Annotated in this window: 43 protein-coding genes (2 of these 43 only partly in view); 21 read left to right on the top strand and 22 right to left on the bottom strand. The window is 48.6% G+C overall.

Annotation, left to right across the window (positions count from 1 at the left end; translation table 11 throughout):
* On the top strand, positions 1–3 hold the final stretch of the coding sequence (locus tag COW20_02395) for a hypothetical protein (GenBank protein PIW50372.1). 285 nt of this gene lie to the left of the window's left edge; only the last 3 of its 288 coding nucleotides appear in the window; the start codon falls outside the window, past its left edge; it ends in the stop codon at positions 1–3.
* Positions 1–769, top strand: the 3' portion of a protein-coding gene (gene recO, locus COW20_02390; protein ID PIW50371.1) for a DNA repair protein RecO. It extends 32 nt beyond the left edge of the window; only the last 769 of its 801 coding nucleotides appear in the window; its start codon lies off the left edge, out of view; its stop codon occupies positions 767–769. The genes COW20_02395 and recO overlap by 35 nt, the downstream gene beginning before the upstream one ends.
* A complete protein-coding gene (locus COW20_02385; protein ID PIW50370.1) occupies positions 766–1,944 on the top strand; it encodes a hypothetical protein in 1,179 nt (392 codons plus the stop codon). The genes recO and COW20_02385 overlap by 4 nt, the downstream gene beginning before the upstream one ends.
* Entirely contained in the window at positions 1,941–3,758 is a 1,818-nt protein-coding gene (locus COW20_02380; GenBank protein PIW50369.1) for a hypothetical protein, read from the top strand. Before COW20_02385 ends, COW20_02380 begins: the two co-directional genes overlap by 4 nt.
* 31 nt (positions 3,759–3,789) lie before the next feature.
* A complete protein-coding gene (gene lspA, locus COW20_02375; protein ID PIW50368.1) occupies positions 3,790–4,341 on the top strand; it encodes a signal peptidase II in 552 nt (183 codons plus the stop codon).
* Between the two features lie 100 nt (positions 4,342–4,441).
* Here the strand turns inward: lspA and COW20_02370 are convergent, their stop codons facing one another.
* From COW20_02370 to COW20_02355, 4 genes are read right to left on the bottom strand one after another with little or no spacing between them, the layout of a single operon-like run.
* Positions 4,442–5,605 carry a hypothetical protein gene (locus COW20_02370; protein ID PIW50367.1) on the bottom strand — a complete coding sequence of 388 codons (1,164 nt, stop codon included), beginning with the start codon at positions 5,603–5,605 and terminating at the stop codon, positions 4,442–4,444.
* Positions 5,602–6,840, bottom strand: a complete 1,239-nt coding sequence (locus tag COW20_02365; protein ID PIW50366.1) for a hypothetical protein — start codon at positions 6,838–6,840, stop codon at positions 5,602–5,604. The genes COW20_02370 and COW20_02365 overlap by 4 nt, the downstream gene beginning before the upstream one ends.
* 9 nt (positions 6,841–6,849) lie before the next feature.
* The gene (locus COW20_02360; GenBank protein ID PIW50365.1) at positions 6,850–9,552 is read right to left on the bottom strand and encodes a hypothetical protein; all 2,703 of its coding nucleotides are present in this window, start codon (positions 9,550–9,552) and stop codon (positions 6,850–6,852) included.
* The gene (locus COW20_02355; GenBank protein PIW50364.1) at positions 9,479–12,178 is read right to left on the bottom strand and encodes a hypothetical protein; all 2,700 of its coding nucleotides are present in this window, start codon (positions 12,176–12,178) and stop codon (positions 9,479–9,481) included. Before COW20_02355 ends, COW20_02360 begins: the two co-directional genes overlap by 74 nt.
* 236 nt (positions 12,179–12,414) lie before the next feature.
* Here COW20_02355 and COW20_02350 point away from each other — a divergent pair, with 236 nt between their 5' ends.
* The 4 genes from COW20_02350 to COW20_02335 all read left to right on the top strand — a co-directional run bounded on the left by COW20_02350 (position 12,415) and on the right by COW20_02335 (position 18,561).
* Positions 12,415–15,666 (top strand): peptidase, encoded by a 3,252-nt coding sequence (locus tag COW20_02350; protein PIW50363.1) that lies wholly within the window; start codon positions 12,415–12,417, stop codon positions 15,664–15,666.
* 10 nt (positions 15,667–15,676) lie between these two features.
* The gene (locus COW20_02345; protein ID PIW50362.1) at positions 15,677–16,777 is read left to right on the top strand and encodes a hypothetical protein; all 1,101 of its coding nucleotides are present in this window, start codon (positions 15,677–15,679) and stop codon (positions 16,775–16,777) included.
* A gap of 120 nt (positions 16,778–16,897) precedes the next feature.
* The gene (locus COW20_02340) at positions 16,898–17,617 is read left to right on the top strand and encodes a hypothetical protein (protein PIW50361.1); all 720 of its coding nucleotides are present in this window, start codon (positions 16,898–16,900) and stop codon (positions 17,615–17,617) included.
* Positions 17,618–17,685: 68 nt separating this feature from the next.
* Entirely contained in the window at positions 17,686–18,561 is an 876-nt protein-coding gene (locus COW20_02335) for a hypothetical protein (GenBank protein ID PIW50360.1), read from the top strand.
* A gap of 15 nt (positions 18,562–18,576) precedes the next feature.
* On the opposite strand, the gene COW20_02330 is transcribed toward COW20_02335, so the two are convergent.
* From COW20_02330 to amrS, 3 genes are read right to left on the bottom strand one after another with little or no spacing between them, the layout of a single operon-like run.
* Positions 18,577–18,978: a hypothetical protein gene (locus COW20_02330; GenBank protein ID PIW50359.1), complete on the bottom strand. Its 402-nt coding sequence runs from the start codon at positions 18,976–18,978 to the stop codon at positions 18,577–18,579.
* The gene (locus COW20_02325) at positions 18,971–20,209 is read right to left on the bottom strand and encodes a hypothetical protein (protein ID PIW50358.1); all 1,239 of its coding nucleotides are present in this window, start codon (positions 20,207–20,209) and stop codon (positions 18,971–18,973) included. The genes COW20_02330 and COW20_02325 overlap by 8 nt, the downstream gene beginning before the upstream one ends.
* A gap of 37 nt (positions 20,210–20,246) precedes the next feature.
* The gene (gene amrS / locus COW20_02320) at positions 20,247–21,323 is read right to left on the bottom strand and encodes an AmmeMemoRadiSam system radical SAM enzyme (GenBank protein PIW50357.1); all 1,077 of its coding nucleotides are present in this window, start codon (positions 21,321–21,323) and stop codon (positions 20,247–20,249) included.
* 142 nt (positions 21,324–21,465) lie between these two features.
* Between amrS and COW20_02315 the strand changes: the two genes are divergently transcribed.
* The 3 genes from COW20_02315 to COW20_02305 all read left to right on the top strand — a co-directional run bounded on the left by COW20_02315 (position 21,466) and on the right by COW20_02305 (position 27,810).
* Complete coding sequence (locus tag COW20_02315) at positions 21,466–23,361, top strand: hypothetical protein (GenBank protein PIW50356.1); 1,896 nt, start codon at positions 21,466–21,468, stop codon at positions 23,359–23,361.
* Complete coding sequence (locus COW20_02310; GenBank protein ID PIW50355.1) at positions 23,354–25,771, top strand: hypothetical protein; 2,418 nt, start codon at positions 23,354–23,356, stop codon at positions 25,769–25,771. Before COW20_02315 ends, COW20_02310 begins: the two co-directional genes overlap by 8 nt.
* Positions 25,772–25,980: 209 nt before the next feature.
* A complete protein-coding gene (locus COW20_02305) occupies positions 25,981–27,810 on the top strand; it encodes a hypothetical protein (GenBank protein PIW50354.1) in 1,830 nt (609 codons plus the stop codon).
* Positions 27,811–27,872: 62 nt separating this feature from the next.
* On the opposite strand, the gene COW20_02300 is transcribed toward COW20_02305, so the two are convergent.
* Together COW20_02300 and COW20_02295 are read right to left on the bottom strand one after the other, a co-directional pair.
* Entirely contained in the window at positions 27,873–28,949 is a 1,077-nt protein-coding gene (locus COW20_02300) for a hypothetical protein (protein PIW50353.1), read from the bottom strand.
* Positions 28,950–29,567, bottom strand: coding sequence for a uridine kinase (locus COW20_02295; GenBank protein PIW50502.1), 618 nt, complete (start codon positions 29,565–29,567; stop codon positions 28,950–28,952). It lies immediately after the preceding gene.
* A gap of 114 nt (positions 29,568–29,681) precedes the next feature.
* Here COW20_02295 and COW20_02290 point away from each other — a divergent pair, with 114 nt between their 5' ends.
* Positions 29,682–30,653 (top strand): hypothetical protein, encoded by a 972-nt coding sequence (locus COW20_02290; protein PIW50352.1) that lies wholly within the window; start codon positions 29,682–29,684, stop codon positions 30,651–30,653.
* On the opposite strand, the gene COW20_02285 is transcribed toward COW20_02290, so the two are convergent.
* The 3 genes from COW20_02285 to COW20_02275 form a co-directional block, all read right to left on the bottom strand.
* Positions 30,650–32,326, bottom strand: coding sequence for a hypothetical protein (locus COW20_02285; protein PIW50351.1), 1,677 nt, complete (start codon positions 32,324–32,326; stop codon positions 30,650–30,652). The genes COW20_02290 and COW20_02285 overlap by 4 nt on opposite strands.
* A gap of 164 nt (positions 32,327–32,490) precedes the next feature.
* A complete protein-coding gene (locus COW20_02280) occupies positions 32,491–33,765 on the bottom strand; it encodes a 4-hydroxybutyrate CoA-transferase (protein ID PIW50350.1) in 1,275 nt (424 codons plus the stop codon).
* Positions 33,766–33,922: 157 nt separating this feature from the next.
* Positions 33,923–35,995, bottom strand: coding sequence for a hypothetical protein (locus tag COW20_02275; GenBank protein PIW50349.1), 2,073 nt, complete (start codon positions 35,993–35,995; stop codon positions 33,923–33,925).
* 460 nt (positions 35,996–36,455) lie between these two features.
* Here COW20_02275 and COW20_02270 point away from each other — a divergent pair, with 460 nt between their 5' ends.
* The 3 genes from COW20_02270 to COW20_02260 are packed head-to-tail and all read left to right on the top strand — an operon-like array spanning position 36,456 to position 38,191.
* Positions 36,456–36,821: a hypothetical protein gene (locus COW20_02270; protein ID PIW50348.1), complete on the top strand. Its 366-nt coding sequence runs from the start codon at positions 36,456–36,458 to the stop codon at positions 36,819–36,821.
* A 14-nt stretch (positions 36,822–36,835) separates the two neighbouring features.
* Positions 36,836–37,393, top strand: a complete 558-nt coding sequence (gene hpt, locus COW20_02265) for a hypoxanthine phosphoribosyltransferase (GenBank protein PIW50501.1) — start codon at positions 36,836–36,838, stop codon at positions 37,391–37,393.
* Between the two features lie 18 nt (positions 37,394–37,411).
* Positions 37,412–38,191, top strand: coding sequence for a hypothetical protein (locus tag COW20_02260; GenBank protein PIW50347.1), 780 nt, complete (start codon positions 37,412–37,414; stop codon positions 38,189–38,191).
* Between the two features lie 13 nt (positions 38,192–38,204).
* Here the strand turns inward: COW20_02260 and COW20_02255 are convergent, their stop codons facing one another.
* The 6 genes from COW20_02255 to COW20_02230 all read right to left on the bottom strand — a co-directional run bounded on the left by COW20_02255 (position 38,205) and on the right by COW20_02230 (position 45,621).
* The gene (locus COW20_02255) at positions 38,205–38,624 is read right to left on the bottom strand and encodes a hypothetical protein (GenBank protein ID PIW50346.1); all 420 of its coding nucleotides are present in this window, start codon (positions 38,622–38,624) and stop codon (positions 38,205–38,207) included.
* A 136-nt stretch (positions 38,625–38,760) separates the two neighbouring features.
* On the bottom strand, positions 38,761–39,837 hold the full coding sequence (locus COW20_02250) for a hypothetical protein (GenBank protein ID PIW50345.1): 1,077 nt from the start codon (positions 39,835–39,837) through the stop codon (positions 38,761–38,763).
* A gap of 69 nt (positions 39,838–39,906) precedes the next feature.
* Positions 39,907–40,917 carry a glycerol-3-phosphate dehydrogenase gene (gene gpsA, locus COW20_02245; protein PIW50344.1) on the bottom strand — a complete coding sequence of 337 codons (1,011 nt, stop codon included), beginning with the start codon at positions 40,915–40,917 and terminating at the stop codon, positions 39,907–39,909.
* Positions 40,918–40,952: 35 nt separating this feature from the next.
* Positions 40,953–42,035 (bottom strand): hypothetical protein, encoded by a 1,083-nt coding sequence (locus COW20_02240; GenBank protein ID PIW50343.1) that lies wholly within the window; start codon positions 42,033–42,035, stop codon positions 40,953–40,955.
* A 3-nt stretch (positions 42,036–42,038) separates the two neighbouring features.
* Entirely contained in the window at positions 42,039–42,554 is a 516-nt protein-coding gene (locus tag COW20_02235; protein PIW50342.1) for a hypothetical protein, read from the bottom strand.
* Between the two features lie 133 nt (positions 42,555–42,687).
* Positions 42,688–45,621 (bottom strand): hypothetical protein, encoded by a 2,934-nt coding sequence (locus COW20_02230; protein PIW50341.1) that lies wholly within the window; start codon positions 45,619–45,621, stop codon positions 42,688–42,690.
* A 160-nt stretch (positions 45,622–45,781) separates the two neighbouring features.
* Between COW20_02230 and COW20_02225 the strand changes: the two genes are divergently transcribed.
* From COW20_02225 to COW20_02215, 3 genes are read left to right on the top strand one after another with little or no spacing between them, the layout of a single operon-like run.
* Positions 45,782–47,812 carry a hypothetical protein gene (locus tag COW20_02225; GenBank protein ID PIW50340.1) on the top strand — a complete coding sequence of 677 codons (2,031 nt, stop codon included), beginning with the start codon at positions 45,782–45,784 and terminating at the stop codon, positions 47,810–47,812.
* 57 nt (positions 47,813–47,869) lie between these two features.
* Positions 47,870–50,182: a hypothetical protein gene (locus COW20_02220; GenBank protein PIW50339.1), complete on the top strand. Its 2,313-nt coding sequence runs from the start codon at positions 47,870–47,872 to the stop codon at positions 50,180–50,182.
* On the top strand, positions 50,175–51,599 hold the full coding sequence (locus COW20_02215) for a hypothetical protein (GenBank protein ID PIW50338.1): 1,425 nt from the start codon (positions 50,175–50,177) through the stop codon (positions 51,597–51,599). The genes COW20_02220 and COW20_02215 overlap by 8 nt, the downstream gene beginning before the upstream one ends.
* A 34-nt stretch (positions 51,600–51,633) precedes the next feature.
* Here COW20_02215 and COW20_02210 read toward each other — a convergent pair whose 3' ends face one another.
* The 4 genes from COW20_02210 to COW20_02195 form a co-directional block, all read right to left on the bottom strand.
* Positions 51,634–52,926, bottom strand: a complete 1,293-nt coding sequence (locus COW20_02210; protein PIW50337.1) for a hypothetical protein — start codon at positions 52,924–52,926, stop codon at positions 51,634–51,636.
* 115 nt (positions 52,927–53,041) lie between these two features.
* Complete coding sequence (locus tag COW20_02205; GenBank protein PIW50336.1) at positions 53,042–54,268, bottom strand: peptidase S41; 1,227 nt, start codon at positions 54,266–54,268, stop codon at positions 53,042–53,044.
* Positions 54,213–54,659, bottom strand: coding sequence for a D-tyrosyl-tRNA(Tyr) deacylase (locus COW20_02200; GenBank protein ID PIW50335.1), 447 nt, complete (start codon positions 54,657–54,659; stop codon positions 54,213–54,215). Before COW20_02200 ends, COW20_02205 begins: the two co-directional genes overlap by 56 nt.
* A complete protein-coding gene (locus COW20_02195; protein ID PIW50334.1) occupies positions 54,659–55,837 on the bottom strand; it encodes a S41 family peptidase in 1,179 nt (392 codons plus the stop codon). Before COW20_02195 ends, COW20_02200 begins: the two co-directional genes overlap by 1 nt.
* 147 nt (positions 55,838–55,984) lie before the next feature.
* On the opposite strand from COW20_02195, the gene COW20_02190 reads away from it, so the two are divergent.
* Entirely contained in the window at positions 55,985–56,200 is a 216-nt protein-coding gene (locus COW20_02190; GenBank protein ID PIW50333.1) for a hypothetical protein, read from the top strand.
* 356 nt (positions 56,201–56,556) lie between these two features.
* On the top strand, positions 56,557–57,525 hold the full coding sequence (locus tag COW20_02185) for a hypothetical protein (GenBank protein PIW50332.1): 969 nt from the start codon (positions 56,557–56,559) through the stop codon (positions 57,523–57,525).
* Positions 57,526–57,671 lie beyond the last annotated feature (146 nt).

Genomic DNA, 57,671 nt, shown 5'->3' with positions numbered 1-57,671 from the left:
TGAAGTAGAGGCTTTTGCCCTCAAACATTACGATTTTAATGAGCATGATCGTGTGATTGTGCTCTTCAGTCGTAAATACGGTCTTTTAAGAGCTGTTGCCAAAGGGGTACGCCGCCCCAAGAGTAAATTGGCGGGGCATTTGGATCTGTTGCGCTGTAACCATGTCCTTTTAGAGCGTGGCCGCAATCTGCATAAAATCATCCAATGCGATTCTCTGCATAGTTTTCCGGGTTTAACCCGTGATTATGACGCCTTAACCCACGCCCTGGCTTTGGGTGAAATCATGGCTACTTTCTGTCAGGAAGAAGATCCCAACGAATATCTGTTTGTGATGCTTTTGCATGCCCTTGAAGCGCTCTCTTCGGGCACAGATCCGCTCACCCTCTTGATCTGGTTTGAATTGCATCTGCTCTATGAATTGGGCTATGAACAGGATTGGGAATTTTGCAGAGGCTGTGAAATTGACTTTCGCCCCCGAGATTACCACTTTTTTGATACCCTGGAAGGGGGTTTGCGTTGTGAGGATTGTAAACGCAAACAAAGCAGTCAGTTTCTGAGCTATGAGCAAGTAGCCACAATACGTGATTTACAAGCCTCGGCTGAACCTCCGACGGGGGTTCCTGAAATAAAACACATTGCTTTAAAACAAATCCAAACCATGCTTCAGAATTATCTTGAATTACTGGCTGAAAAACCGATGAAAGCACTCTCTTTTCTCCAGGAAACCTCCCTGGAGGCAATTGTTTCGAAAGAAATGAGGAAACCATGAAAAACAATAAACTCTATAAACAGACCTTGGGATTTGCATTGGCCGGATTGGCGGGCGGCGCATTGGTTCTGGGCTATCTGCAACTCAATCACACCCAGGATCAGGCGGCTACCGGAGCCGTACCGACCATGGCGGGTTTGAATACGCCCCCCGCCTTTGCCGCTTCTGGCATGAGTCAGGAACAGCAGATTATCAACCTGTACAAACGGGTCAGCAGTTCGGTCGTCAACGTCACCACCCGTTCCTTTCAATACAATTATTTTATGGAACTGGTTCCCAGTGAAGGCGCCGGTTCGGGTTTTGTGATTGATAAATCAGGCCATGTGGTCACCAATTTTCATGTGGTCAATGGCGCGCAGCGCTTTTTCGTGGCCTTTGGCAATATGGAACACTCCTATCCCGCCGATTTGGTCGGGTTTGATCAGCGCAGTGATTTGGCTATTCTCAAGGTCAAAGCCCCGCAAAATATGTTGAACCCTGTTAATTTAGGGGACTCAGCCAATTTACAGGTCGGCCAGACCACGGTTGCGATTGGCAATCCCTTTGGTTTGGGCCAGACCATGACCTCGGGGGTGGTCAGTTCGCTGGGGCGAAAGATTCAGGTTGAAGAAGGACGCGTGATGTCGGATCTGATTCAGACCGATGCAGCGATCAACAGCGGCAATTCCGGCGGCCCCCTGTTTGATTCCTCGGGTCGGGTTATAGGGGTGAACACCTTGATTTACAGTCCTTCCGGAGGGTCTGTCGGGGTGGGCTTTGCGATTCCGATCAATACGGTCAAGCGCTTTATCCCTGATTTGCTGAAATATGGCAAAGCCCAATATCCGTGGATGGGGGTCAGTGTCTTGGCGCTTAGCCCACGTCTGGCGCAGGTCTTGAAACTGCCGGTTTCTTCGGGTTTGATGGTCATGCAGACCTATCCCGGCGGAGCCGCCGCTCAGTCTGGTTTGAGAGGGGGCAATCAAAAGGTCTATTTGGGCAATTACGAAGTCTATTTGGGCGGAGATATTATTCTGGCCGTGGATGGACAACCCGTCAAAGCTGAAAATGACCTGATGAATTATTTAGAAACCCGCAAACGGGTGGGTGACTCTCTGAAACTGACGGTTCTGAAGGGGGGACGGGGCAAACCGGTTACCCTGAATGTACGCTTGATGGCGCGTCGCGATTCATGAACCCGATTCGTCTGCTCGATACCCAGGTCGCCAACCAGATTGCCGCTGGCGAAGTGGTGGAGCGACCGGCTTCGGTGATCAAAGAACTGGTGGAAAACTCGCTCGACAGTGGCGCCAGTTTTATTCAGGTTGAAGTCGATCAGGGCGGGCGATTTCTGCGGGTGGTAGACAATGGCGCGGGCATTCCTGCCGATAGTGTGGCCCTTGCCTTTCAGCGCTTCGCGACCAGCAAACTGCTCAGTTTTGAAGATCTCTGGAGCCTTGAAACCATGGGCTTTCGTGGCGAGGCTTTGCCCAGTATTGCCTCGGTTTCGCGGGTTGAAGTTTTAAGCCGCACCGCTGATCAGGAAATCGCCCGTCGCTTGGTGATTCAGGGCGGTGAAGTGCTTGAGGACAGTCCTGCAGGGGGGCCCGTAGGCACCAGTTTGACCATTCGTGATTTGTTTTTTAATACCCCCGCCCGTCTCAAATTTTTGAGCAGCGAAACCACAGAGCTGGGGTATATTCAACAGTTGATGCAGGCCTTTGCTTTGGGCTTGCCAGAAATCGGCTTTAAGTTTGTCAAAAAGGGCAAAACCGTTTTGCACACAACCGGCAAAAATGACCTCAGCGGGGTCGTGCGTCAGGTCTTTGGCAAAGACTTGGCTGATTCACTTTATAGCGTCAGCCATGAAACCCAGGGGGGGCAATTGAGGGGCGTTCTCAGTTACCCTGATTGTGTGCGCCGCGATCGCAATTACCAGTTCTTTTTTGTGAACCGGCGCTGGGTCAAGGTGCCTGGTATCAGCAAACTGCTCGATGACCTCTATGCCGATTTGGTGCCGCGCAAGAATTTTCCGGTTGCGATTCTGCAATTGGAAATTCCCGCTGGCAATGTCGATGTCAATGTACACCCCACCAAAAAGGAAGTGAAATTTAAGCACTTCAGCCAGATTTACACGCTTTTGCGCGAAGGCATTCAGGGTTCCCTTTCCCGCTATCATTTTGAACGCCAGACTTCAATTGGCGCACCTGAGATTCAATCGGCTCCTGTTGCTTTACCCCCCGCCCTGATAGACAGCGAGGACGAAACCCCACCCTTTGCGAATCCTGCCCCTGCAGAGCGCATGAAAGAATCGGCTGCAAGTTATGCCGTCTGGCAGGCCCCCGTGATTCCTGAGCGTGCGCCTCAGGTTTTTAGCTTGCCAGAACTGGAAATCACGCCCACTCCCCGGCCCGTGGAATCTGGTGGGCCGCCCCTGGAACCAGTCAAAGCGATTGGGCAGGCCTGTGATTATACGTATATTGTGGCGCATTACGGCAATGGTCTGGCTTTGATCGACCAACACGTGGCTGAAGAGCGCGCACTTTACGAGCAGTTGATTGAGTCTGAAAAAATTCTCAGCCAACCGCTTTTGATCTCGGTGGTGATGGAAATCGATGAAATTGATCGCGGGCTTTTAGAAGAGCATCGCGAAGTTTTTGAGCGGGCGGGCTTTGAATGGGAGGCCTATGGCCCTGCCTCGATTGCGATTCGGGCCCTGCCCCATTGTCTGCGGATTACCCAGGCCGAGGCGACCTTTCGCGATCTTTTGCAGGAACTGCGTGAAACCGGCGTGGCCAAAGCGCATTTGGAATCCTTTAACAGGCTGTGCAAAACCATCGCCTGCCACAGTGCGATTCGAGCAGGTGACCCGCTGAGTTTGGAGCAAATGCAGACCATCGTTAAAAATTGGTCTGAAACCCGAAACCCCTATACCTGTCCCCATGGCCGCCCGATTTTGTTGAAATTTACCAAGCAGGAAATCAACAAGCGTTTTTTGCGTACCTGGTAGTGAGAAGATGTTTGCCTAAAGAGGTTTTTGAATGCGTCAACGTATGATTTTAATGCTGCTGATCACCTTGCCCTGTGTAGGCTTGGATCAGTGGAGCAAAATGCAGGCCACTGCCCATTTGGCCGGTAAGCCAGCCCAGGTTTATTTCGAGGGTATCTTGCGCTTGCAATATGCCCTGAACCCAGGTGCATGGGGCAGCTTGGGAGCCTCCTTGCCCGACCCCGTGCGCAAAGCTGTTTTCACCCTGGGGGTGGGCGCAGTTCTGGCTGTGCTGGCGGTTTATATTCTGCGCAACCAGCACAGTAAATTGATGACTTCGGCTCTTTCTTTGGTTTTAGCCGGTGGCTTGGGCAATTTAATTGATCGCGCACTCTATGGCCATGTGGTTGATTTTCTCTATTTGGGTTATGCAGGCATTTCCTGGATGCATACCAATATCTTCAATGTGGCCGATGTGGCGATTATGGCCGGTGCCGGGTTGCTTTTGCTGCATGCCCTGACCGAAGGGCGCAAACCTGAGCCGGGTTCAGATGGGGCCGAGGTTTCAGAACTCGAAAGTTCTCAGGAACCCGCCCAGAAATAGTTGCGCCTATTCTGTAAATTTTAGGGCCCAAAGCATCAACCACAGAGAGGGTGTTTGGATTGGGCGTTCTATCTCTGGGGGCAAGTCAATCACCAGCTGATCAGGCCTGTGCGCCAACTGTCTCCAGCTCTTTTAAAATGCCTTCGGCCATACGTTGCCAACTAAACTTCGCTGCATGGGCCTTTCCTTTTTCCCGCAATGTTTGGCAAAGCGCTGGGTTTTTTAAAAGTTTTTCGATCTGGCGTGCCCAGCCCTCACGATCTTCAGGGTCGTGAAGAATCGCTGCATCGCCTGCTGCCTCAGGCAGAGAGGCCCGATTGGAACTCAAAACGGGCAGACCTGCGGCCATCGCTTCAAGCACGGGCAAACCAAAGCCCTCATAGAGTGAGGGAAAGGCAAACAGCGCGGCTCCTTGATAAAAAGCTGGCAGGTCAGCCGCTGCTACTGCGCCCGTTAAGTGTACAAAGGCTGTTAGACCCTGTCGCTGAATTAAATCTTCCAAGGCTGGGGTTTGAAGCGGATGAGCCGGCCCGACCAGAACCAGCGGGTGGGCCTCCCGCAGGGGTTTGGGCAGGCGGGCATAGCTTTGAATCAGTCCCTGAAAGTTTTTATAGGGTTCAGGTCGGCCAACGCCCAGAATAAAAGGTTTGTTCAGGGGCAGCCGAAAACGGTGCAAAACTTCCTGGGGGTTGGGGTGGGCTTGAAAAACCTGCACACCAGGGTAGACCACCTGGATTTTGGTGGGGGAGATGCCCAGCATCTGCTGCAAATCCTGGGCGCTGCTCTGTGAAACGGTGATGATTTTTTGACAGCTTTGCAAAAGCAGTTGCAGAGGAGTGGCATGGGTCATGAGCAGGCGAAACGGCAAACTGGCTTCGCGAAAATATTCAGGGTAACGCAGGGGAATCAAATCATGCACCATGCCCATACAGGGAATGCCCGCAGGGGGGTGAAAGGGATAATAGGGGGTAAAGTAAAGGTCGGGCTGAAACTGACGCACCCGTTGTGGCAAAACCACACGGTTGAGGGGGGAGCGGGCATCTATACCCACCCGATCTACCCGATAGGTGGCTTTGATCGGGCGGGTGTCATAGTTGCGAATCCAGGCCAATCCGAACTCTGCCCGTTCAGCATTTGCAAAGAGCAAGCCAAAAATATGGGGGCTCTCCATGCGCAATAATTCTGCCATCAGGCAAAGACTGACCCGACCAATGCCATCCAAAGTCTGGCTTCGTGCCCAGCGCAGATCGATCAGAAACTTCACAAATCAATCACGAGTCCATCAAAAGCGGTATCAAATTCAGCTTCACTGGCACGGGCCAGCATTTCTTCGCCCATATGCGTCAAAACCAGGCGTTTGGTTTTGATTTGATCCTTGTTGCCAAAAATCTCGCGATAGGATAAATGCTTGACCACATCGGGAGCGGGATCAAAATAACTGCACTCGCAGATAAACAAATCGGTATCACGGGCAAGATTCACGACATGCTCACCCCAGGCGGTATCTCCGGTATAGGCGATAATTTTTTCTTCAGCCAGATGCACCTGATAGCCTTGGCAAAGTTTTGAGCGCATATGATCCATTGCGAAGGGGTAAACCATAATGGAGGTGCCGGGAACTGGGCGAGGCTCGTCCTCAATCGGAAGATAGCGAATCTCAAATTGGGCAATCTCAAACAGGCCTGGATAGCACATGTCTTTGAACTGCTTGAGATGCTCAAGCAGGTGCTGGGGAGCCATAATCCAAAAGGGGCGGGTGCGGCCTTGGGTAATCTGTTCCAAGAGCACGAAAGGCAAACCGCCAAAATGATCGCCATGGGCGTGGGTCATCAGGGCTCCATCCAGTTCATCGAGCGAGAGATCCATCTGCTTGAGTGCGGTCAGAGAAGAAGGACCGCAATCGATCAAAAAGGTGGCTTCCTTGCTGCGGATATGCAGGCAGGTCTGGTTGCGGGCTCCTGAACCCAAGGCATCGCCTGAGCCCACAAAGGTCAGGCGGGGGCCGGGGTCGGGTACTTGATCACTGATCCAATCCAAGCCAGTGGAGGCGCGGGCCTGTTGGGTGGTGTAAAACGTGGCCAGGGCCATTTCAATGTCTGATGCGCGAAAGGAAATCGGGTAAAGCTTAAGCCCTGTTTTTTCACTTAAACTTTTTTTCCAGTTTTTATCATGGGGCTGTGAGGTGGCGACCACCAGACAATCGGCGACCTGTAAAACTGGGAAAACACCATAGCTATGCGCCAGACGCGGTTGAATCGTCTGAAGGGTTTCGGGTGTAATTTCCATTTCGGCCAAACGGGTGGAACTGCCCAGAATTTTTTGCAGATTGAGAATACCATCCCGCACTGCTTCTGTGATAATGCCTCTGCGAATCAGAATTTCGCCCAGGTAATCCGGGTGCATTTCCTGTTCTTTCAGTGCTTCGTCAATCTCTTTGGTTTCAGCCAGATTGAGAACCTGAAGCCATTCCCCAATCCGTCGTTTACGCTCTTGCATCATTCACCTCTGCTATTGCTCAAGGGTATAATTGCCCGCAATGCCCACACTCCAGCTTTCGGGGTGGAGATACTTGCGCAGGGCTTTGTTGACTTGGGCCTGGGTCACTTTGCGAATCAGCCCTGCCCGCTTTTGGAAATAATCCAGACCAAACTGGTATTGCTCCAATTGCAGCAGGCGGTAGGCTATTTCAGGATGGGTCGCCAAATTCACAAGATAGGAACCAATCAGATTGGATTTTCCGTCTTCCAGCTCCTGAGCGCTGATTCCCTCTTTGAGATATTCCTCAATCACTTTGCGTGTTTCTGCCAGGGTTTTCTGCACATTGTCGGGGTGCGTGCTGACAGAGAGCAGCCAAGGGCCTGAACTGCGCCCAATATCTGCGAAATAAGAATAAATGCCATAGGTTAAACCCAGTTCATCGCGGATACGAATGCCCAGGCGTGAAGCCAAAGAGCTTTGGCCCAGAGCCTGGTTGGCCAGAGTGGCTGCGAAAAAATCTGGAGAAAGGCGATTCAGGCTGGTCTGGTGTCCGAGAAAGATACTGACATTGGCTTTGTCGGGCATGGGATGGGCCAACCAAACTCCCTGTTTTTGCCGGGGAATTTCGGCTATCGCAGGTGGCAATGGATTTTTGGCGTTCCAACTGCCAAAGCGCTGACCCAACCAGTTTTGCAGGCTGCGGGCATCGAGATCACCCACCCCAGCCACGATCATGCCTTTGCGGCCATAGTGCTTTTTATAAAAGGCCTGCACGTCTTTTAAACTGAGCTTTTCGGTGGCCTGCATCAATTCCTCAACCGTGGGTTGGTAGAGGGGATGGTCTTTCGGATAGAGATGGCGATAGAGCAAGTCATAGGCCATGGCATCTGTGCTATCGAGGCGTTGCAATAGACGATCCATGCGTTGTTTTTTGAGCTTTTCGAACTCTTCAGCCGGGAAGGTCGGATGCAGCAGTGAATCTTCCAAGAGTGCGAGCGTGGGTTCGACATGTTCGCTCAGGCAGCGGATCGAAAAGGAGACATGATCGGTTCCCAGTCGAAAGTCCAGCGAAGAGCCCATTTGTGCCAGGGCGTCTGCCAATTCAAGCTTGTCGTAGCGTTCTGAGCCTTTTTTGAGCATGCCTGCAGTCAGTTCGGCCAAGCCCGGTTTCTGCAAGGGGTTAAAAATAGTGCCCGCCAAAAATTTGCCTTGAATGGAAACCGTATTGTCGAGATGATTTTCCTGGGTCAGAATCACGGAGCCCTTTGCGAATTCCTGGCGATCCAGCTCAGATTTTCCACGTTTAAGCGCAGGGGCCTTGGCTTTCTTGGCTGTGGGTTTGCGGCTTTCCTGGCGGCTGCGCAGATTGACATCGACGGCTTCTGCTTCTTCTGGAATAAACCAACCCACGGTCAAATTGTCTGATTTGAAATAGGTCTGGGCCACCCGCTGAACATCAGCGGGTTTGACTTTTTCAAGATTTTCGAGGTAGTGCATCATGAATTTCCAGTCGGCGGTCGCTTCAAATTCTCCCAGCATACTGGCCAATTGCATGGTGCCGTGGCGGTTATACGAAAAGGCGGCTTTGGTTTGGTTGCGTACACGATCCAGTTCTTTGCGACTGGGGGCCTTTTTCTGAAGTTCTTCGAGCACCTCCAGCATGGCCGCTTCTACTTCAGCGTGTTGAATGCCCGAGGCCAGTTTGGCATGCACGATAAACAGTCCGGGGTCGCGCAACTGCAGGTTATAGGCACCTGCATAGACGGTCTTTTGGGTCTCGACCAGTTTTTGATAAAGTCGGCTGTTCACGCCTTCAGAGAGAATATCCTGCAACACATCCAGGGCATGGCTGTCGATATGTTCTTGGGGGGGCACATGCCAGGCCATTTGTACAATTCCCAATTGACCGGGGCGACGAATTTTAAAGCGACGCTCGCCCTGTTGCGGAAATTCCTGGGTATACATCTGGGGGATCGGTTTTTTGGAGGGCGGAATCGCGCCAAAATGTTTGTCGATCAGCTCCAGGGCCTTGCTGTTTTGAAAATCACCCACCACAATCAGGGTGGCGTTGTTGGGATGATAAAATTCCTTGTAAAACTGCTTCAGGCGTGCGGTGGGAACGCCTTCCACATCGCTGTGCCAGCCTATCGTGGGGTGGTGATAGGGATGCGCTAAAAAGGCCTGGGCAAACAGGTTCTTCCACATCACGCTGTCGGGCTCGTTTTCATCCCGCTCCAGTTCATTGCGCACCACGGTCATTTCAGACTGGCGGTCGGCATCGCGGATAAAGGCATGCTGCATACGCTCGGCTTCAATTTCAAGTGCCAATTCCAGTTTTTCAGCAGGAACCGTTTCATAGTAGGTGGTACGATCGACCCAGGTCGTGGCGTTGAAATTGGCCCCTTCTTTGCTCAGAATCTGGGCGATTTGCGTGCCTTTGCTCTTGTTGAAACGGGGCGTTCCGCGAAAAAGCATATGTTCTAAAAAGTGGGTGGAGCCTGTGAATCCAACCGCTTCATTGCGGGAACCCACCTTATACACGACCAGTACTGTGGCGACGGGGGCCGAGTTGTTTTCAACCAGCAGAACCTTCAGGCCATTGGCTAAATGGTATTCCTGAACGCCCCCTTCTTCCTGAATACAAGCATACTTCATGTTTTTATTTTCCTTCATAATTGCCCACAATAATGGTATTGAGGCGGTCTGGGGTGAAGTATTTGCGAATGGCAGCATTCACTTCTTCCAGGCTCACGGCCTGAATCTGTTCGCGACGTTTTTGAATATAATCGTCACCCAGTTTGAAAAATTCAATATCTGTCAGCCGATCGGCCAGACTGGGGTTGGTAGATAGCCCCACCAGATAGGAGCCAATCAGGGCAGATTTTGCCAATTCCAGCTCACGTGCGCTGATGCCTTCTTTGCGGTATTTTTCGACTACCTCCAGTGTGGAGGCGATTGTTTTTTCGACATTGACAGGGTTGGTGGTCACTCCAATCAACCAGGGGCCTGCACTGCGGCCGGCATCTGAAAAATACGAGAAAATGCCGTAGGTCAGGCCCAGTTCATCGCGAACACGCAGCCCCAGCCGTGAAGACAGGGAGCTTTGACCCAGGGCAAAATTGGCAATGATCGCAGGGAAATAATCAGGGGTTCCCAATTTAAGATCGGTTTGAATACCCAGGGCAATTGAAACATTGGCCTTGTCCTTGAGTGTTTTGACCACGCGTTGCCCCTTGGCCTGGGCTGCGATATCAGGAACAGGAATGGCGGCGCTGTTGTCAGCTTTCCAGTGGGCAATCGCTTTCTGCGCTTTTTCTTTGACGGCTTTGGCTTCAATATCGCCGACGATGGTTAAAACCATTTCCTGGCTGCCGTAGTGCTTTTTGTAAAAAGCTTTGACATCTTCAAGCGTGAGCTTTTCGATTTCTTTGATTTTAGTTTCAATGCTGACGGCATGGGGATGGCCTTTGGGGTAGAGTGAAGTATAGAGCAGATTGTGGGCCAGACTGTCTGTATTGTCCAGCTGTTGTTTGAGCCGATCCACCGTCTGCTTTTTGAGTTTTGCAAATTCATCGGCGGGGAAAGTGGGTTCCTGAAGCATTTCAAAGAGCAAATGGAGGGTGGCATCGGTATTCTCAGCCAGACAGCGCCCGGTAAACTCGACACGTTCCAGACTGGAAGAAAAACTCAGGTTCGCGCCCATCGATTCAAGTTTTTGCGCAAGTTCTAATTTTTTATGCTTTTTTGTCCCTTGATCCAGCATATCTGCAGTCAGCATGGCCAAACCTGATTTGCCTGCGGGGTCATTGACACTGCCTGCCAGAATGGAGCCATGAATCGCCACTGTCGAGTCCAGATGATTTTCCTGAATCACCAGACTGCCTTTGCCCAGGGGCAGGCGCTCCACCGGAGGACGTTCCCCTGTGGCTTGATTTTGTTGCTTTTTATCTTCAGCAACCTGCTGGTAGACGGTATCGTGCTGGTTGACTTTGACCTCATTGGCGGCCTGGGGCACAAACCAACCCACTGTGCGGTTTTGGGGCTGAAAATAGGTTTTGGCTACCCGTTGAACTTCGGCGGGTGTGACCTTTGCAATCTGGTCGAGGTAGCTGACCATATAGCGCCAATCAGCCATGGCTTCGTATTCGCCCAGGTCGCTGGCCAATTCAAGTGTGCCATGACGGCTGAAGGTCGATTGCGCTTTGATCTGGGCTTTGACCTTCTCCAGTTCAGCCTGGCTGGGGGGGGTTTTTTGGAGACTTTCGATCACGGCCCACAGGGCTTTTTCACCTTTTTCATGGGGAGTGCCAGAGGCCAGTTTAGCTGAGACCACAAACAATCCAGGATCGCGCAATTGGACATTGGAACTGCTGGCTGAAACAGCCAATTGTTTTTCAACCAGGGCTTGATGCAAACGGCTGGTGACCCCTTTGCTCAGCAACGCGTCGAGCACGTCCAGGGCATAGCTGTCGGCATGGGCCAGAGGGGGCACGTGAAAGCCCATATTGACAATGCCCAAGGTGCCGGGGCGTTGAATGGTAAAACGCCGCTCACCCTGCTGGGGCGGTTCTTGGGTATAGACTTCAGGAATCGGCTCTTTGGAGGCTTCCAGGGGGCCAAAGTGTTGATTGACCATGCCCAGCGCTTTTTTGGATTCAAAGTCTCCTACCAAAATCAGGGTGGCGTTATTGGGGTAATAGAAATCCTGATAAAACTTTTTCAAGCGGGCGGTGGGCACACCTTCTACATCGCTGCGCCAGCCAATTGTGGGGTGGTGGTAAGGGTGGGCCAGAAAAGACTGGCTGAAAAGCTGTTGCCACATGACACGATCCGGGTTGTTCTCGCCTCTTTCCAGTTCATTGCGCACCACGCTCATTTCAGACTGGCGGTCAGCATCTGCGATAAAGGAATTGCGCATCCGATCGGCTTCCAGGCGCAGGGCCAGATCGAGTTGATCCGCAGGCAGGGTTTCAAAATAATTGGTGCGATCCAGCCAGGTGGTGGCATTAAAACGTGCGCCTTGTGATTGCAGGGTTTGCGCAATCTGCGTGCCTTTCTGTTTATTAAACGTGGGCGTGCCTTTAAACAGCATATGTTCTAAAAAGTGGGTAGAACCGGTATAGCCTACGGCTTCGTTGCGCGAGCCCACGCGGTAAACGATCAGGGTGCTGACCACGGGAGCAGCATGGTTTTCAACCAGCAAAACTTTTAAGCCATTGGCAAGGGTATATTCCTGAATTCCCTTGTGGGCACGTACAAATTGGGGGGCAGCAGGGGGGGCTGAAAAAGCCGGTGAGATGAGAGGTTGATAGCCCATTAAGCAAGTCAGGATGCCAAGGGTCAGTGCGGTTTTTTTCATGATTCTACCTCATTCAGAGTGGTTCGGAACTTGCGGCGTAGATATTGCATTGTATCATCTGAAACCTGTGGCTGGCCCGATCACTGCTGATCTCAGCCTAAAAAGTCAGGCTGCTTTCAGGGCTTGCGCTTGAAGTGGGGCAGCCACCATCTGCGCATGGTATTCTGATATATTCCATCAAGGGGCATCTAAAGTCCACTTTGAAATGGCATCGATCCTGATATGAGGTAAGCAAAATGACAAATGGATACTATCGCTGGCCCACGGTTCAAGGCAATCAGATTGTTTTTGGCTGTGAAGACGACCTTTGGTCGGTTCCTCTGGAAGGAGGGGCCGCTTCCCGCCTGACTGCTGATCTGGGTCATATTTCCTGTCCCCAGCTTTCTCCTGATGGAAAATGGATTGCCTATATTGGTTCCGATGAAGGGCATCCGGAAGTGTACGTGATTCCTGCAGAAGGCGGCGCTCCCCGACGTTTGACCTATTTCGGTGCGGCGGTCACCCGTGTTTCAGGCTGGAAGCCTGACAGCTCTGCCGTGATCTGCAATTCATCGCATCGCCAGATTCTGCGGCGCATGGTTGAGCTTTTTGCCGTTCCCTTGGATGGCAGTGAACCCGAATGCCTGGATTATGGCATGGCCCACCATATTGTCTGGGGGCCTCAGGGCGGGATGCTGATTGGCCGCCATACCTGGGATCCTGCCCGTTGGAAGCGTTACCGTGGGGGGACTGCCGGTGTTTTCTGGCTGGATCGCCAGGGAACGGGGGGCTTTGAACCCTTTCTGCGTGAAATCAAGGGCAATCTGGCGACCCCCCTGTGGTTGGCTGAGCGCCTGTGGTTCCTCTCTGATCATGAGGGGGTGGGCAATCTCTACTCTGTGCAATTAGATGGACAGGATTTGAAACGCCATACCCACCATGAAGACTTTTATGTGCGTTTTCCTCACAGCGATGGGCAGAATCTGGTCTATCAATGTGGTGGAGAGATTTACCGCCTGAATCTGGCACAGGATACTTCAGAAAAGGTTGAGATCCAATGGCGCAGTCCCCGTGTGCAGACCAACCGTAAATTCGCGGCTCCCAGCAAATACCTCAATGCCCAGCATTTGCATCCCGAAGGCCATTCTATTGCTGTGATTACCCGTGGCAAGGCCTATTCCATGCCTTTGTGGGCGGGGGCTGTGGTGCAGCATGGCGAACGCGAAGGCACCCGTTACCGGGTGGCACAGTACCTCTCTGACCAAAAACGCATGATCCTGGTGGGGGATTCCTCCGGTGAAGAGCAGGTCGAAGTCCATTGGTTGGATGGTTCTCAGCCTCCTGCAGTGGTCACGGATCGTTCTCTGGGACGGCCTGAATATGTTCAGGTTTCGCCCGTTACAGCCCAGGTGGCTGTGGTCAATCACCGCCGTCAGTTGATGGTGGTGGATTTGGATACTTTAACGACCCGTTTGATTGACGAAACCATTCAGCACAATGGCATTGGCATGCCGGCCTGGTCACCCGACGGGCGTTGGTTGGCCTATTCCTATTCCAAAGCCCCTCAGATTTCAGTGATCAAGCTCTGTCAGCTTGAAACAGGAGATAGCTGGGAAGTGACCCGTCCCGTACTTGAGGATTTTTCACCCTGCTTTGATCCTGAAGGCAAATATCTTTACTTTATTTCTACCCGTGAGTTTAATCCAGCCTATGATGAAATGCATTTTGCCTTGGGCTTTCCCTATGGCACGCGTCCCTACCTGCTGACCCTGCGCAAGGATTTGCGCTCTCCCTTTGAGCCCGATGCGGCGATGCTGGTTGAGAAAAAAGACAGCAAGCCTGAAGGCGAAGAAAAAGGCGAAGACAACGCAGAACAGCCCAAGGTCAAGCCGGTTGAGATTGATCTTGAAGGTATTGCCGATCGAATCGTGGCCTTCCCTGTTAAAGATGGCCGCTACCGCAAGGTCTTGGGCCTGCCCGGAAAAGTGCTCTATATTACCTACCCCGTGCATGGCAGCCTGGATCAGAACTGGTCAGAAAGTGTGAAAATTCGTGGCACCCTGCGGGTTTTCAATCTCAAAACCCGTGAAGAAGAAGTCTTTATGGACGGGGTCAACAGTTTTCAGCTTTCCGGGGATCACAAATCGCTCTTGGTGCGGGTGGATAATAAGCTTCGGGTTTTGCCCGCCGCTGAAAAACCCGCTGAAAAGGTCTTGAGTGACAGCAAACCCGGCAAAAAATCAGGCTGGCTGGATTTAGACCGTATCAAGCTGGGCGTTGTCCCTGTTTTAGAGTGGAAACAAATGTATCTCGATGCCTGGCGCAGAATGCGCGATCATTTCTGGACTGAAAATATGTCGGGGATTGATTGGGAAGAAGTTCGGGATCGTTATTTGCCTTTGCTGGACAAAGTGGCTTCCCGTTCAGAGTTTTCCGATTTGCTTTGGGAAGTTCAAGGTGAAACAGGCACTTCGCACGCCTATGAAATGGGCGGCGATTACCGAACCGAACCTCAGTACAGCCAAGGCTTTTTGGGCGCCGATTTTGCCTGGGATTCAGCCGCGAATGGCTACAGAATTACCCATTTGGTGCATGGCGATCATTGGGATGCCAAACGTGGTGGCCCCTTGGCGAAACCAGGGGTCAATGCCAAGGTCGGAGAGATTGTCACCGCAATCAATGGGCAGGCTTTAAGCCAGACCTTTACCCCAGAGCAGGCCTTGGTCAATCAGGCCAAAACCGATGTGCTGGTGACTTTTGGGGGTGAGAATCCCCGTACGGTACAGGTGCATGCCTTGGATTCTGATACCTTGGCCCGTTACCGGGATTGGGTCGAACAGAACCGTACTCTGGTGCATGAACAGTCCCAAGGCCAGGTGGGCTATGTACATATTCCCGATATGGGGCCCTTTGGTTTTGCTGAATTTCACCGCTATTACCTGAGTGAGTGCAATTATTCGGCCCTCTTGGTCGATGTGCGTTTCAATGGGGGCGGCCATGTTTCGCAACTGCTCCTGGATAAACTATCTCGCCGCCGTTTGGGCTATGATTTGCCCCGTTGGGGTGAGCCTGAACCCTTTCCCTCCTATACGGTCGCAGGCCCCATGCTGGCCCTGACAGATGAAAATGCGGGCTCTGATGGGGATATCTTCAGCCATTCCTTTAAAATGCTCAAGCTGGGCCCCCTGGTCGGTAAACGCACTTGGGGTGGGGTGATTGGCATTAACAGCCAGGGCCGTTTGGTGGATGGCAGTTTGACCACCCAGCCTGAATATTCTTTCTGGTTCAATGATGTGGGCTGGCAGGTAGAAAACTACGGCACCGATCCCGATATTGAAGTAGAATATGCTCCCCATGATTATAAAGCCGGGCAAGATCCTCAACTGGAGCAGGCCCTGCGGCAGCTTCTGCTGATGCTTGCAGAAAATCCTCCTCCTGTGCCGGATTTGACCCGCAGACCTGAATTGCGTCGTCCTCCCCTGCCTGCTCATGAAGCGCAGGGAGAATGAAGCTTAAATCATGAATGAATTACAGACTGTTTTTATATCCATGCTTGAGAACGAGGACGAACAGGTCAGGGAAGTCGCTGCCCGTTCTTTGCTGGAAATGATCGACGCAGAGGTCATTGATACCCTGCTTGAAACTGCAGAATCGGCTGATCATCCTGGTTTTCTTGAGGTGCTTTGGCTTCTGGGAAAATCTGAGGAAGTACGCGCGACAGAACTTTTGCTCAAGCGCTTGAATGACCCGGAGCCCCGTCTGCGCGAGGTTGCGGCTGCGGCCTTGGCTGAAATTGGCGATGTGCAGGCACTTCAACCTCTGATTGAGGCCCTCAAGGATGAAGCGCCTGAAGTGCGGGATGCTGCAGCCATGGCTTTGGGTGAGCTGCGCGATTCTCGTGCTGTACAACCCCTGATAGATTTACTTCAGGATGCTGAAACCCAGCAGGTTGCGGCCTGGGCACTGGCAACGATTGGCGATCAGCGGGTTGCCCCTGTGCTGATGCGGATCATTGATTCTGAAGAACCCGATGCCATGCGTGCTATGGCCGTACGCTCCTTGGGCAGAATGTCAGATGGTGAAAATGTTGAAATCTATATCCGCTGTTTGAGTGACCCTTCACATTTGGTTGTGATTGAAGCCTGTAAGGTTTTGGGCGAATTGCAGGAAGATACAGCTGCCGACGATTTGTGGCGGGTATTTGAGTCGACAGAAAATTCTCGCGTGAGTCTGAATGCTGCGGTTTCGCTTGCAAAATCAGGAGATCCCCGTGGCAATGCGTATTTGATTTCTGTTTTGCGCGAAGATGAAGACTGGGGGCGGCGTCTCAATGCGCTCCTGGGTTTGCGTGAACAGCAACAGCAGGAAAACGCACGTGAAGCCTTGCGTGAAGCGCTCAAAGACCCCCATTGGCTGCTTCAGAAACAGGCAGCCCTTTCCTTGGTTGCCCATTGGGATGAAGATGTCTTTGCCACCCTTTCAGGTTTCCTCAGCAATGAGGATGACGATATTATGCAGGCCGTGGTCGAAGCCAGTCTGCTTGAAATGGCAGAGGGTGAAGAGGATGATGAACCCGGGAATTTCGATGAATTGGATGACCTCCCCGATCCCATGGGTTAACCCCTGGATGGTGGGAGGCGGTTTTATGATAAGATAGCCCTGGAGGGCCCCATGCATTGTTTTATCCACTCTCAGCACGAAGCCGTCGGCAGCTGCGTAGAATGCGGCCACGGAGTGTGTATGCTTTGTTTGAACAAAGTCGATGGCCGTATTTTTTGCGATCAATGCGCTCAGAAAGCGCCTGCACTTCGTCGGCGTTCTTCGATTTCAGTGAATGCGAGTATCAATCAAGATTTGAATTCTTTGGTGCTCTATAAAAACAGAGTTTTGGCAGCACTTTTGGCCATGACTTTGGGGGGCTTCGGGGGGCACAAATTTTATTTGGGTCAAATGGGTTGGGGATTTCTCTACATGATTTTTTTCTGGACAGGAATACCAGCCTTTGTGGGTTTTGTAGAAGGGGTTCTTTATCTTATTCAGTCTGATGAAGAATTTGCCTTAAGCGCTGCTTCGCCACTTATGTTACTGCGTGCTCAATTTGTTCAAAACAGACAGGCACTGAGAACTCCAAGGGGCAAGAATGAAAATAATTCCTCTAAAAATCTTTTGAATTCAGACTCAAAACAAGCTCTTGCCCGTCTATCGCTCCGTTCAGACGCCGATTATGAACGCTATCTTTTGCATTTTGCCCGTGAAAACAAAGGCATCTTGACCATTGGTCAAATTGCGGCAGATACTCCGATCAGCATCGATAAAGCAGAACACCATCTTGCCAAATTGGAAGCCCGGGGGTTCACACGGGTTGAGATTGATCCCAATACGGGGGTGATTCGCTATCTCTTCCCAGAGTTCTTATACCCCTCTTTAGACTCCCCGGATCACCCTTTTCGTGATATCTAGGTTGAAGGCTTGACGGCGCTCCGCTTCACTGCCTATGATGATTTTATCCTGATACAGATCCGGTTCACGTGGCACCTTCTCACCTTATTTCTTTGAACACCTGGCATGTTCAACCTTTAAATTTAGGTCTTTTGCTGGGCCTCAGCCTGGGTTATCTGTTTTTTTTGAAAAGACTGCACCATGGGCGCAGTCCGATTTCCCCCTTTCGCATTTTTTTGTATTTTACAGGGATTGTTTTGATTTTTCTGGCCACGGCTTCTCCACTTGAAACCCTGGCGCGAAACTATCTAATCACAGCGCGGGCCAGTCAGCATTTGTTGCTGGCCTATCTGATTCCCCCTTTTTTATGGGCAGGTTTTGGTGCGGGCTTACTCAATCAGGTGGTTTTACGCTATCCTTGGCTGGATCGTCTGCTTTTTGTCTTGGGGCAACCGATACCGGCGGCGATTTTTTTTAATTTGGGTCTGATGGCTTGGTATTTGCCGCCCTTGTGTGCGTTTTCTGTCAATAATGTCTGGGGAGCACAATTGGAGCATCTCTCCGTACTTTTGGCGGGGTTGGTGATGTGGTTGCCTTTGATGCATCCCTTGCACTATGTCAGGCCCCATTTCTCTCGCCAGATGTTCTATTTAATCATTTTAATTTTTTGCCAAGTGCCTCTCTTTGGTGTTTTGACGCTCAGTCGCGAGGCTTTGTATTTGAGTTATCAACTGGCGCCACGCATTACCCAATTGAGCGCCTATGGGGATCAGCAAAGTGCAGGATGGCTAATAAAACTGGTTTCTGTCCTGGTCTTTGCGGGGGCTTTGGTCGCCATTTTTCTCCAGTGGCACGAGCATCAACGGATTCAGGACCGCAATGAAAACTTACAGGCCTTTGAAAACCTGCGACTTGTCAATCTGGCTTTGCGCCGCCAGGGAGCCGCACAGCCTCCCCAAGGCTAGTAGAAATCGTGCTGTTTAGCTTAAAAATCTGCTTTTCAGTTCGGGGGTGGGAATTCTGCAACTTTCCTGCTTGCCAAACCAGCGGTAGCGGTTGCGGGCGATAAAATCATAGACAGAATCTCTGATAAAGGCCGGAATGACCAAAAAAAGCCCCATCCAGCGTAAATATTGAAGTTGTCGGGCGATGCGTAAGGCTCCCGTCGAGCGGATATAGACCAGATCGTTTTCAAGCAGAACCAGACTGCTAAACCCTTCTGTGGGCAGTTTGTGAGCTTTTAAAAGTTCTTGACCCACTTCCGATTGGAGGGAGGCAAAATGAAACTTTGCTTTGGGATCGCGGTCGATAATAAACTGTACGCTGGCATTGCAAAGATTGCAAACCCCGTCAAAAAGCACGGTGAACGTGGTTTCAGTCATCACAGTTCCTGACCAGACGAAATCCTGTTAGACGCACACGTGTCTCTGGGGGGAGATAGCCTCTGGCGGCCTGGCGGCAGGAGGTAGCATTGCAAAACCAGCTTCCTCCACGCATCACCCTGCCCTTGCCTTGGGCTGGGCCACGTGGGTTTTCAAGCGCTTGATTTGAAAAGGGAGCATGCCAATCGTGACACCATTCCCAGACATTTCCATGCATATCATACAAGCCCCAAGGGTTTGCTGTTTTGAGGGCCACGGGTTGGGTCTGATAATTGGAGTTATTGTTATACCAGGCAAAACTATCCAGGGTGCTGGCATCATTGCGATCTGAATAGGCTTTGGTATTGCCCGCGCGAGAGGCATATTCCCATTCTGCTTCTGTGGGTAAGCGATAAAACCCCTCTCCTCGGGCATTCAGAGCAGGTAGAAAGCGTTGAACAATTTCTAACCAAGACACGTTTTCGACAGGGTGCAGCGGATTTTTGAAGTCAGAAGGGTTGAATCCCATCAGTTCTTCCCATTGGGCTTGGGTGACGGGCGTGGTCTGAATCCAATAGGGCTTGCTCAGCGTGACAGAATGTTGGGTCTCGTCTTCTTCGCGGTGGTGTTCATATTCAGGGGAGCCCATTAAAAATTTGCCGGGTTCAATCCGAATAAACTTCATTCCCAATCCATTTTGAAAGGGCGGGGAACTGGGGGCAATCAAACTCACATTGAGCAGAATATCCTGTTTTTGTTCTTCCCGAACCTCAGCCCAAATCCGTGCATGGTCTTTTTCATTGAGAAGGAGTTGTTGACGTAGATTTTGAACTTTTTCTTGTTCTTCTTCAGATAAGCTATCCCATTCATAGAAAACACTACGAATTTTGTCTCGATACATCTCTTCGGCTTCTGCCAAGAGATTGCGTGAAATTGCATAGGCGTTTGTTTTTCCCAAGGCATTGGCCCAGGTTTCGACAATCCAGTCAGAAAAATGGGGGGCCAGTTGTTTTTGGGCGCTGAGTTCCTGGCTGAGCAGGGTGAGGGTTTTAGGCAGTTCTGCTTCAGAAACAGGAATCAGCAGCCTTTCAGGAATTTTTTCTTCGAAGGCCAGCATCACCAATTCAATTACTTTCTGTTCATCTGGGCAGATATCTTCAAGAATGGCTTGGAGTTGCTGGGTTTCACCCAAGAGGGCAAAGCCCTGTGAGAGCAGTAGATCTTTAAGTACGTAGCCAACAAGTTCAGACATGGTTTCCTCTTGTACAATAATTGCTGCGTTGAGTTGATTATTCCCAATTTGGGCCGTATTTAAGCAGGCGTGGGCTGTTTTGGGTAAAAACCCCAGCGATTTCGGTATGACACTCTGGGCATTGTGCCTGGGTTAAATGGTTGCTCAAAACCCGATGCCAGTCTCTTTCTATCAGGGGTTTTTGGCAATGTGGGCAAAAGGTTGTTTGGCCTTCCCGATCATGCACATTGCCTACATAAACATAATGGATTCCCATACTCTGCGCAATTCTGCGCGCGCGGTTGAGGGTTTCCTGAGGGGTACGCGGCGAATCCTGAAGTTTAAAATCGGGGTGAAAGGCCGTAAAATGAAGGGGCACTTCCGGTCCCAGGTTTTCAAGAATCCATTCACACATGCGCCGGGTTTCATCCCAGCTGTCATTGTGACCCGGAATCATCAAATTGGTAATTTCAAACCAGATATTGGTTTCGTGTTTTAACCAGCGCAGGGTATTGAGAACGGGTTCGAGATGTGAAAAGGTAAGTTTGTGGTAAAAGGTCTCGCTGAAAGCCTTGAGATCGACGTTGGCGGCATCAATATAGCGGTAGATGTCTTGCCGGGCCTCAGGCGTAATATAGCCAGCGGTGACCAGAATATTGCGCAGGCCAGCATCCCTTGCCAGGCGAGAAATATCGATGACATACTCTCCAAAAATGGTGGGATCATTGTAGGTCATGGCAATGCTGGGACAGCCGTGTTGTTGGGCCAGGGCCACCACCTGTTCAGGCAATGCGGCGACACTGTTCTTTTCGACCAGACGTGCCTTGGAAATATGCCAGTTTTGACAAAAACGGCAGCCAAGATTGCAGCCTGCTGTACCAAAACTGAGAATGGCGCTGCCAGGTAAAAAATGATTCAGGGGTTTTTTTTCGATGGGGTCAATCGCGAAACCCGTCGATTTTCCATAGGAGGCGGCATACAGTTTGCCCTCAATATTCTGACGAACATAACAAAAACCCGCCTGACCGGCTCCGATACGACAGAAACGGGGACAGAGCGTGCACAGGATTTTTCCTTTCTCATCGGTCTCCCACCATTGGGCAATCGGCATTGTTTCAGCAGGTGTTTCAGGCATGCTTCGAACCTCCCTTTATGGATAACTCTATTGTAACCGAAAGCAGGTCTGAGTTCTTTGGCTCGGTGCAACGCTGTGCGCTTCAAAGTGGTAGTATGATACAGATGCATATGTGCCTGACAGGCTGATAAAATGAGGAATCATGTCCAGATTTGAAATGGAAAGGGCTCGTGGCGGGCCTTCTCTTCGTAGCTTCAAGGAATTGCTGTTTCTCTTTCAATCCTTGTATTTTTATCTTGAACATTTGGATTCCCGTTTAGCGTTTTGGGATAAAACCCTGGGAGCACTGCTATCAGGGTTGAGTGCCCAATCACAGCGCAACGAGCGGCTAGAACAGGAGCTTGAAGCCAGCTCCAGCTTGGTGGCTGAATTGCGGGAGCAATTGTCCCTCTCCTTTGCCGATCAGGGAAATGAGATCTTTGCTGAATTGTTTCAGCGTCTTCGGGGGCTTCCCACCCATCCAGAACCTGCTTCAGCGCCTTCTTCGCAGTGGAATGCCCTTCAACAGGAAACCGAAATCTTAGCATTGGCCTATGCCTTTTTAAGCGAACGTTTGGGCGCTGAAAAATCGGAATTGCTTGAATATTTTTCAGATCTTGAAGCCCTGGAAGAACGTCTTCTCACGTATCAGCGCCAATTTGAAAAGTTTGAAGCAGAAATTGCTCTGCTTCAAACGAGGGCACTTGAGCATCAGAAGAACATGCTGAACTGGCAGGAATCACGTGCAGAGTCTGAACGCCTGATTGCAGAACAGGCTGAGCGTATTCAAGAACTTCAGGATTTTATTGAACGTCAGCAATTTGAGAGTGATCAAAGAATTGAGAATTTAAATGATATTCTTGAAAAAACAGCACGCGATACTTTGAGTCTTCAAAAAGGCAGACAGGATGCAGGCATTTCTCTGGTGCGCATGGCGCAACTCAAGAATGAGGCTGAAGCCAAAGCTCAGCAATTAAAGCAGGAACTGGCAACAGTTTTGAGCCAATATGAAGCATTGCAGGCAGAGGGCCAGCAGCCTGAAAGATCCTCTTCCCCTGAAAAACAACACCAGATTCTCAACCAGGCCCGTTTTCAAGTTTTACTGGAATGGCTGCCTTTTTTGTCTTTTCTGAACCCTGAACAGCAAAACCAGGTTACTCAGAAAATGGCCCATGCGCTGCATATTTCTCCTGAGCATCAGCAGGTTTTGCAAACCCGTGCGCAAGCTGGTCAGGTCTTTTTTCGACATGCTATGCGTGAATTTTTACCGGCTCACGTTTCTGAACTGCAAACCAAGGGAGCCATGGCTTGGATTCCTGAGGGGGTATATCCGATTGGAGATGCCCTTCACAGTTCTGAACGACCCGTTCACTCTCAGAAAACTGAAGGCTTTTATTTAGATTTCTTTCCGGTCTCCAATGCTGAATTTTCAGAATTTATGCAAGCGGGCGGCTATCAAAGGGCTGATTTTTGGCTGCCTCAGGGATGGGCTTTTGTTCAGGAACAGCAACTGACAGGGCCTGCCTTTTGGAATTTGCCCGGACATTGCTGTGGTGAGGATTATCCCGATTTTCCAGTAGTGGGAGTCAGTTGGTACGAAGCCGTGGCTTTTGCGAATTGGGCCGAGAAGCGATTGCCTACAGAAGTGGAGTGGGAAATGGCTGCCCGAGGTATTGAAGGTTTGATCTGGCCTTGGGGCAATCAATGGCAGGAAGAACGGGCCAATACGGCAGAGACAGGTCTCTTGACGCTTTGCCCTTCCGGCTCTTATCCGCTGGGAAAGAGTCCTTTTGGCTGCTTTGATATGATCGGCCAAGTCTATGAATGGACCCAAAGCATCTATCAGACTTACCCGTATCAAGCAGATGACGGTAGAGAAGACCTTGTCGCTGCGGGTGCCCGTACCCTCAAGGGCTGTTCCTGGGGGGTTCGCGGCACCTTTTTTACCCGTTCCTCCTACCGTTTTTTTCAACCCCCGACCCACCGCCACAGTGATATTGGTTTTCGCTGTGCCAAGCATTCTGGGGACCACGCAATAGGGGCGAATTTCAATGGATAATTTTCAAACCTTTTTCACTGAAAATCTGCCTGTTTTGGCTCACCCTGAGCTTTTGCCCCTGCGCCAGTCACCTCCACCCTGGGCATTTCCAGAACATGCGCAGCAAAATGCCCTGAGTACGGGGCAGCAAGCTTGCCATTACTGTGGTTTGGGGGATTCGCTTCAGGCTGACCTCCGTGTTTCGCCTACCCAAGGCTGTGAAAAATTGCAAATGTCGCGCAAACAGTCCATTCTGCCCTTTGGGATGCATTTACAACCCAGCATTCTGGATATTACGGGGCAAAGGGTTTCTCTGAGCTATTCTGCGGCTTTAGAGCGTTTGGCCTTGCTTTTGCTTGATCATCGGCCAGCCCAGGCCCAGACCTTGATTTACACCAGTGGTCAGGTAGATTATTTTGCCCTCTTTGCCATGCATGAGGTCTTTCGTCTTTTGGGGGTTCGCAGTATTGCCAGCAATGCTGAGCACGGTTATTGGTCAGGTGCACTTTATCAAGAGTTTTTAACAGGGCAGGCCCGACCTTTTATTCAGTATGATCAGGCTGTCAATGGCCCCAATCGCTTATTTTTGCTCAGTGGATGGAATGGTTTGGTTTCTCATCCCCCCCTGTTTGAGGCGCTTATGCAGCAAGAGCCTGATCTCTATTTGATCGAGGTCATGGTCACAGAGACCGCTAAAAAAATCATGTCTGAATTGGGGCCTGAGCGCGTGCTTTTTATTCGTCCAGGCAGTGACAGTTTATTGGCTCTCTGTCTGGCGCACGAAATTTTAACCCATTATCCCCAGGCGATTGATCATGCCTTTGTCAAACATTTTGCAGATGCCGCCAGTTTTGAAAACTACCTGGCATTTGCCCGCCAAGAACGATTTCATCCTGAACAGATTGTTCCGCTGATTGCCTCAGAATATGCCCACAGAGAAAAGCTCTTACGGGCAGTGCGACATTTGGCTTCTCATTTGGCGAGCCCTGACACTGTGCCTGTCCATATCCCTTCTTTGGGGCTTTCCCAAACCGCTGGAATTGTTCCCCATTGTCTTTGGGCAAATTTATTGGCCTGTTTGGGCAAGTTTGGTTTAAATCCTGAGGGTGAACTCTTGGGCGGCGTTCTGCAAGTGCCGGGTCAAAGCAACGAAGAATCCGTGATTCAGATGCTCTCTTCCACACATTTTCCAGGTCGTATTCCCTTTGATCAGGCGGGGGCTGAGGACGCTGCCCGGCGGGTCAATCTTCCTCCCGATGTTTACGATCGGGCCTTGGCCTGTAACCCCCGTTCAGCTCTGGATTTTTCAGAACCCCAACCACGGCGTGAGCTCTTTTTATTTTTTGGTACGCGCTTTGAACGCATGATGATGAACAGCACACGTTGGCAGCGTAAATTATTGGACCCGCTTGTGCAATTTGTAGTCATTGACCCTTTCCCTGATGCTTTCAGTTTAAAGCATGCGGCGCTGGTGATTCCCACGGCTCCTCCTTCTGCTGCATTTCGTCTTTCGCAAAGTGGCGAATGGCGCTTGAACCTTTCCTGGCCCCGCCACCAGAGCCCTGCGCAAATGCGCAGTGATGTGACCTTAATCTATGACACGATCACCATGGTCATGCGTCTCTTGCAACGTGATACGGCCCTGGGGCTGCGGCATCCTGATCTCAGCCGTTTAATGCAAAGTGGTTATTTGCAAAATCGCTTTGCGCCCCCAGAAATGGGCGGTCGGCTGATGCGCCAGGAGGGTGAAGTCAATCGCGCCCAGCTCTGGGATCGGATTCAGGCCTATTGGACGGGGCAGACGGGGCAAAATACGCTTTTCTGCAGACCCGAAAACAAAGAGGGCAAATTGGTTTCCTGGTTGGAACTACTCGAACAGGGCAGTTTGATTCATGGCGGAGTGGGTTCGACGCTCTATCGCCTGGACCCCCAGAACGCAGACTTACCTTTTGCTTCGGTAAAAGGAGAGCGCCGTAGGTTTGAATTTTTTCTTCCCCAGGAACATGAGATTCAGCCCTCCTCTGGGATCGTATTGATCACGGGGCGTTCTCACCTGTCTGAACAGGAGGTGGATTTGCGCTGGCGTCAGGATGCCTTTAATTCATGTAAAACCTCACCAACGGCTCATCGCCCCCAGGAAACGCTGGCACATATTTCTTTGGGCTTGGCCGAACGGTTGGATTTGAAACCCTATGATCGGGTTTGGCTGACCAATCGAGACACCCGTGAATCGCTGGTGGTAAAAGTGATTCCCAGCAAGCGGGTCAATGGTGAAAATATTTATCTGAGCATTCATCCCACTTGGGAGGATGAGCAGAAACAACGCAGTTTAAATCAATTGACTTCTCATTTGGGGCGCTGTCAGTATACGGGGCAAACGGCTCTCAAACTGACCCGCGTGACGATTGAAAAACTCGAATCAGAAAATTAAATCTTATACATTCGCAATATTTTTCTTGACATACTGTCATGCTCTTTGTATCCTCTTCAATAGGGAAAGAGGAACAAATCACTTTTTGATTACGTCATCCTCACATCTGTGCAACAATGAGCGAGTCTAAGTTTTGGGGTTACAAATGAGAATCTTTGGACTGGCCTAAGATTCTCAATCAACGAAATTATTTCAGAGGAGAATATTCTATGCTCGTAAAAAAAATGATGCAAACCTTACTCGCTGGTTCTTTATTGATCAGCAGCTTTGGCTGCACAGCTGAACAGTTGACTGTGGCTGCTAATTTGGCAAATCAATTGTTGAAAGAACTTGAAAGTGGAAACAAAGTCTCGATCGATTTGGCCTTGGTCAATGAAAATGGGGTTTCCAATTCTGTTTCTGCTGCGGATATTGATGAAGTCCGAATTGGGGGCCGAAGGGTTCGCCACTCTTTTAATGCCCAAGGTGAACTGGTGGTGGATGATTTTAATCTGTCCGATGGCGGGCAGGCAGAGGCAGAAGTACAGCTCAAGGGCTATCAACGGCCCGTGATCGTGGTGATTAATCCAGAACAGCAAAAGCGCAGTAATATTCGCCTCCACGCTGAAGTGACGGTTGCCACTGCCAATAATCGCAAGGTCGTTCTCGATCAAGTGGCAACCACCAACCGGATTGAAAACAAAGACAGTATTCAATCCTTCCAACGCAATGCTGTTGTGGTGGATCTGGGAGCCAAAGCGGCTCAAAAATTAAATGGCAAACAAATTGCCGGGGTTTGGTTGGATGGCGATCGCCTGCCTCAGAACCAGTTGCGTGTGAATCAGCGCGGTCAGGTTTTGGTGCATAGCAGTGCCTTTTTACGTTATTTTATGGGCTTAGACGCTCAGGGAAATTTTGTCAAAGCCAATGACAATCTGGGAACAGTCAGCTTTCGAAATAAAACGGCCTATAAGCAGTTAAAAGATAATTTACGTAAAAAAGTTTTACGTGAAAAATCCAAATATGTACAAACCCGTACGGTCACTGAAACCCGTGTGGTGGTGACCAAAAAAATTGTCACCCAAACCCGTTTTGTCACCCAACAGGTGATTGGACCTGCGCCTCAACCTACCATGAGCTTGGATGCTCGTTTGAACCTGCAGCTCTTTTTGAACCGTTTGAATACGCAGCAACGTGCAGACATCGAAGCGCGTGCCAAGGCACAACGTCTTCAGGCACAACAACGTCAGGAATTGGAGCGTCGTCTGGCTGAACTCAAGCAGCGCCAGGCTGAGTTGCAGGCTAGACGCCCGGTTGCGAATGTACAGACTGTACAGGTAGGCAATCAGCAATTGGAACGCCGTCAATTGGCGGGTATTCGCGGATTGGCAGCTACAAAGCTGGCCCGTGACAGCAAGGTCTATAAAAACCGTACTCTTTATGTTCTGACACGGACTGAATCAGGGAAAATGCAACTCTATAAATTCTTGATTTCGGGTAAACAAATTGAGCGGATTGCTCAAACGCTTACCCAAAGGCTGGCCATGGCCAAGCAGCGTGCCGAGCAAGCCCGTTTGCGCTTGAATCAAACCCGGGGTGGAAATATTGATGACCTCCTGAATCAGGTGGCTGCAGATGTCGATACCTTGGGCGATTTGAATGCTGAAGGGGATTTGCTCTGCGAAGCCCAGGTCGAAGATCTTGAAAATAACAGTGATAACCTGGCTTTGGATGTCGACTCCGCTCAATCGGCTGAACAAATGGTGATGACTGAAGAAATTTCGGCTGAACTGAGTGAAGAGCTGGCAGATGTTTTGGTGGATGCAACAGGGTCTACCCAAGATGATGTGGAAGTGGCTTTGCAGGTCTCAGATATTGAGCAAGCGGCAAGCGAGTCCAATGTTTCTGCCCAACCTGAAGAGGTGCTTCTGACAGAAGATCAAATCAATCTTGAGTCTGAAATTCAAGAGGCCAACCAAACGGCCCAAGAAGTTCAGCAAAGTATTGAAGAGGAAATTGCTGTTGAGATTCTTGCCCAAGAATCGCAACAAGACGCATAAACCAGTTGATTTGAATCCTTAAAACCCTTTTTCCCGCCCTTGCAATTTATTGCAAGGGTTTTTTATTGGGGAGATTTAAATTTCTTTCTCAGCGTTTGAATCCCTGAGGGGCCTTGCTTTTGAAGAAACTGCATCAGTTTTGCAATATTGCCCTTTTCTTGCTTTAAGAGTTTTTCGAAAAAGTCCTGCTCCTGATCGTAGTGCTGATAGGCCATGATCATGGCGTTGTTCCAGGTTCTTTGCTCAAAACCAGCATAACCTGAACCCTTAAACTTTTTGACGATATCAAGTTTATAGCGAGTTTTCATTTCTTCAATAATATGCGCTTTGCGTTCATACTTATTGGCTGTGAAGGCATCACTTTCATACAGTTTCTTGAGTTTGTCGTGAAGCTCTTTGATAAAGGTTGCGAATATTTTTTGATCTGTTTGACGGGCCAAAGCTTCTTGGTATTTTTTATTGTTTTTTCCATATTTTTGCGCGAAATACTCAAGTGCACCATAGTAGCCAATAAAACTGGCAAGGTTTTCATTGAAGGTTACATCGCCTGGAATCCAGAGACTGGCATGCACACTTTCATGGATGACCGTGCTGACCAGATAAAATTCGCCATAGAGCAACATGGTATTGAGCAGGGGATCTTGAAGTTTTCCCAGGGTACTGTAGGCCGGAGAGGGTCTGAAATGTGTTTCATAGCCCTGATCTTCAAAGCTTTTCTTTTCCTTCAGCCCCATTTCCTTATTGTAAAAGCCCTTATAGGGAACCGTGCCGACAATCGGAAACCACCAGGTATAGGATTCCATTTTCAGGGGGGGAGAAACCGTTAAAACCATGACCAGATAATCCCGGCCCAAATCCAGATATTTTTCGTAGTTTTGGGTGGGTTTGAGACCCAATTTTTGTTCTGCGAAGTTTTTGACTTCAGCCACCTGTTTGAACTGGCGTTTCAGATTGGCAGAAACACTGGGGTCTGTCAGCATTTCCTGAATGGAACGCCCGCCAATCAGCAAAGAAACCTGACCTTTGGCGCCCTCCCAAAGGTAGAGCGTCATGTCTTTCCAGATCCAGGCAGCAAGGGCTAAACAGGTTAAACAGACCAAGCAGGCTTTGAGGCCAAAATTTAGGATTTTACGGAGCATTTAACTTGAAAGCAGGGCTTGAATTTTCGTAATTAGCATGTCCATGGCCACCAGATTATTGCCGCCTTCAGGGATAATAATATCCGCGAATCGTTTGGTCGGTTCAATAAACTGCTGGTGCATGGGACGCACTGTTTCCAAATATTGGTTGAGTACAAATTCAAGTGAGCGGCCTCTTTCGAGTACATCCCTGCGAATGCGGCGAATGATACGCAGATCAGAATCAGTATCTACGAAGATTTTAATGCCAAGCATATCTCTGATTTCTTGATAACCCAAGACCAGAATGCCCTCCACCAGAATAACCTTTCGCGGTTCTACCCGCTCAAAACCAACGCGGGTAAAAGATTTGAAATCGTAGATTGGTTTTTCAATGCTTTCTCTGTGCCGAATCGTATTTAAATGTTCAAGCAGCAATTGATTGTCAAAGGCTTCAGGATGGTCAAAATTGAGCTGCATACGCACATCAGCAGGCAGATGGCTCAGGTCCTTGTAATAGGAGTCCTGTTGAATATAACTGACTTCTTCGGGCCCTACAGCTTCTAAAACCTTGCGGGCTACGGTTGATTTTCCAGAGCCGGATCCTCCGGCTACACCAATAAAATGTATATTATCCATGTTTTTCATTATACCCGCTTGTTGCTAAGATAGAGGAGTCAAGGTATTTTGAATCACGATGATTTGTTGTTCAAGGTTTTTAAGATTAGAAATTGAAACAAGAAAATAGAAAATATGACAGGCGATTTTAGTCCTGATAGTTTAAATCCAGATTATATCGAGGATTTTCTCGAGTCTTTTTCGCATAAATGTGTTGAGTTTGGCTATTACTGCGACCAATATATGCGTGAGGAAATTAATCTGGGTGAAATAACCCGTAAGCTTTCTGAGGCGACAGGGGAGGGTGAGGGCTTTTTTGGTGCCAATCACGCCATGATGACCCCTCAGCAGTTTCATCGTTTTGAAGTCATGCAGCGTTCACTTGATCAAATGACAACCCAATTGATTGAAACTGAGATCAAGCGCAATAAACAAATCATTCAAGAAGCGCTCTCAAAGGGTGAATATTTTATTGTCAATATCACCTTTAACAGTATCCACTCTTCAATTTATATGGCCTATAACAATCCAAATGATCAGCTCAAGATGGAGCGGGACGCAAAACTTGCTGAACTGCAGCAGGAACAGGAACTGGTTCAGGCTTTAATGAAGGTTCTTAAAGCGATTGAGAGCAGAAACCGCCCCAGCGAATACAATGATGTGGAGCGTCATAAATTGGAGAAGGCCTTTCAGATTTATGCTGAGTATTTTAAAAAACTTGAGCCTTCTGCGATTAAGCAGGCCTGTGATAATCGTGCCATTCTGCTTTTAGAAGAACACGTTGCTTATCTCGAAAGCAATGCCTATTTCAATGACCGACGCAAAGCTTTGGAACATGTTTCGATTTGTGTGCATCATTTGCGTGAAATTGCAAATCTGGAAGGTCGGGCCCGTCTTGAAGAACTCAAGGAACGGGTGCGTCCGCCTGATCCCACACAAGAATTAAAAAGGCTCTTTGAAGAGGTTGAAAAAGCAGAGGGCGAAGCCAATATCTACTCAGCGGTTGTGGCTTTTAATAACTGTGCTGAAGCCAATCCCGCCGAACCTTCGATCCATGATTTAAAACGCCGGATGCGCGTTATTCTGAAGCAAAAGGGTTTTCTTTAGTGAATTCTTGAGAGTTCACCTGTTGGGGTACGTGAGCCCAGTACAGGCTCCATAATCTGACGTGTGAAAGCAGATTCAAATCCATAGCCCTTGAGCCGATTGTGGTAAAAGAAGAGCAAACGCATATCCTGAACATGAATCTGTTGGCCCGCATCAATCACCACTTCTTTGGAATAAAACATTTGTAAATAGCGGATCGCTTCGTCGACCAACATATCCGCAGGCGTATTTTTTAAGGCAGTAGCCAATTTCAAGACCCCATTTTTTTCCTGTTCCGATAAAAAGGTTTTAAAGCGATCAACGAGTTGAATCAATTCACTGCGCTGAATGCAGGCTTCTCGTGCGCCAATTCGAATCAATTGATAGAGATCCAAGCGCGGATTGAGGTGAACCAAATAGCGGAAAAGCACATAAGAAAACAATTGGGTGGGTAAAATCACATTGTTCTTAAAATAGCTTTCTGCCACCCTGCGCCCTGCTTCACGGGTATATTCGTGATCTCGGTTTGCATCGAGGGTGATTTCGCCTGCCCAGTTGCGCACATAGCAGGAAGGGTCAATTTCCCTCCCCTGCTCATCATAGGAGATTCCCTCATCGTCTACGCGGTTGCCAAAAATATCCAAGGGAGGGGCGTAGCGGATAAACAGGCTGGAGTCTAAATCCAACATTTTTTTCATATACATAAAGGTCTTGCTGAATTTTGAAGACTCATCGTCTTCGATGATATACCTTGATTTTCCCTGCTCTTTGAGAAAATCATCGATCAGGGTTTCGGCTTCAAGCACCAGATTGTAGTTAATTGTGCAGGGAATCAGATAAATATTGGGTTTTTCTTTGCCCTTGCGCAGATTGTTGATATAGGCTTCAAGACCCGTCCCCATCAAACCCAGTTTTAACTTCTGCTCCAAATTGCCAGAGCGGCTGCGGGTTCCCCCTGGAAAGAACAAACTGTGAAAACCCCGTTCGAGAATGACAAGGGAATAGGTTTTTAAGACGGTTTTGTACAATTCGTGCTTCAAGCGACGATCCAGGCGATAGGCCCCCAAATTGTGCATGAAAAAGCTCAAAATTCGGTTGGTAAATAGGTTTTTACCCGCTCCGTAGGTAACGGGGGGCAGGCCTGAGCGGAAGGCTGACCAGCCCACGACCATGGAGTCCATATTGCTGCTGTGGGTGGGCACCAGAATAACCGTGCCTTTTTCCGAGAGTTTGCGGGCCGATTCAACATGGCCTTCAATCATGACCTTTTCTTGAAAGCTGTTGCGGCGCAGATTGAATTGGGGATCAAAAAAGAGCGAAAGAATGGCTGGAACCATGCTGGTCGCGAAGCGGTAGACCTTGGGATTGAAATGGCCTATAATATCGCGCGCGTATTCATCAGCCAATTCTTTCAGCAATTTGCGGTGTTCATCGGGGCCCATGCGGTTGAGTGAACGGTAGATATTCTGCCAATAGGGCACTTTGGCATGTTTTTTATGCAACCTCAGGATTTCTTTATAGGCGGCATCGTTCAAAACAAATTCTGCGCTGTGATCTTGTAGAAGTTTTTCGAGAGAAGCCTCAACCACTTCAGCGAGTATAGATTCCTCATTTTCCTGCATCTGGAAAATCGGAGAGTGGGTATTGATCAGGGGGGCAGTCATGCGGGCTCCTCTCTGGATGATTAAACTCATGATACCACCTGGGATCTGTGAGTACCAGCGCAGGAAAAATGACGCATTGTGTAGGCACACAGTATCAATTGTCTATTTTTGTCAGAATATATAAAGATAACGGAGCTTCAGCCTTGATTTAAGGAATCTTAGTGATGCTCCGTCAGGTCGAGTGGGCAGATGATCTAAAGCTGTTTAAAACGCTCAAAAGCCATTTTTTCAAGTTCATCGCGGTGATTGGGGTGCGCAATTTCAATCAGCGCCTTGGCACGTTGACGTAAGTTTTTTCCATAGAGATCAGCGGCACCATACTCCGTGACAATATAATGTACATGGGCCCGGGTGGTAACCACGCCCGCGCCCTCTTTCAAATAGGGGACAATCCGGGAAATGCCTTTGCTGGTGATTGAAGGCAAGGCGATGATGGGTTTTCCCCCTTCAGACAATGAAGCGCCGCGAATAAAATCCATTTGGCCGCCTACGCCTGAAAATTGATAGGTGCCAATTGAATCGGCACAAATCTGTCCAGTTAAATCTACTTCGATCGCACTGTTGATGGCGCTGACTTTGGGATTGCGGCGAATGACGTCGGTACGGTTCACATACCCAATATCCACGAAGGCCACGGTGGGGTTATCGTCGACAAAATCATAGAGACGACGTGAGCCCATGACAAAACCTGTGACAATTTTATTGGGGTGTACTTTTTTGCATTCGCCTGTAATGACGCCTTTTTCAACCAGTTCAATCACACCATCTGAAAACATTTCGGTATGAATTCCCAGGCGCACATGGTTGTGCAATGCTGCCAAAACAGCATCTGGAATGGCCCCAATGCCCATTTGTAGGGTGGCTCCATCTTCGATCAGATTGGCGCAGTGCCAGCCAATCTTTTTTTCTTCTTCGCTTAAGCAATGTTCCGGAGACTCTGGGAGGGGATCCTCTACCTGAACCAAGGCATCGATTTGAGAGACGTGAATAAACCCATCTCCGTGGGTGCGAGGCATATGTGGGTTGACTTGAGCAATGACGTGTCTGGCGGCATGCACGGCGGCCCAGGTGCAATCTACAGACGTGCCAAGCGAGCAAATGCCATGCTGATCTGGTGGAGAGACGTGAATCAGGGCTACATCCAGCGGCAGAATGCCTTTGGTAAACAAACTGGGCACTTCGCTTAAAAAGACAGGCACATAGTCGCCTCTGCCCTCATGAATCGCTTTACGGGTATTGGCACCTACAAAAAGTGCATTCAGAAAGAAACTTTCTGCATATTCTGGCGCAGTATAAGGGGCACTGCCTTCGGTATGTAAATGGACAATTTCAATATTGCGCAGTTCATCAGCCCTGCGTACCATGGCATCAATCAGGAGATGCGGGGTTGCAGCGACCCCTTGAATATAGACACGGTCACCTGTTTTGATTACGGATACGGCATCATCAGCAGAAATATAGTGTTTCATAGCGGCATTCTCCTCGGATTTGAACTCATGGTACCTGATTTTTTGCTTGCAAAGCATGATTCAGATCAATCTCGATTTTGACCTGGGCCGCAAGTCTGGCTGAAATTAAAAAAGCCCCCGGCTTGCGCCGAGGGCTCAGTTGTCTTTTCAGACGGGTTTAGAACATATAGCTGGTGACGACAGAAACGTCATGTGCTACGGGGCGGAATTGCCACAGAGCGTCAGCCAAGAGCATGCTGTATTCAGCACGGATGTTCAGGGGGCTGCCACCGACATTCATGTAGGGCAGAGATACGGTCAGACCGGAATCTTTGAACATCTGGTTGGGAGCGCCTGCATCGGTAGAACCACCCAAGTTATCACCCAAAGACTGACGTGCAGCCAGGATCAACTTGATATTGTCTTTGCCTTTGCCCATGTTCAGGAAAGGAATACCGAGAGCAACACCAGCGTTGGCTGCTGCGATATCACTTACGGCGAAAATGCCGCGGGTTGCGAGGTTGGCACCCAATTGGATGTCGAAGCCGCTGCCGCCGAGGTCATTGAAGAACATACCGACTGAATGACGATCATAACCGATGAAGGATTTGTTCACGCCAACGGTCATACCGAAATTCTTGCTCCAGCCCAAATCCAGCACGCCAGAAACTTCTTTACGGCTGGGGTTGGAGAAATCGAGCATATTGTCGTTCAGGAAGCTCATAGCAGACAGGTTCAGGCGAACGGGGAAGGACTCCTTGAAGAAGTTCAGATCGAGGCCTGCAACCATGTAGCCATCACCATACTGAGAGGGCAATGCCAGATTGTTTGCGGTCAGGCGAGTACCATTGGCTTGGGTCTTACGATCCAGACCTTGGAGTACAGCACCAGCATACAGAGCAGAATCATTGTTCTGGACTTTGAAAGCAGCATCAGCGCCATTGACGGCAGCGCCACTGTTCAGGTTGCCAGCGGCGGCGGCAGCACGATCAGTTTGCACTGAACCGTAGTTGGCACCGACGAAGAATTTGCCCCAGCCCCAACCAGCGTTGAAAGACGCGGCAGGAGAGGTTGCTTGGTTGTAGTTTTTGCTGTCAGGGTCAACCATAGAAGCATTCAGGCCACCAGCCCAGTAACGGGAGATGCTGTTGCGGTAATCGGTGACACTGTTGTTGGAAGCAGCGATATCAGCAGAACCCCAACCGACTAAACCGTAGCCACGGCCAGTCCAGTTGTTGTTGCCGAAGTGGTTGGTCAAAGCAGAACCGGTGTTCAAGTCTTTGCTGAAGTTCATCAGACCGACTTTGAAGCTTGCGCCCATATCTTTGTCATCCAGCATGCCAGCTGCCAGGTAAGCTTTACGGAATACGAATGCGCCACCATTGGCAGAACCTTCGTTTACGTCATGGCCACCATTGTTTACTGCGGTGCCGCCAGCTGAACCCAGTTCGAACATGTCGAAGCTGGTGTGAGCCATCAGGCCATCAGTCAACATGGCAGAAACGCTGAGGTTGCTGCGAACGCGGAAAGGCACGAGGTCATCCACGGTGACATTGGGGCTCATGGGGCTGTTGAACTGCTTGGGCATGCCAGCAGCGCGTTCAGCTTGGCCATTGTTGTTTTTATAGGTGGTTTTGTCATCGGTCGCAGGACGATCGCTAACCGCGAGGTCGGTGCCGACTACTTTGGTTGCATTGCTGTTGCCAGCGCCAAAGAGAGGAGAAGCAGTATCGGTACCATCGGTTACAGAAACGCGATCGCGGTAACGTACTTCTACTTTGCCGTGAACTTTTACACGCTCAAGCATGTCGACACGCTTGGCCAGTTCCATATGACCTTCTTTGAGCATATCGAGTTCTTTTTTGAACTCCATCTGCAAAGCAGCAATCTGCTTCAGGTCATCTTTGGTAGCGTATTTAGCAAGGTCAGCCTTGGTAACTTCAGGCTTAATGCTGGCAATGCTTGAATCCACATACTTCATGACCTGGTACAGAGCCGCAGCCATTTCGTAACGGGACAGGGTTTTAGAACCACGGAATTTTTTGTCGGGGAAGCCACTCATGACTTTGTATTTGTCAACGAGTTCCTGGATAGCGTTAGCTGCCCAGTGAGTTCTGTCGAGGTCGCCACCATTTTCCATGAGCATGCTTTCAAAGGTCACTTCGGCTTTGGCCGGAGCGGTGAAAACAGTGAGACCAGAAACAGTAAATGTTGCAGCAAGAGCTAACATTGCTGTCTGCTTAAGTTTCATTCGAATGAATCCTCCAAAGTAAGTTAAAAATCTGGCAAAATTTTGTGGTTTGTTTAATCTGAGCGTGGAAAAACCTTTGAAACCGAAGCTGGAGTGGCCGTGTTTCCTCCATTTTGAGCTGCAATGTTAACCAAATTCAGATTGTGCTATTGTTCTGACCACCAGTTTTGACAAGACGCTGGGAACACCCAATTTGTTCCCTTAAAATCAGATTAAAAGCAAACAAATTTTTGGTTCCATCTTTGAGCATAATTTCGTCTGGGACGTCTTCACACTCAATCATGCGCACTATACCGTATTCCATTGCAAGTGTCAAAGTGAGTACAGCACAGCACCTTTCTATACAAGATCATTCATACGCTTTCTTTGCCCTATATTTCTGTGACAAGTATCATCAAATCTATGAAGCACTGTATAATGATGGCACTTGCAAACAATCTTATTTCAATATTTTTGAATCATGGGAAAAAAGAAAAACGCCAGCAAAAATCCATCTATCCTGTTGGAATCCGGGGAGCCCTTCGCGCACCCCAGTGAGGCAGAGTTTGCCCGCTTGCTCAATTTTTATGAGGTAGAGTGGGTCTATGAACCACGAACCTTTCCTTTGAGTTGGGGCGGCGATGGCTTGCCGGTTGAGTGTTTTACACCTGATTTTTATTTACCAGCCTCAAAACAATTTATTGAAGTAACCACCTGTAAGCCCCGCCTGATGGCCAAGAAAAAACGCAAAATCAGGTTGTTAAAAGAACTGTATCCCCATATCAAAATACGACTAATTCAGAACAAGGATTTTCATCATCTTATGTGGAAGTACTATCAACCATGAACCAAGATAACGAAATTTATCGCGATATTGACGAGGTTCTTATTTCAGAAGAACAGATTCAGCAACGGGTTCAGGAGCTGGGCCAGGAAATTGGACGTGACTATCAGGGCAAATTGCCAATCGTCATTGGACTGCTAAAAGGCTCCTGCATCTTTGTTGCCGATTTGGTGCGTGCGATTCCTTTGCACCTGACTGTAGATTTTATGGGCATCTCAAGTTATGGCGCAGGAACCAAATCTTCTGGCGTGGTGAAGATTACCAAAGATCTTGAAGAAACCATCGAAGGCCGCCACGTGATCATTGCCGAAGACATTATTGATACAGGCCTTACCCTGAACTATCTATTGAAAATGCTCAAACAGCGGAATCCTGCCAGTATTAAAGTGTGCACGCTGCTGAATAAGCAGGCCCGTCGTTTACTTGAGGTTGAGCAGGTGGGGTATATCGGCTTTGAAATTGAGGACCATTTCGTCGTGGGTTATGGCCTTGACTATGTTCAAAAATTTCGGAATTTGCCCTGCATTGGGATTCTCAAGCCCGTTGTTTATCAAAAGTTTCAGGTAGAAAACTAACCCAGGAGGGATTTTCCTCTGGCTCGTTTTGTTCCTCACGAAGAAAAAAGTCTGCGTCATTTTGGCAGCAGTTCCCGTGTGCTGTTTGAAAGTGGGCAAGATTATGGTGTCTTGAGCTGGAATGTCTTTAAAAGCAAGAAAAAAAATTGGTTTGAAGACTTTCAGCGCTTGCACGCTATCTATGATGTGCTGCTTTTGCAGGAAGCCAAAATAAATTTTCAAACCCAGGCACTGGATGCCTTTGATCTGGATTATAGCTGGGTTTTTGGTGAAAGTTTTGCGCTTGATCGCTGTGGCAGTTCCTGTGGGGTTTTAACCGGGAGCCGGGTGCACACCCGCCATGCCTTTAACCGGCATGGCCCTGTACGTGAGCCTTTGCTCAATACACCCAAAAGTGCAGCGTTTTCATTTTATGATATCGCCGACAGCCTTGAGCAATTTTTGATCATCAATGCCCATTTCGTCAATTTCAGAAGTTTAAAAGCTTTTGAACGGCAGTTGTTTCAAATCGCAGAAATTCTTCATGCCCACAAGGGACCTGTTCTGTTTGCTGGAGATTTTAATACCTGGAGTATCGGCAGAAGAGAAGCACTGTTTGCTTGTATGAAGCGTCAAGGCATGGAAAACGTAGAGTTTGCGAATGAAACGCGCAGATTTTTGACCTTGGATTATATTTTTTCACGGGGCCTTAAAATTCGTGAGGCACATCTTCTGCATGATATCCGCAGTTCAGATCATACCCCCCTTGCACTTTGGTTTCGTTTGAACGAAGCAAGTGAAGGGGGGTATTCGCTTTAATAAATCATGGGCCCTAATGGCCGATGCGTCCACAGACAATCATATTGGGCATGGGCTTGATGCCGCGATCTTCAAAGAATTTGATTCTTTCTGAAAATTCTGTATAGGAAGCCTGAAAATAGATCATGCTGGATTTGAATTGGGCAATGGTCGCGTCCAAGAGCAGGCCATCGACACCCAAGGTTTGAAATTCAGGGTGAACAACCATTTCAGGAATCCAGGTGGTAGAAACCTGATCACTGAGAGCCCGAATCCAGCCAATTAATTCGCCGGAGGGAAGGGTTGCAATGGCAACATAGGTTGAATTGGAAAATGCCAGACGAATTTTTTCAGGTTCAAGACCTGGTCTGCCTCCGCCAATCAGGTGATAAAGATCAATGACTTGATCAGGATTGACTTCAGCGGGATTTTCATGCAATTGAAATTGGCTCATTGGTACTCTCTATCTTTTCAAATTCAAGATTCGATTGAACGTGGATCCAGTAAGTTCCAAATGTTCAGTTCAGTTAGGCCACACACCTATTCTAGCATAAGGCTCACTCAGAAACCAATCCAAATTATGGCCAGATTTAAAGTGGAAGAGAGTTCGCTACCTTTTCCAACTCGGAAGGCGAAAGGTCGCCAAAGGCCACGCAAATATTTTTACCAGCTCCCCGAGAAAAATAATTATTGGGTGCCTGGTAGCTTAAATCTGAGATTTTTTTAATCAGGTTTAAACTGAAAGCCCCTGCCAGCAGGGTGACAAACGCATTTTGTTGGGGGCGTACGGTTACGAGCAAATCATTCAGTCCATCGGTGAAGTTCATGACCTGAATCCGTGCGCCGAAAAGTGTGAATACCTGAATATATTTAAGCTCAAAGCCTTGAGGCAAATAGCCAGGATAGGCAATTTTAATTTTTTCCTGTTTCTCAGCTGCGGCAATTGAACTGTAACTTAAGAAGGCATTTTTTTCCTTGCCGCTGAGATTTACCTTGGTAACGCCGTCTGGGGGATTGAGTTTTGAAATGGAAACCGGTTTTTCCTGCTTTTTAAAGGTGGTATACATGGCACTGGAATAGGGCGCTTGATCGCTGCCCCAATAGCGCTCTTCTTTAAGAACTTGATAGGTGTCTTTGTCTACCCAGTATTTGCGCCGGGGAGTAAAGCCATTTTTGGGTATGAAATCAAGTACCCAGGCGGGATTCATTGCAATAAAGACTTGCTCTTCTGTTACAGGGGTTGCATTGTAATTTTGTTTTAAGAGATTGAGATTGTCTGTGATTTGACCCAGAATGATACTTTCGGGCATATCTGAGGTGTCTTTGCCCCCCTCAAACAAAAAGAGTTTTTCATCTGGAAAAAATGCGCTGTTAATACCGTTGCTCATATGAAACAAAATGCCGCCAATCGAACTGGGGCTGGTAATTTCGATCGAGTAGTTCCTGCGGTTGACATAGCGGATATTGGCGGTTGCGGTTTGCGGCCCACTGTTTAAACGTGAGACCGAGAGCTGTTTCTGACCTTCAAAGCCCACCGTTTCTGACTGGGTGAGGGAACGTTCGGCGATCTCAAAAGCTGTAAGGGCTTGGGCCTTCGCAGAAAATTGAGTAAGGGCAATCAAGAGAGCGCTTGCCAGTGGCAGAATGGGTGTGATGGTTTTTTTCATCGCAAATCTCGTTTCAAGTTCACTTTAATATTTAGGGCTATAGACCGGTTAGATTGAGAAAAGGTTCCCTTATCCTGGAAATTCTTCTTCGTATTTATATTCTTTTGTCATCAGGGTTTCAATAGCCTTACGGGGGGAAAGATGTCCTTCCAGAATATGAAAAATGGCTTCGGTAATCGGCATCGAGATCCCCTTGTCACGGCTCATATAATACACGCTGCGCGTGGTAGGAACCCCTTCTGCGACATAGCCCAAATCACTGAGCACCTTGCTGAGCCCTTCCCCTTTGGCGAGGTGATAACCCACCTGATAATTCCGACTGAGTTGACTTGAGCAGGTGGCAATTAAATCGCCCATGCCAGCCAGGCCTCTAAAGGTTGAGGCCTGGGAGCCCATTTCAAGGCCAAAGCGTGTGATTTCGACCAAGCCGCGTGTCAGCAACAGAGATTGGGTATTGTGCTGAAAACCCAGACCGTTGCTCATGCCAGAGGCCAGGGCAATGATGTTTTTCAGCGCTCCGGCAATTTCAACCCCTGTCACATCGCGATGGCCATAGACCCGAAAGCGGGAGGTGATCATGACCTCTTGAACCCGGCGCACAACCTCTTCATAGGGGGAGGCGATGACGGTTGCACCGGGGTGGTTCTGGAGGATTTCCTTGGCCAGGTTAGGGCCTGATAAAACCCCCATTTTTCGACAACAGGTTTCTTCGCGAATAATGGTCGAGATACGTTTATAGGTAGAGTGTTCAAAACCCTTGATACAGTGCACCAAAACATGGCTGCCATTTAAGAAGGGGCCAATATCATGCAGTACCTGACGGGCACTGGCAGAGGTCACCACTAAAAAAATCAATGGGTTTGTTCTGACGGCTTCTTCAAGATCTGTGGTGGCGCGGATATTTTCAGCCAAAACCATATCTCCGCTGTAGCGGCTGTTTAAACGGGTTTGATTGATTTCTGCGGCAGTATCCGCATTGCGCATCCAAAAAGTGACATCACACCCCCCCTGACTAAGCAGGTAGGCAATGGCGGTACCCCAAGAACCGCCTCCAATGACAGCTGCTGAGAGTGTTTTCATTTCCAGTCAGTGTTTCCTTATCAATTTAAGGGGGATTATACTGGAACTTCTTCACGCCAACAAGCCGGATCGGGCACAAAGAGCTGTCCGGTTTGACCATAGGAAGCTGCCAGACAGCCTCCCTTGCATTGATCATTGATGGGGCAGGTTTTGCATTTACCAGACATATACTGTCTGCGTTGATCCATTTGTTGAAGCAGAGAATTGTTTTGCCAGATGTTCAAAAGCTGATCGTCCAACAAACTGCCAATCGGCTTTGAGAGTTTTCGGCAGGCAAAAACATCGCCATTGGCTGTTACTGCGAGGTAGTCTCTGCGGATATAGCAACAGACATCTGTTTTGACATTTTCAGGAAAAGACCGCTCCAGATTGTTGATCAGGGGGTCTTTGATCACAATCTTCACGTGGGGAAATTGTTGAGCTGCATCGAGTAAGTTTTCGAGCACTGTTTTAAATGCCATACCTTCTGAATAGGCATATTCAGGCAGGTGGTGGGCATCACCTTGGGGGAAAATTCGAGAGAAATTAACCTTCGCCAAATTCTCTTTTTGAGCCAAGGCAAAGAATTCTTCGAAGTTTTCTTTGCGATCATTGTGTCCCTGCATCAAGGTATAACTGACTGAAACGGGTTGTCCTTCTGCCTGCATGCGGCGAATGCCTTGCCAAGCTTTTGCAAACATGCCTTTGCCCCGAATGGTGTCATGTATTTCGGCATTGGGGCCATCGAGGCTGATTTGCACCAGTTGAACATTGCGAACCGAGACCTCTTGGGCATTTTCTGGGGTAATTAGCGTGCCATTGGTTAGCATGACGGTGGCATAGCCCTGCATTAAAATCCGGGTCAACATGGATTGCAGATCTTTGCGCAAAAAAACCTCGCCCCCCGAAAGTCGGATCAGAATTTGATAATCTTCTCCTAAATGGGCATGCAAAGCTTCAAGATCCTCAAACAGGCGCTCTAAACCGATTGCGCCTTCTTTGATAACTTTCAAACCATGATAACAATGACTACAGCGCAGGTTACACGCATCATTGACCTCGTACTGAATCACAAAATTTTTTTTACGATTCTGAGTCTCTTGAGACGGTGCAGCCTGCGCTGTCAGACTGGTAGGCATAAATCAGCAGCCGGGATCGTCTTCCCCGTTTTTGATTCCTTTGGCGCCCTTGGCCAGGAACTCAGCCATATTCTTGAGTGCGCCTTCAGCTTTGGCTGGATCTTTTGAAAGTTCTTTGTAGTTATTCAGGGCATCATTGAGCATGCCTTCATATTTTTTAGAACTGTTTTCATCCATAAACAGTTTTTCAAAAACTTTTTGACCCCCTTCAGGGCCAAAGCAGTTTTCTGCATTTTCCATTAAGACCTGTTTCAGTTCATCAACATCATTGGGCTCTTTGTTGTTGAGAACTTCTCTCAGTGAACTTCTTAACTGTGCTGCCTGCATGGTGTCGGAGGCATCATTTTTCAGGTTATCATTTGCAATTTTATTGACGTTGGCAGAATCCTGCGTTTGTGCGGGAGGGGCAGGGGTCGTGCTTGTTGCTGGGGGTTGTTGAGGATTGGGTGTGTTGGTGGGGGCTTGGGTGGGAGTTATCTGTTGTAAGGGGCCTGTGGCTCCAGGGCGAATATTCGGCATATTTAAATTCTCCTTCAAGTTATCATCTGATCTTATTTATTCCACAAAACACCGCAAAAAATGGGGGGCATAGTAAAAATTAACCTAAAATTAACGATCGATAGCTGGGGAGAAGCCCGATGAGATTTTGTTTTTAGCTTATTTGCTCCTCGTCTTGAGAACGGATTTTCAGCTCCTGCATCAGCAGTTCCTGGGGCAGGGTGTTTTCATTGGCCAGGCTGCGTTCAGTATCCAAGGCTTTGAGCGCCGATGGGGCTGTGGGTTGGGTTTGCTTTTCGCGAAAACGGGAAATCGCAGCTTCAAATTCTGTTTCTGAAAGCAGAGGAGCTTTGTGGGACGTGCCCGCATTGTGTTTTTCGATCTGCATGGCGTAGAGTTGGTAAGCCTGTGAAATACGATCCCGATTGACAAACTGCACGATGGTTTTGAATTGATTTGAAAGAAAATCCCAGCCACTCTGTTCTGCTCGTCTGTCGATTTCGGAGAAGGTATAGTCAAAAATATTGGTGGCGTTGACAGAGGTTTCGCCACGTTTACCTGTGATATTCTCAACAAATTCAGGTTCCATCAGCATGGCCTTGAAACTGTCAGGCAGGGCTTGATAGAGTTCATTTCCAAGCTCCCGCCGTAAAATATTAGGGTTTTTGCGCACCTCTTCGAAGAAGGCATTTAAACTATTGACTTGACGCAGGGAACGCATCTCATCCTGAAGTTCCTGGTTGGGATCCTGGTTTTTGTTTCTGTCAGGCAATGAGGCCCAATCCGCTTTGGCATAGCTTTTGCCTAAAATTTTGCTCAGGGCCAGCACAATCGCTTTGTTCTCCTGGCTTTTTTCTCCGTTCAAGGTTTTTAAAGCCTCTGGTGAGAAGCTGCTGCGATCCGCTTCTGGCCATGCATTTAAGCCAGTCTGTTTAAACGCTTCAATTTTTTGTCTTGCCAAAGCCCGTTCTGCAGGCGTACTGTCGGGTTTGAGCAAAACAGCCTGGTAACGGGTCATTTGGTCGAGAACATAACCTGTTTCACTGGGCGAGCTGGCGTAATTTTTTCCGTCAATATTCAGCAGATGATCGACCTTGGGCAAAGCAGAGGCCATGCTGGGAGTGAATTGGGGCTTTTGGTCTACGCCTCTGAAGTCGGCCCACCAGTCTGCGATTTTATCTTTGAGTTTATAATGCTCCGAGAGCATGTCAGCAGCTTGTCCCAAGAGCGGAGAAACTATTTTGGAAAAAGTCGTGGTTTTGTCGACCACCCCTTTGACATATTGGCGTGTTTCACTGGGTAAATGGCCACGCAGTTGCAGCATCGCATCCCGGATTTGAGCGTCTTTATAACCTGTTTTTTTGATCAGATCGAGCATTTGTTGTTCTTTGCCATCATAGGCTTGGGTGACTGAGGCCATAAACATAAATTTGAGCAGCGATTCTTTGAGTAAACGTTCTGGTTGATAGGTAAAGACACGGTAGGATTCCGCAAAATCTTCTTCATCATTGACCCGGGCGTAATCTGAAACAAACCCTTGCTGGCCAATGCCCTTCAGGGTTTTTTCCATGACATTGTTGCGATTTTCACCGCCACTGGATTTTCCGTCCCAACTGATTCTGCGCCAATTTTCCAAGACCTCAGGCAGATCCTGAAGACCGTGTCCCAATTCATGCACAATGACCTGCTCTGTAAAGTCGCGTGAATCTCCCCCATCGATAATGCCATACCAATTGCTGATCAGTTTTTCTGCTGTATTTTGGTCAAATTTATTCGATAAAGGACGATCCAGGTTTTCGATCTGGTTTTCGAGCCGTTCACGGGTATTGCTTTGTAAGTCACTCACCGATTGAAAGCCTCTCAGGGTATGTCCCAGTTCTGCTTTAAGCATCAGGGGGGATTGCCCTAAATCCAGCCGGCCTTGTAATTCCACCAGACGTTGTAAAAGCCGACGTTTTTGCGGTACACCCAGTGTGGTATCGTCTTCGATCAAATCACGGGCGGCTGTGATATTTTGTTGCAGGTCAAAAGCCTCTAGGGCCTGCTGGGTTGCCGTGTCCATTTTGCCGCTGGGGTTGAGTTGACGTTTGGGAGAACGCGCGCAATTCAACATTTCCTGAACCGAGCGCACAGCTCTTTGTTTTTCAGGGCTCTCTACCGGGCTGTTGACCAATTTTAAAAAGTCTTGAATCTGGGCGGCTTGCAAAAGTTCGCGCGGGTTGGCATGAACAGCGCCATCGTTTAATACGATTTTGCCCTCACAACCTTCATGGTAAGCCACTTTCATGCTGCCACTCAGCATTTCCATGGCGCTGAGATAGCCATCTTTGCCTGCCATGGCATTGAGATCCAAGCGTTCGGCCCTGACAAACGTAATCGGGGGACGGGGCTGGCCTGGTTTGCCTTCGCCCTGTGCGCTTAAACGAAAGGTCTCAAGGGGTTGGTTCTGGCGAATTTCAGAAAACGCATTCAAAACTGCAAGTTTGGCCTGAGGGCTCCAGGTTTTGCCCTGACGGCTCTCAAAGACTGGGGGCGGAACCTGTGCGTTTTGAAACAGATCTTTCAGGGCGGTGTCTGCCTGGGCTGTCAGGGCCTGTTTTGCAAAAATCGTAATTTGAGAAGTCCCGGTTTCTGTGCCCGGCAGGCTGTTTATTTTGCTTTCAACTTGGGCCAACCACTGATCCACTTGCGCGGAGGGTAAATTTCGCAGTTGGTATTGTAAACTTTCAAAATTTTTAAAACCCAGATCTTTTGCCAGACTCTCCAGTCTGGGTTTCCAGGCCGCAGGTACAGGGATGAGTTGCTCGGTTTGATTGGCATTGCTTTGGCGGATCAAGGAACGGGCATCTTTGAAGGTTTTTAAAACTTGGGCGGGGCTTGCTGTATTGAATTGGACGGATTGGGGAGACATGGCTGTGGCTAGATAATTTTGAAGCAGGGGCGCAGGTTGGAAGGGAATTGGCGTTTCAGGCAGCAGTGGGGGAAGCGGGCCTGTTTGGGGCGTGCTTAAGGGCCCCGTGCCTTTGGCCACAGGATAGGAAGGCCAATTGCCGGGGGTTGGTCCATTCAGACCTGCAGGGCTGCTCATCTTTTCAATATCTCCAGAGTTTACACTGAATCACTATTTTAAGTTATTCCACAATTCATGAAAATTTATCACACTTTGCTAAAAAATTTATAATTGTTCACAATCTCGCGGGTTTGCCTGCTTGGGTATGAACTGGCTCACAAAGTGAGCCGAGGGGGGTATGTTACAATGCTGGGAACAATGGCTAACCAGCGAGGATGCGTCTATGCTCTGGAAGAGAATTTTGATCAATCTGGGGATCGGGCTTTTGATCGGGGGCTTGTTTTTAGCGGCAAATGAAAATCTGTCGGCTTTTAAACAAGTCGAACTGATGCTTTATAATGCACGCTTTGAAAATTTCAGAGGATCCCGACCCGCTCCTGATGATGTAGTGATTCTGGCGATGGATGAGGCCTCTCTGGAAGAAGTGGGACCCTATCCCTGGCGACGGGATGTGCATGCCCAGGTTGCAGAGAAACTCATTTCATTCGGGGCCAAGCTGGTGGCTTTCGATATTATGTTTTTAACTGAATCGCAGTTTCCTGAAGCTGACGCTGCTCTCAAAGCCACTTTGGCCAAACATCGCGATAAGATTGTGGTCGTCAGTAAATTTGATTTTGGCATGACCTCGCGGATCAGTGGTTCAGGTACTTCTGGAGGCAAAGGTGAAGATGCCGTCGATGTCACTGAAGCTGCCTCCTACAGCCCGCCTATTTTTGAAGACAGTGCCATCTTTGGTTTTTCAAATGTTGATGAGGGCATGGTCGACAGTCAGATTCGTCGGGCTCAGATCATGATGAATCTCGATAAAGACCAACTTTTACCGACTGCTATGACGCTGCGGAAAAAGTATGAGCCTCATTTTACCTTGAGCATGCTGCGCTTATTGGACCCCAAAAAAGCGGACGCAGCCATGGATAAATATGGGGAAAACCCTGTTTGGATTAATTTTGCCGGCCCTCCCCAAAGCTTTAAAACCCTTTCCTATTATATTGTGCATAAATACGGACAAAAGGGTTTTGACAAGGGTTATTTCCAAAGCTTGGTCGGCAAAACTCCCCAAGATTTCTTTAAGAATAAAATTGTCTTGATCGGGGCCTCTGCTGAAGCACTTCAAGATAATAAAAATACGCCTTTTGTTTCCCTTGGCTCTTCTAAGATGCCTGGGGTTGAGGTGCACGCCAACCTCTTTGATACCCTGCGTGAGGATATTGCCTATCAGCCTGCAAATAAGGCTGTCAATATTCTGCTTGTGCTGGGCTTTGCTGTGGTCACAGCGGTTGGGCTTTCTTTCCTGGGGCCTTTAGGGGGCTTGGCGCTGCTTTTGGTTTTGCTCGTGGGTTATTCGCTGGTGAATATCTTCCTGTTTAACTCCCAGCGCCTGTTTATGGACTGGTTTGCTCCCATGATTGCAATGATGGGCAGCTATACGGTTAGCTATGCCTATCGCTATTTGATCGAAGAGCGTGAAAAAAGGCGCGTGCGTAAATTTTTCAAATCCTATGTTTCACCTAAATTGGTTGAAGAATTGCTCAAAGATCCTCAAACCATGCCCAGTTTGAAAAGTGAACGGCGCATGGTCAGTATTCTTTTCTCAGATATAGCAGGCTTTACCTCGATGTCTGAAAGTCTGCCGCCCGATGAGGTCGAGCATATTCTGAACGAATATCTGACAGCCATGAGTGAAATTGTGTTTAGCAACGATGGCACGCTCGACAAGTATATTGGGGATGCTGTCATGTCGGTTTGGGGCAATGTGGGCCCCAGCAATCCCAAAACAGACGCCTATAAAGCAGTGAATACCGCGATTCAGATGCAACGTAAATTGGCTGAACTGCGTGAAAAATGGCTTTCAGAAGGCATGGTGCCGCTGCAGATCAGAATTGGGGTGAATACAGGAGAAGCCCTGGTTGGGAACTTTGGTTCGCCACAAAAGATGGATTATACTGTCATCGGTGATGCGGTCAATACCGCTTCTCGTCTGGAAGGGCTGAACAAAGAATTTGGTTCCAGCATTCTGATCAGTCAAAGTTGTTTTGATTTGGTCAAAGATCGCGTCAATGCCCGTCACTGCGGCAACGCCAAGGTCAAAGGTAAAGAAGAAACCGTTTCTGTCTATGAGGTTCACGGCTGGAAAGACGAAGGTGGTGCGGCTACCGAAGTTCGTGAAACCAAATGGATCAAAGGCACACAAGAAACTCAGTGGAAGTAATCTGACGTGGACAAGATAGCGCAGTATGAGGTGCTCGGTGAATTAGGTCGGGGCGGTATGGGGGTGGTGCTTGACGCCGTAGACCCGCGTCTCGATCGGCATGTGGCCATTAAGGTGATTGAGTTGCCCAATGACCCCAATATGACCCAGCAGACCAAAGACGAGTTGATTGAACGGTTTAAGCGAGAAGCCAAAGCCAGCGCAAAACTGAATCACCCCAATATCGTCAGTATCTACGATTTTGGTGAGTATGAGGGCCGTTATTATATGGTCATGGAGTTTCTCCAAGGCCGAAACCTCTCTCAATTGTTGAAAATTCATTCTCCACTTTCGGTGCCAGTGGCGCTCAAATCGCTGATTCAGGTTTGCGAAGCGCTTGATTTTGCGCACTATCAGGGGATTATCCACCGGGATATTAAACCAGCCAATATTGTTATTTTGGACAACGGCACGACCAAACTCACCGATTTTGGTATTGCCCGTCTGGAATCTACACAGTCTGATTTGACCAAAGCGGGTTCGATTTTGGGCAGTTTATTGTATATTTCGCCAGAACAGCTGATGAACCCCAAAGATGTTGATAAACGCGCCGATATTTACTCTTTGGGTGTGACTGCCTATGAGATTTTAACCGGGCAGCTGCCCTATAATGGCTCAAATATTGGCGAAATTGTCATGAAAATCATGCAGAGTGAGCCTCCCCGACCCAGTGAGCTGAATCCTCAGATTCCTTCAGAATTGGATGGCATGATCTTTAAAGCCATGGCCAAAACTGTTGAAATGCGTTATGACACGGCCAAGGATTTTGCTGCAGATTTGAGCCAGGCGCTTTATAAACTGACAGGAGCGACAGGCCAGGATGCTTTGCCGCTTCCGAATATCGATTTAAGTGTTACCAACCGTGGGATTGAGCACGTGGTGCGCCATGATGACAATACGCCCACCCAATACGGTTCTGGACCATCCCATGATCAGGGGGCTACGATTAGTACAGGCACTTTGAATATGGGCACGATCAGCAGTGCCAGCAGTGGCAGTGCTTCTGTGCGCAGCAAAGAATTTACCCTGGTAGAAGGCATTGATGAAGCCACTCCCTTCGCTGCCGCTTTGCGGGTTTTGCGCGGTTGGCATGTTGAAAATCTGAGCACCAATACCATGCTTGAAGCCATTTATAAGTATGAGGGCAAGAGCCAGGGGCTGATTATCAACAACTCCGTCATTCTTTTGATTTACAAAGGTTTGATTGTCGGTGCAATGGTCAACAAGCCTGAATTGACAGGGCCAGCGGCTTATCAGCATATGGCTTCCTGGCAGAAATTTGAAATGACCCAGTGCATGCCCCAAGAAAAGGAAGAGCCCTGGCTGGTGCTTCTGGCGATCATGGTGGGTGCCAATACTTTGATGGAACACAATCCCATGTGTTCGCGCGGAGATATTTCCAAGGCGATTGAACTGCAGAAATCCAAGCGTTTCAGTGGCATGATTCGCGTAACTGAAAAACGCACTTTAAAGTGGACGGGCTTATTGGATGGACAGCAGGTCTTTTCAATTACCATGCCTTATCCTTCGGGCTCCTATGATGGAGAATATTTTGACCTGAGCATCTATGCGCCCCGTTTCAATCTGATTGGCCCCAGTCTGCGCAAGCTTTTGGTTGAGGCCCAATTGCAAATTGTCAGCAAATCGATTAACCGTCCCATTTTGGCGCAATATGCAGGTGCCAAGGAAAAACAGCTGACTTCAGAAGTAATGGAAGAAGCCCTGCGCAATACCGATACCACCACGATTATGCCCAAAGATGCGACCTTTGAAATTGGCAACCGCAGTATCAAATACTCAGATATCTTTAAAGAGACCAATCACTTCAAAGTTTTGGATTGGTTGATGTATGAGTATATGTATGGTCTTTCCCGTTCCAGCGCTTTTGCCAACCTCAAGAAGCGTTTCAGTTGGATTTGGACCTTTAAATCCTTGAAATTTTTGCAGCCCGTGAAAATGGGAAGTTTCAGCGCGACCTTTGATATTCTGGCCTATAACAACCAGGATCAGCTCACAGCCCTGTTTCGTTTTGAAAACGAGATCAGTGAAGAAAGCCTGAACAATATGATTGAGGACGTGCGCCGGATTAAAACCGAGCGCACCCAGGATGATATTCAGGCGGCGATGCTGGTGACGTACCTGCCTGCTTCTGAGGCCGTTCTGGCGCAATTTAACCGCCAGACCATTAAACCCGGATTGCTGGGCATGGGCGAATCTGAGCGTGGCTTTGTCAAAATGGGCTGGAACAAAGGGTTTTACCTCTTTGTCGCTCATCTCAATGAGTCTGGAGTGGCGCATCTGATCGCGCCAAATCTGCAGGTGGATGCCTGAGTTTATCCCCTCGGCAGCATTGATTCTGGTGGCGCAAGAACCTGAACTGCGCGTATTTTTGGTACGCAGAGCTGCGGATCAGCGTTTTTTTCCTGACCAATGGACTTTTCCCGGCGGAAAATTAGATGCCCTGGATGGGCCGGAATCAGATTTGCTTTCCTTCCAATTCTGCGCTTTGCGTGAATTGCTTGAAGAAACGGGACTCTTGCCTGGCTTTGGGGGTTCTGCTGAGGCTTTGGCGGATTTGCGACACGATCTTTTAAACGGCAAACCTTTTCCGCGTATCCTGGATCTTCCCCTTCTCCAGGATTTGGGCTGGCGTGTGATGCCCCCTTTTGCGCCCCGCCGTTTTGAAACCCGCTATTTTTTAGGGACGGTCGCTGCATGCGCACAAGACTTTGCTTTAAATGCTGAACTGTCAGAAGCTGCCTGGTGGAAGCCTTCGGAGCTTTTGCAAAAATGGCAGAAAGGGCAGATTTTAGTACCTCCACCTGTGCGCAGCCTGGTCGAGATCTTGGCCAGCCATGGACGCGATCTTGAGCGCCTTTCCGCTTTGGCGAATGACCGCGATACCCTGTTTGCAGATTTAGAGATCTTCCCTGGTTTTGAGGTGATTCCACTGCGCACGCCCACGCTGCCCCCTGCGACGCATACCAACTGCGCTCTGATCGGGCGAGAGCAATTTGTGATTGTCGATCCTGCTTCCCCCTACCCTGAAGAACAGGCCCTGCTTTTGAATCGGATTGAATCCCGCATAGATCAAGGACACCAACCCGTCTCGATTGTACTGACCCACCACCATATCGACCATATGGGGGGAGCGGTGGCCTTGCGAAACAGGTTGCAATTGCCGATCTTGGCGCATCCTGAAACTGCTCGCCTCTTGGCAGAGCAGTTTGAAATAGATCAATTGATTGAAGAGGGGCATGTCTGGAATTTGAGTTCAGATGCTGCCCTCCCTTGGATTTTGCAGGCAATTCATACCCCAGGACACGATCCCGGGCATCTCTGTTTGCTGGATTTGCGCCAGAATCTGGCCCATGTGGGGGATATGCTGGCGGGGATTGGTACGATTCTGATTGAGCATCCTGAAGGCAATATGCAGGCCTATCTTGATTCTCTGCGCCGCTTGCAAAGCCTGAATTTGAAGGCCGTGATTCCCTCGCATGGGCCTGTGATTCACAGACCTTCACAAACCTGTGCTGAGTATCTGGCACATCGGGAAATGCGCGAAAATCAGATTCTTGCCTGTCTTGAAAAAGGAGCGCAAACAGAGGAGGCACTTCTGAACGAAGTCTATGCAGGTCTTGCTCCCCAGCTCCTGCCCCTGGCCCGCCGTTCCCTGCTGGCGCATCTTCACAAATTAAAACATGAAAAACGGCTGGAAGAGCAAGCGGCTGTTTGGAGCAAAAAATGAAAAAGCCCCCTGAATTGGGGGCTTTTTTTATCGCTTAGCGTTTCAGCAAGGCTTCAATAAAATGATCCCAACTGGTTTCTTTGGCAAAACGGGTATTGAGATAACCCGTATTGGCGATCATGCCAAAATCAGGCGGCATTTGAGAGGGGCCAACCTTTGAAGGGGGCAGGAAGATCGAAAGCCCATTGGCGCCAATGCCTTCTTTGTCTTTGGCAGAGATCATCAATTTTTGCTTGAGAACTTGTTTGACGGCCAAGGCTGATTGCTGAACCGCAGGATTGGGCACCAGACGGATCAAATTGTTCAGAAAGGTAATCAAATCACGTTGCCCAGTATTGGGAGAATTTTTCAGTTCAGGCACCTGATCATAGGCTGCTATAATTTGGGCGCGGTTGGCGGGAATGGCACGAATCAAGGTATTGCTGAGTACGTTCATGCTGGATTTGAATTCGCCCATGAAACGCATATCCAGCGCTGCCAGGGTAGAATAACCGGTTTGAGCGTTGCGAACTTTGGCGAAAGCGACCATTTGTGCGCCAATCTGTTGGGGGCTCAGGGGTTGGGCCGAAAGGCGGGTGAGTTCACGGGTAAAATCGACCACGGTATCCTGGGTGGCCATGACGCTGTCTTCAGAGGCGATGATGACTTTTGAAAGATCACGCAGTTCGTAGAGCGCCTCGACATTGCCCATCAGGCAGGAAAGAAAATTCATGACATCAAACTGACGGCCTTTCAATCCCTGACGGATGGCGGTGCCAAAATCCGCGACGGTCATAATTTCACGTGGGTTTTTACTGACTTTGGTATCATCGGTGCCGATGCCAAAATAGCCACCGCCATGGGCCAAAATATCAAAAACTTTCATGCGGCCAGGATAGGCAGAGAAGGCCCAGTTAATGGTCTGAGAAAGGGTCGCTGGATCATTGGAATCGACTTCTTTGGTTTTTTTGTCGAGGTAAGAAAAAGCTGAACCCAGCTGTTGGGGTTTATGATCGTTGATCAAATAGGCAAGAAAAGAATTATCAGGGCCCTGCAAATCTGCAAAGGCCAGGTAATAGCCCCGATCACTCACGCTTTGTTCCATGGCGTCGATCATCATGGCACCGGCCTGTGAGAGGCCATCATCCATGGCGATATAGGAAAGCATGGTCACCGGACGTTCGCCACGGGCGGTGGGCAATTGCGCTTTGACGGGGCGAAGGGGTTGAGAAAAACGGGTTAAACTCGCAGGGGTATTGATTCCGGCTGAAAGCATGGGTTGGCTTGAACAGGCGGCCAAAGAAACCAAAAGAGTAGCTGAAACCAGGGTTTTTAAAGTTTTGAACATCAAATAAAATCTCCTCTACGCGATACTTGGATACCTATTCTATCGACGAAGAGAGGCAGGTTCTGACCTTAACAAGTTTAAAGCTAAAATCAAAAATGTTTAATTTGTAGTTAATTTATTCAGAACTGGCAGGACTGAGGGAAAGCAGAATATCGCGGGCCATTAAGAGTTGGGTATCTTTTTCAGAACCTATCTGAACCCCCTCGGGCAGATCGACTTCGAAATCAGGATGAATACCTTTGCCATGAATATCATTGCCATGCGAAGTGAGGTATTTGCTGGTGGTAAGTGAAAGGCCCGAGCCCTCGGAGAGCGAAAGTAAATTTTGAACCAGGCCTTTGCCGAAGCTCTGCTTGCCTACCAAAAGGGCCCTTCCGTGTTCTTGCATGCTGCCTGCGACAATTTCTGCTGCGCTGGCTGTGCCATTGTTGATCAGCACAATCACATCGTAGCTGGGGTTAAAAATCGGCAGGCCGGTGGCCATGTGCAGGGTTTCCTGGTTCTGGCGATCCACGACGCGTACTATGGCTCCCTGGCTGATAAACATGCTGCCAACTTCAATCGCATTGCTCAGGGTGCCCCCTGGATTGTTGCGTAAATCAAAAATCAGGCTTTGCATGCCTTCGGTTTCCAATTGGGTCAAGGCCGCTTGCATGGCCAGGGGAACCTGATCTGAAAAAAAGGTATTTAAGCGAAGATAGCCAATATTTTCTGAGAGCATGCGAAATGAGACGGGGTTGAGATTTAAAACCTCGCGTTGAATTTTATAGGTGTCCATACGCTTGTTGTGTGGGTGTTCAATGCCGATTTCTACCCATGTCCCGACTTCACCCTGCATCAATTGGACGGCCTCCGCAAAATTTAAATGAGAGGTGGATTTTTGATTGATACTGCGAATGCGGTCACCCGCCCCCAGCCCTGCTTTCCAGGCCGGAGACTGATCCAGGGCGCTGACGATTGTTAAACGGCCGTCGCGAATGCCGATTTCAATGCCGATGCCTGCGACTTCTCCCGTTTTGATCTGCTTGAGTTCAGCATATTCCTGGGCATTTAAATAGGAACTGTAAGGGTCGTTCAGGCTTGCAAGCAATCCCTTGGCGGCGCCTTCCCAGAGTTGATGGCTGTCCAGGGGCTTAAGGGCGTTGTGTTGGATCAGCTCAGAAATTTCATTCAAAAGCGCCAAATTTTTAGAGATTCCCGCTTCGGCATAGGGCAAGCTGAGCCCTGCCAAAAAACTGAAGAGGCTCAACAAGAGCCACTCTGTACGGTACTTCATGGCTGAAGGATCAGCAATCGCTGCCCAGTAGGAGGGTGACAGGCCCATCATTGTGAATCGTGACATCCATATGGGCCTGAAAAATACCCGTTGCCACGGTCACGCCGGTTTGGCGTAAACAAGCGACGAACTGATCATATAAGCGGGCAGCCATCTCCGGAGGCGCAGCCCCAGAAAAACCTGGGCGTCGGCCTTTGCGGGTTTCACCATAGAGCGTGAATTGAGAGACGGCTAAGACACTGCCACCAACCTCTAGCAAGGAACGGTTCATTTTACCGGCCTCATCAGGAAAGACTCGTAAATTGACACATTTCTCGGCCCAGAAACGCAGCTCTTCAAGATCGTCCTGGGGGCCGATGCCGACCAATAAAACCAAGCCCGGCCCTTGAATCTCGCCTACAATTTGTTCTTCTACCGTCACCGCACCATAGGAGACACGTTGCAAAACAATCCGCATTATTTTCGGGCGATCCGTTCCGTCAAGACATCCAGAGCTTTTTGGAGTTGAACATCCAGGCTCTCGGAATAGGGTTTTTCAAGGATTTCTTTGGGAATCGTGACCTGGATATCGGGTTCAATGCCCTTTTTATTAATATCTGTGCCATTGGTGGTCAGATATTTATTGGTGGTAATCGCGAGCCCCGAACCGTTTGAAAGATTATGCACGGTTTGAACCAATCCTTTACCGAAGGTTTTGGTGCCAATTAGAACTGCGCGCTTATTGTCTTTGAGGGTGCCCGCCAAAATTTCAGAGGCGCTGGCGCTGCCGCCATCAATCAAAACCGCCATGGGGATGTTTTTATCGAGAGCCAGCGGGCCGTGGGCTTTCAGCTGTTCTTCTTTGCCCTCGCGATCGACAATTCTGACAATCGGCCCTTCAGAAACAAAGAGGCTGCCGATATCTACGGCATTGGGCAAAAGCCCACCTGGATTGCTGCGAATATCCATGACCAAGGCGCGCATTCCCTGTTTTTTCAGATCTTGAATGGCGTGTTTCACTTCTTCAGTGGCATTGTTTTGCATGAACGAAGTCAGACGAATATAGCCGATTTGGTTCTTGAGGAGTTTGGCTTTTACAATTTTATTTTCGATCTTGCCGCGGGTGACCGGAATTTCCATGGTTTTTTTGGTTTCTTCACGGTAGACGGTCAGTTTGATAATCGTGCCTTCTTTGCCGCGAATCAATTTAACCGCATCATCCAGGCTGATGGTTTCGGTATCTTTGCCGTCCAAGGCTTTAATCCAGTCGCCGGCTTTCAAGCCTGCTTTCCAGGCTGGGGTATCTTCAATCGGGGCAATGACTGTCAGTTTATTGTCTTTCATGCCAATCTGAATGCCAATGCCGCTGAAGCTGCCTTCACGTTCTTCATTCATCTGTTTGAATTCTGTGGGGGCGATATAGCGGGTATAGGGGTCATTCAACATGCCGAGCATGCCATCAATCGCACCTTTGACCAGCTTTTCATCGTCTACTTTTTTCTCGACATATTCCATTTTGACCAGGTCATAGACTTCGAGAAAGACGCGGAACCCTCCGGATTCAGCCAAGACAGGCTGCAGGGTGACGCCTGCCGCAAAAGATGCAGCCATCAGGGCTGAGATCAACGCAGTTTTTTTGAAGATCTGAAGTTTCATGGGCAGGTAGAAGATCCTTTCATGCAATCCTGGTTATATAGTAGCACCCTGACTTTGTTTTCTGCATCCAGTTTCTATTCTGCAGTGAGAAACTCAAACGGGCGTAGATTTTGTCAGGCTTTTCTTTAGACCCAGGAGACAGGCAAAATGTTCACGTATCAGAAAAAATCTTTTTCAGGTCAGTTCCTGAATCACTCCTCTCCAGCGGCTGGGGGCCGTGAAATTCAGTTATCTGGTTCAACCCCCAGCGCTTTAAAATGCAGGCGGATGGGCCTCTTGGGGCTGAGCCCTCTTGGGTCGGTTCGGAGAGAAAAGTTTGTAATAAAGCCAGCCCAGCAGTGCCAGCACAAAGAGTGTGTCTAGCCCATCTCTCAATGTCCTCACTTAATTGAAATTGTACAACCCATTATTGTATTTAGAAATAATTGTTTTATCAAACCCAAGTGAATCGATTATTATTAAGACATGGCAAAGTTAGAGGCATGTCTGATATGGGCAAAATAGCGGCTTTGGGATTGAGTCTGGGCTTGCTCTTGTTTTCATGTCAGTTTTTACCACAGGGAGCTATATCAACGCTCTCTGAATCCATTCCCCCATCTGTATTCCCCAGTGCTAAAGTCGCATTACTCATGCAAACCGGAACCTCTCCTTCACAAGTTCCAGAACCAACAATTATGGCAAGCCCAGCTATAAATAAAGCTTCACCAGATAGCGTAGCCGTGACCGATGCAGAAAGAGAAATTGTATCCAAGTCTATTAACAAGTTGGCCTTTATAACTTTTAAATACCTTCAGAGCACAAATCTTACTCAAAGCAATCTATTTTTTTCTCCTATCAATCTGTATGCGATCCTTCTTGAAAAATTAAAAGCCTTACCAGTACAAGATGTTACTCAAATTTTATCGGAGTTGGACTTAGTTAATCTCACACTCAGTGAGGTGAACAGAATTTTTTCTGATCTAATCACAAAAGTAAAAGAATCTTCAGGTAATCTAAGTGGCTTAGGCTCTTCAGAGCTTTTCTTTGAAGTCAATTGGGATGCAGATGTTTATAAGCCAAATTCATATGAACTGGTATTTAATGGAATAAATGGCATAGTCAAAGGGAGTTTCTCTGAAGTTTGCAAGAATTCATCGCAAAGATTTTTAAGAAAAGATACTTTTTTATATAATATTTCTTATTTTTTGCAAAAAAATTCTCTATTAACGATTGAATTGTATAATACGCCTGTAAAAAATAATATCAGTGTCTTTTCAAATGCTTTTTCGATAACTGAATGGCAAGAGGCAAACAAAAAAAGTATAGGCTTCTACGGCAATGTTTGTACAATCATTCCCCGTTTTAAAAACGTCGTTGTTTCAAAAGTCGATATAGGCAAGATGCTTAACTTAAGCAGTGTAAACTTGAAGCTTGAACAAAAGCTCTCTGTGAATTTTAATCAGGCAGGAACAAAACAGAATCTTAATGTAATGGAAAGTGAAAATCCTTCAGAAAGGGTCATGCTGACCGAAGCCTTTGGCATGATTGTATCTGGTTCTTATAAGCTGCCTTATCCTCCATCTCAACAACTAAATTTTTCAGCTTATCAAACAGAAACCATTATTTTGATGGGTTTGATTCAACAATTGACCCCTGATGAAATTGCTTGTGATATCAATCAGGGCTGTTATCGTTCAGCATTTCAATAATCATTGCGCAATTCTTTATTCTTTCAAGCAACATAGTGTCCAGAACACAAAGATATGTTAACCATTTCTTATTAGCTTACTTGGAGAACCAAATTGACAAGAATTCAAAATATATTGTACGCTTTGAATGAGTACATATTTGAGGG

It is taken from the genome of bacterium (Candidatus Blackallbacteria) CG13_big_fil_rev_8_21_14_2_50_49_14 (assembly GCA_002783405.1).
In the GTDB taxonomy this organism is placed as follows: domain Bacteria; phylum Cyanobacteriota; class Sericytochromatia; order UBA7694; family UBA7694.
The sequence above is the reverse complement of the archived record's forward strand: the minus strand, read 5'-3'. Positions and strand labels throughout refer to the sequence as shown.

What these genes read in the sequence shown, in the direction of transcription:
- COW20_02225 (PIW50340.1), top strand. Translation starts at nt 45,782, where the DNA reads ATGTTACAATGCTGGGAACAATGGCTAACCAGCGAGGATGCGTCTATG.
- COW20_02290 (PIW50352.1), top strand. Translation starts at nt 29,682, where the DNA reads ATGACAGGCGATTTTAGTCCTGATAGTTTAAATCCAGATTATATCGAG.
- COW20_02285 (PIW50351.1), bottom strand. Translation starts at nt 32,326, where the DNA reads ATGAGTTTAATCATCCAGAGAGGAGCCCGCATGACTGCCCCCCTGATC.
- COW20_02300 (PIW50353.1), bottom strand. Translation starts at nt 28,949, where the DNA reads ATGCTCCGTAAAATCCTAAATTTTGGCCTCAAAGCCTGCTTGGTCTGT.
- COW20_02190 (PIW50333.1), top strand. Translation starts at nt 55,985, where the DNA reads ATGTTCACGTATCAGAAAAAATCTTTTTCAGGTCAGTTCCTGAATCAC.
- lspA (PIW50368.1), top strand. Translation starts at nt 3,790, where the DNA reads ATGCGTCAACGTATGATTTTAATGCTGCTGATCACCTTGCCCTGTGTA.
- COW20_02235 (PIW50342.1), bottom strand. Translation starts at nt 42,554, where the DNA reads ATGCCGAATATTCGCCCTGGAGCCACAGGCCCCTTACAACAGATAACT.
- COW20_02365 (PIW50366.1), bottom strand. Translation starts at nt 6,840, where the DNA reads ATGATGCAAGAGCGTAAACGACGGATTGGGGAATGGCTTCAGGTTCTC.
- COW20_02380 (PIW50369.1), top strand. Translation starts at nt 1,941, where the DNA reads ATGAACCCGATTCGTCTGCTCGATACCCAGGTCGCCAACCAGATTGCC.
- COW20_02200 (PIW50335.1), bottom strand. Translation starts at nt 54,659, where the DNA reads ATGCGGATTGTTTTGCAACGTGTCTCCTATGGTGCGGTGACGGTAGAA.
- COW20_02270 (PIW50348.1), top strand. Translation starts at nt 36,456, where the DNA reads ATGGGAAAAAAGAAAAACGCCAGCAAAAATCCATCTATCCTGTTGGAA.
- COW20_02330 (PIW50359.1), bottom strand. Translation starts at nt 18,978, where the DNA reads ATGACTGAAACCACGTTCACCGTGCTTTTTGACGGGGTTTGCAATCTT.
- COW20_02325 (PIW50358.1), bottom strand. Translation starts at nt 20,209, where the DNA reads ATGTCTGAACTTGTTGGCTACGTACTTAAAGATCTACTGCTCTCACAG.
- COW20_02350 (PIW50363.1), top strand. Translation starts at nt 12,415, where the DNA reads ATGACAAATGGATACTATCGCTGGCCCACGGTTCAAGGCAATCAGATT.
- COW20_02250 (PIW50345.1), bottom strand. Translation starts at nt 39,837, where the DNA reads ATGAAAAAAACCATCACACCCATTCTGCCACTGGCAAGCGCTCTCTTG.
- COW20_02205 (PIW50336.1), bottom strand. Translation starts at nt 54,268, where the DNA reads ATGTCACGATTCACAATGATGGGCCTGTCACCCTCCTACTGGGCAGCG.
- COW20_02305 (PIW50354.1), top strand. Translation starts at nt 25,981, where the DNA reads ATGCTCGTAAAAAAAATGATGCAAACCTTACTCGCTGGTTCTTTATTG.
- COW20_02220 (PIW50339.1), top strand. Translation starts at nt 47,870, where the DNA reads ATGGGGGTGGTGCTTGACGCCGTAGACCCGCGTCTCGATCGGCATGTG.
- COW20_02355 (PIW50364.1), bottom strand. Translation starts at nt 12,178, where the DNA reads ATGAAAAAAACCGCACTGACCCTTGGCATCCTGACTTGCTTAATGGGC.
- COW20_02315 (PIW50356.1), top strand. Translation starts at nt 21,466, where the DNA reads ATGTCCAGATTTGAAATGGAAAGGGCTCGTGGCGGGCCTTCTCTTCGT.
- COW20_02230 (PIW50341.1), bottom strand. Translation starts at nt 45,621, where the DNA reads ATGAGCAGCCCTGCAGGTCTGAATGGACCAACCCCCGGCAATTGGCCT.
- COW20_02340 (PIW50361.1), top strand. Translation starts at nt 16,898, where the DNA reads ATGCTTTGTTTGAACAAAGTCGATGGCCGTATTTTTTGCGATCAATGC.
- COW20_02345 (PIW50362.1), top strand. Translation starts at nt 15,677, where the DNA reads ATGAATGAATTACAGACTGTTTTTATATCCATGCTTGAGAACGAGGAC.
- COW20_02215 (PIW50338.1), top strand. Translation starts at nt 50,175, where the DNA reads ATGCCTGAGTTTATCCCCTCGGCAGCATTGATTCTGGTGGCGCAAGAA.
- gpsA (PIW50344.1), bottom strand. Translation starts at nt 40,917, where the DNA reads ATGAAAACACTCTCAGCAGCTGTCATTGGAGGCGGTTCTTGGGGTACC.
- amrS (PIW50357.1), bottom strand. Translation starts at nt 21,323, where the DNA reads ATGCCTGAAACACCTGCTGAAACAATGCCGATTGCCCAATGGTGGGAG.
- COW20_02275 (PIW50349.1), bottom strand. Translation starts at nt 35,995, where the DNA reads ATGAAACTTAAGCAGACAGCAATGTTAGCTCTTGCTGCAACATTTACT.
- COW20_02385 (PIW50370.1), top strand. Translation starts at nt 766, where the DNA reads ATGAAAAACAATAAACTCTATAAACAGACCTTGGGATTTGCATTGGCC.
- COW20_02210 (PIW50337.1), bottom strand. Translation starts at nt 52,926, where the DNA reads ATGTTCAAAACTTTAAAAACCCTGGTTTCAGCTACTCTTTTGGTTTCT.
- COW20_02195 (PIW50334.1), bottom strand. Translation starts at nt 55,837, where the DNA reads ATGAAACTTCAGATCTTCAAAAAAACTGCGTTGATCTCAGCCCTGATG.
- COW20_02255 (PIW50346.1), bottom strand. Translation starts at nt 38,624, where the DNA reads ATGAGCCAATTTCAATTGCATGAAAATCCCGCTGAAGTCAATCCTGAT.
- COW20_02360 (PIW50365.1), bottom strand. Translation starts at nt 9,552, where the DNA reads ATGCTGCCATTCGCAAATACTTCACCCCAGACCGCCTCAATACCATTA.
- COW20_02240 (PIW50343.1), bottom strand. Translation starts at nt 42,035, where the DNA reads ATGCCTACCAGTCTGACAGCGCAGGCTGCACCGTCTCAAGAGACTCAG.
- COW20_02295 (PIW50502.1), bottom strand. Translation starts at nt 29,567, where the DNA reads ATGGATAATATACATTTTATTGGTGTAGCCGGAGGATCCGGCTCTGGA.
- COW20_02310 (PIW50355.1), top strand. Translation starts at nt 23,354, where the DNA reads ATGGATAATTTTCAAACCTTTTTCACTGAAAATCTGCCTGTTTTGGCT.
- COW20_02280 (PIW50350.1), bottom strand. Translation starts at nt 33,765, where the DNA reads ATGAAACACTATATTTCTGCTGATGATGCCGTATCCGTAATCAAAACA.